This is a genomic window from Brevundimonas sp. (assembly GCF_016742135.1).
Classification (GTDB): Bacteria; Pseudomonadota; Alphaproteobacteria; order Caulobacterales; family Caulobacteraceae; genus Brevundimonas.
The window spans coordinates 277,388-333,107 of the sequence record NZ_JACVCG010000004.1 but is presented as its reverse complement, the minus strand read 5'-3'; the positions used below and the strand labels follow the sequence as shown (position 1 = coordinate 333,107).

Annotated in this window: 55 protein-coding genes, 2 pseudogenes and 1 riboswitch (2 of these 58 cut by a window edge); of the genes and pseudogenes, 23 read left to right on the top strand and 34 right to left on the bottom strand. The window is 66.4% G+C overall.

The annotated features are described in order from the left end of the window. On the top strand, positions 1-537 hold the end of the coding sequence (locus IBJ06_RS10705; protein WP_292160086.1) for a L,D-transpeptidase family protein. The gene continues 1,140 nt to the left of window position 1, outside the view; the window shows 537 of its 1,677 coding nt (coding positions 1,141-1,677); its start codon lies off the left edge, out of view; the stop codon is at positions 535-537. Positions 538-541: 4 nt separating this feature from the next. Here the strand turns inward: IBJ06_RS10705 and IBJ06_RS10700 are convergent, their stop codons facing one another. Further along, entirely contained in the window at positions 542-1,051 is a 510-nt protein-coding gene (locus tag IBJ06_RS10700; RefSeq protein WP_292160187.1) for a DUF1465 family protein, read from the bottom strand. 134 nt (positions 1,052-1,185) lie between these two features. Further along, the gene (locus IBJ06_RS10695) at positions 1,186-1,392 is read right to left on the bottom strand and encodes a DUF1192 domain-containing protein (RefSeq protein WP_292160084.1); all 207 of its coding nucleotides are present in this window, start codon (positions 1,390-1,392) and stop codon (positions 1,186-1,188) included. A 73-nt stretch (positions 1,393-1,465) separates the two neighbouring features. Here IBJ06_RS10695 and IBJ06_RS10690 point away from each other — a divergent pair, with 73 nt between their 5' ends. After that, positions 1,466-2,440: an NAD(P)H-quinone oxidoreductase gene (locus tag IBJ06_RS10690; protein ID WP_292160082.1), complete on the top strand. Its 975-nt coding sequence runs from the start codon at positions 1,466-1,468 to the stop codon at positions 2,438-2,440. Here IBJ06_RS10690 and IBJ06_RS10685 read toward each other — a convergent pair whose 3' ends face one another. Beyond that, the gene (locus IBJ06_RS10685; RefSeq protein ID WP_292160080.1) at positions 2,441-3,073 is read right to left on the bottom strand and encodes a beta/gamma crystallin-related protein; all 633 of its coding nucleotides are present in this window, start codon (positions 3,071-3,073) and stop codon (positions 2,441-2,443) included. A gap of 216 nt (positions 3,074-3,289) precedes the next feature. Between IBJ06_RS10685 and IBJ06_RS10680 the strand changes: the two genes are divergently transcribed. After that, positions 3,290-3,955 carry a cell cycle transcriptional regulator TrcR gene (locus tag IBJ06_RS10680; RefSeq protein ID WP_292160078.1) on the top strand — a complete coding sequence of 222 codons (666 nt, stop codon included), beginning with the start codon at positions 3,290-3,292 and terminating at the stop codon, positions 3,953-3,955. A 73-nt stretch (positions 3,956-4,028) separates the two neighbouring features. Here the strand turns inward: IBJ06_RS10680 and IBJ06_RS10675 are convergent, their stop codons facing one another. Further along, a complete protein-coding gene (locus tag IBJ06_RS10675; RefSeq protein WP_209119845.1) occupies positions 4,029-4,202 on the bottom strand; it encodes a DUF465 domain-containing protein in 174 nt (57 codons plus the stop codon). A 127-nt stretch (positions 4,203-4,329) separates the two neighbouring features. Here IBJ06_RS10675 and IBJ06_RS10670 point away from each other — a divergent pair, with 127 nt between their 5' ends. From IBJ06_RS10670 to IBJ06_RS10660, 3 genes are read left to right on the top strand one after another with little or no spacing between them, the layout of a single operon-like run. After that, the gene (locus IBJ06_RS10670) at positions 4,330-4,929 is read left to right on the top strand and encodes a UbiX family flavin prenyltransferase (protein ID WP_292160074.1); all 600 of its coding nucleotides are present in this window, start codon (positions 4,330-4,332) and stop codon (positions 4,927-4,929) included. Beyond that, positions 4,926-5,396, top strand: a complete 471-nt coding sequence (locus IBJ06_RS10665; protein ID WP_292160072.1) for a TIGR02444 family protein — start codon at positions 4,926-4,928, stop codon at positions 5,394-5,396. The genes IBJ06_RS10670 and IBJ06_RS10665 overlap by 4 nt, the downstream gene beginning before the upstream one ends. Positions 5,397-5,440: 44 nt before the next feature. Then, positions 5,441-5,662 (top strand): DUF465 domain-containing protein, encoded by a 222-nt coding sequence (locus IBJ06_RS10660; RefSeq protein ID WP_292160069.1) that lies wholly within the window; start codon positions 5,441-5,443, stop codon positions 5,660-5,662. Positions 5,663-5,666: 4 nt separating this feature from the next. On the opposite strand, the gene IBJ06_RS10655 is transcribed toward IBJ06_RS10660, so the two are convergent. Continuing rightward, positions 5,667-6,248 carry a GGDEF domain-containing protein gene (locus IBJ06_RS10655; protein ID WP_292160067.1) on the bottom strand — a complete coding sequence of 194 codons (582 nt, stop codon included), beginning with the start codon at positions 6,246-6,248 and terminating at the stop codon, positions 5,667-5,669. Positions 6,249-6,417: 169 nt separating this feature from the next. On the opposite strand from IBJ06_RS10655, the gene purE reads away from it, so the two are divergent. Beyond that, complete coding sequence (purE, locus tag IBJ06_RS10650) at positions 6,418-6,927, top strand: 5-(carboxyamino)imidazole ribonucleotide mutase (RefSeq protein ID WP_292160185.1); 510 nt, start codon at positions 6,418-6,420, stop codon at positions 6,925-6,927. After that, entirely contained in the window at positions 6,927-8,024 is a 1,098-nt protein-coding gene (locus IBJ06_RS10645) for a 5-(carboxyamino)imidazole ribonucleotide synthase (RefSeq protein WP_292160065.1), read from the top strand. The genes purE and IBJ06_RS10645 overlap by 1 nt, the downstream gene beginning before the upstream one ends. 22 nt (positions 8,025-8,046) lie before the next feature. Here the strand turns inward: IBJ06_RS10645 and IBJ06_RS10640 are convergent, their stop codons facing one another. Both IBJ06_RS10640 and IBJ06_RS10635 read right to left on the bottom strand, forming a co-directional pair. Next, on the bottom strand, positions 8,047-8,403 hold the full coding sequence (locus tag IBJ06_RS10640) for a hypothetical protein (protein ID WP_292160063.1): 357 nt from the start codon (positions 8,401-8,403) through the stop codon (positions 8,047-8,049). Continuing rightward, a complete protein-coding gene (locus tag IBJ06_RS10635) occupies positions 8,403-9,065 on the bottom strand; it encodes a COQ9 family protein (protein WP_292160061.1) in 663 nt (220 codons plus the stop codon). Before IBJ06_RS10635 ends, IBJ06_RS10640 begins: the two co-directional genes overlap by 1 nt. Positions 9,066-9,270: 205 nt before the next feature. Here IBJ06_RS10635 and rpsU point away from each other — a divergent pair, with 205 nt between their 5' ends. Then, the gene (gene rpsU, locus IBJ06_RS10630) at positions 9,271-9,504 is read left to right on the top strand and encodes a 30S ribosomal protein S21 (RefSeq protein WP_123288363.1); all 234 of its coding nucleotides are present in this window, start codon (positions 9,271-9,273) and stop codon (positions 9,502-9,504) included. Positions 9,505-9,678: 174 nt separating this feature from the next. Further along, positions 9,679-10,110: an endonuclease domain-containing protein gene (locus IBJ06_RS10625; RefSeq protein WP_365812531.1), complete on the top strand. Its 432-nt coding sequence runs from the start codon at positions 9,679-9,681 to the stop codon at positions 10,108-10,110. A gap of 11 nt (positions 10,111-10,121) precedes the next feature. On the opposite strand, the gene IBJ06_RS10620 is transcribed toward IBJ06_RS10625, so the two are convergent. From IBJ06_RS10620 to IBJ06_RS10595, 7 genes and pseudogenes are all read right to left on the bottom strand, one after another. Next, a complete protein-coding gene (locus tag IBJ06_RS10620; RefSeq protein WP_292160057.1) occupies positions 10,122-11,510 on the bottom strand; it encodes an ABC transporter permease in 1,389 nt (462 codons plus the stop codon). Continuing rightward, a complete protein-coding gene (locus tag IBJ06_RS10615) occupies positions 11,507-12,469 on the bottom strand; it encodes an ATP-binding cassette domain-containing protein (protein ID WP_292160055.1) in 963 nt (320 codons plus the stop codon). Before IBJ06_RS10615 ends, IBJ06_RS10620 begins: the two co-directional genes overlap by 4 nt. Before the next feature lie 128 nt (positions 12,470-12,597). Beyond that, the gene (locus IBJ06_RS10610) at positions 12,598-13,221 is read right to left on the bottom strand and encodes a M23 family metallopeptidase (protein ID WP_292160053.1); all 624 of its coding nucleotides are present in this window, start codon (positions 13,219-13,221) and stop codon (positions 12,598-12,600) included. Positions 13,222-13,439: 218 nt separating this feature from the next. Beyond that, a complete protein-coding gene (locus IBJ06_RS10605) occupies positions 13,440-15,263 on the bottom strand; it encodes an autotransporter domain-containing protein (RefSeq protein ID WP_292160051.1) in 1,824 nt (607 codons plus the stop codon). A 91-nt stretch (positions 15,264-15,354) separates the two neighbouring features. Continuing rightward, complete coding sequence (gene serA / locus IBJ06_RS13320; RefSeq protein WP_365812565.1) at positions 15,355-16,584, bottom strand: phosphoglycerate dehydrogenase; 1,230 nt, start codon at positions 16,582-16,584, stop codon at positions 15,355-15,357. Positions 16,585-16,716: 132 nt separating this feature from the next. After that, positions 16,717-17,247: pseudogene (locus tag IBJ06_RS13315) on the bottom strand (HAD-IB family phosphatase); the annotation flags it as partial. A 39-nt stretch (positions 17,248-17,286) separates the two neighbouring features. Further along, entirely contained in the window at positions 17,287-18,630 is a 1,344-nt protein-coding gene (locus tag IBJ06_RS10595; RefSeq protein WP_292160048.1) for an SDR family oxidoreductase, read from the bottom strand. 141 nt (positions 18,631-18,771) lie between these two features. Here IBJ06_RS10595 and IBJ06_RS10590 point away from each other — a divergent pair, with 141 nt between their 5' ends. Continuing rightward, positions 18,772-19,677: an Hsp33 family molecular chaperone gene (locus tag IBJ06_RS10590; RefSeq protein WP_292160182.1), complete on the top strand. Its 906-nt coding sequence runs from the start codon at positions 18,772-18,774 to the stop codon at positions 19,675-19,677. A gap of 10 nt (positions 19,678-19,687) precedes the next feature. Here the strand turns inward: IBJ06_RS10590 and IBJ06_RS10585 are convergent, their stop codons facing one another. The 7 genes from IBJ06_RS10585 to IBJ06_RS10555 form a co-directional block, all read right to left on the bottom strand. After that, positions 19,688-20,407, bottom strand: a complete 720-nt coding sequence (locus IBJ06_RS10585) for a CPBP family intramembrane glutamic endopeptidase (protein ID WP_292160046.1) — start codon at positions 20,405-20,407, stop codon at positions 19,688-19,690. A 93-nt stretch (positions 20,408-20,500) separates the two neighbouring features. Then, a complete protein-coding gene (gene phoB / locus IBJ06_RS10580) occupies positions 20,501-21,190 on the bottom strand; it encodes a phosphate regulon transcriptional regulator PhoB (protein WP_123288353.1) in 690 nt (229 codons plus the stop codon). A gap of 17 nt (positions 21,191-21,207) precedes the next feature. Beyond that, on the bottom strand, positions 21,208-21,948 hold the full coding sequence (gene phoU, locus IBJ06_RS10575; protein ID WP_292160043.1) for a phosphate signaling complex protein PhoU: 741 nt from the start codon (positions 21,946-21,948) through the stop codon (positions 21,208-21,210). A 9-nt stretch (positions 21,949-21,957) separates the two neighbouring features. Next, positions 21,958-22,845 (bottom strand): phosphate ABC transporter ATP-binding protein PstB, encoded by an 888-nt coding sequence (gene pstB / locus IBJ06_RS10570; protein WP_292160041.1) that lies wholly within the window; start codon positions 22,843-22,845, stop codon positions 21,958-21,960. A gap of 4 nt (positions 22,846-22,849) precedes the next feature. After that, a complete protein-coding gene (gene pstA, locus IBJ06_RS10565; protein WP_292160039.1) occupies positions 22,850-24,139 on the bottom strand; it encodes a phosphate ABC transporter permease PstA in 1,290 nt (429 codons plus the stop codon). Continuing rightward, positions 24,132-25,577, bottom strand: coding sequence for a phosphate ABC transporter permease subunit PstC (gene pstC / locus IBJ06_RS10560; protein WP_292160037.1), 1,446 nt, complete (start codon positions 25,575-25,577; stop codon positions 24,132-24,134). The genes pstA and pstC overlap by 8 nt, the downstream gene beginning before the upstream one ends. Positions 25,578-25,681: 104 nt before the next feature. Further along, positions 25,682-27,094: an ATP-binding protein gene (locus IBJ06_RS10555; RefSeq protein WP_292160035.1), complete on the bottom strand. Its 1,413-nt coding sequence runs from the start codon at positions 27,092-27,094 to the stop codon at positions 25,682-25,684. Between the two features lie 126 nt (positions 27,095-27,220). Between IBJ06_RS10555 and IBJ06_RS10550 the strand changes: the two genes are divergently transcribed. Next, on the top strand, positions 27,221-29,494 hold the full coding sequence (locus IBJ06_RS10550) for an ATP-binding protein (protein WP_292160033.1): 2,274 nt from the start codon (positions 27,221-27,223) through the stop codon (positions 29,492-29,494). Between the two features lie 29 nt (positions 29,495-29,523). On the opposite strand, the gene IBJ06_RS10545 is transcribed toward IBJ06_RS10550, so the two are convergent. The 7 genes from IBJ06_RS10545 to IBJ06_RS10515 all read right to left on the bottom strand — a co-directional run bounded on the left by IBJ06_RS10545 (position 29,524) and on the right by IBJ06_RS10515 (position 35,079). After that, complete coding sequence (locus IBJ06_RS10545; protein WP_292160031.1) at positions 29,524-30,039, bottom strand: F0F1 ATP synthase subunit B; 516 nt, start codon at positions 30,037-30,039, stop codon at positions 29,524-29,526. Beyond that, positions 30,039-30,653 (bottom strand): hypothetical protein, encoded by a 615-nt coding sequence (locus IBJ06_RS10540; protein WP_292160029.1) that lies wholly within the window; start codon positions 30,651-30,653, stop codon positions 30,039-30,041. Before IBJ06_RS10540 ends, IBJ06_RS10545 begins: the two co-directional genes overlap by 1 nt. A gap of 77 nt (positions 30,654-30,730) precedes the next feature. Beyond that, complete coding sequence (locus tag IBJ06_RS10535) at positions 30,731-30,955, bottom strand: F0F1 ATP synthase subunit C (RefSeq protein WP_292160027.1); 225 nt, start codon at positions 30,953-30,955, stop codon at positions 30,731-30,733. 46 nt (positions 30,956-31,001) lie between these two features. After that, positions 31,002-31,784 (bottom strand): F0F1 ATP synthase subunit A, encoded by a 783-nt coding sequence (locus IBJ06_RS10530; protein ID WP_292160025.1) that lies wholly within the window; start codon positions 31,782-31,784, stop codon positions 31,002-31,004. Positions 31,785-31,834: 50 nt separating this feature from the next. Continuing rightward, positions 31,835-32,197 carry an AtpZ/AtpI family protein gene (locus IBJ06_RS10525; RefSeq protein ID WP_292160023.1) on the bottom strand — a complete coding sequence of 121 codons (363 nt, stop codon included), beginning with the start codon at positions 32,195-32,197 and terminating at the stop codon, positions 31,835-31,837. Between the two features lie 170 nt (positions 32,198-32,367). Beyond that, entirely contained in the window at positions 32,368-34,119 is a 1,752-nt protein-coding gene (gene recN, locus IBJ06_RS10520) for a DNA repair protein RecN (RefSeq protein WP_292160020.1), read from the bottom strand. Positions 34,120-34,218: 99 nt separating this feature from the next. After that, positions 34,219-35,079 (bottom strand): outer membrane protein assembly factor BamD, encoded by an 861-nt coding sequence (locus tag IBJ06_RS10515; protein ID WP_292160018.1) that lies wholly within the window; start codon positions 35,077-35,079, stop codon positions 34,219-34,221. Positions 35,080-35,301: 222 nt separating this feature from the next. Here IBJ06_RS10515 and IBJ06_RS10510 point away from each other — a divergent pair, with 222 nt between their 5' ends. From IBJ06_RS10510 to pth, 4 genes and pseudogenes are all read left to right on the top strand, one after another. Continuing rightward, complete coding sequence (locus IBJ06_RS10510) at positions 35,302-36,237, top strand: ribose-phosphate pyrophosphokinase (RefSeq protein WP_292160015.1); 936 nt, start codon at positions 35,302-35,304, stop codon at positions 36,235-36,237. Positions 36,238-36,328: 91 nt separating this feature from the next. Further along, complete coding sequence (locus IBJ06_RS10505; RefSeq protein ID WP_292160013.1) at positions 36,329-37,441, top strand: hypothetical protein; 1,113 nt, start codon at positions 36,329-36,331, stop codon at positions 37,439-37,441. Positions 37,442-37,591: 150 nt separating this feature from the next. After that, positions 37,592-38,185, top strand: a pseudogene (locus tag IBJ06_RS10500) (50S ribosomal protein L25/general stress protein Ctc); the annotation flags it as partial. A gap of 182 nt (positions 38,186-38,367) precedes the next feature. After that, complete coding sequence (gene pth, locus IBJ06_RS10495) at positions 38,368-38,976, top strand: aminoacyl-tRNA hydrolase (RefSeq protein WP_292160009.1); 609 nt, start codon at positions 38,368-38,370, stop codon at positions 38,974-38,976. 3 nt (positions 38,977-38,979) lie between these two features. On the opposite strand, the gene IBJ06_RS10490 is transcribed toward pth, so the two are convergent. Both IBJ06_RS10490 and IBJ06_RS10485 read right to left on the bottom strand, forming a co-directional pair. Next, positions 38,980-40,626, bottom strand: coding sequence for a hypothetical protein (locus tag IBJ06_RS10490; protein ID WP_292160008.1), 1,647 nt, complete (start codon positions 40,624-40,626; stop codon positions 38,980-38,982). Positions 40,627-40,630: 4 nt separating this feature from the next. After that, positions 40,631-42,043 (bottom strand): DUF4139 domain-containing protein, encoded by a 1,413-nt coding sequence (locus IBJ06_RS10485; RefSeq protein WP_292160006.1) that lies wholly within the window; start codon positions 42,041-42,043, stop codon positions 40,631-40,633. 227 nt (positions 42,044-42,270) lie between these two features. Between IBJ06_RS10485 and IBJ06_RS10480 the strand changes: the two genes are divergently transcribed. Together IBJ06_RS10480 and ychF are read left to right on the top strand one after the other, a co-directional pair. Beyond that, positions 42,271-42,645 carry a copper chaperone PCu(A)C gene (locus IBJ06_RS10480; protein ID WP_292160004.1) on the top strand — a complete coding sequence of 125 codons (375 nt, stop codon included), beginning with the start codon at positions 42,271-42,273 and terminating at the stop codon, positions 42,643-42,645. Between the two features lie 78 nt (positions 42,646-42,723). Next, positions 42,724-43,818, top strand: coding sequence for a redox-regulated ATPase YchF (gene ychF / locus IBJ06_RS10475; RefSeq protein WP_292160002.1), 1,095 nt, complete (start codon positions 42,724-42,726; stop codon positions 43,816-43,818). Positions 43,819-43,821: 3 nt separating this feature from the next. On the opposite strand, the gene IBJ06_RS10470 is transcribed toward ychF, so the two are convergent. Then, positions 43,822-44,265, bottom strand: a complete 444-nt coding sequence (locus tag IBJ06_RS10470) for a hypothetical protein (protein WP_292160000.1) — start codon at positions 44,263-44,265, stop codon at positions 43,822-43,824. A gap of 117 nt (positions 44,266-44,382) precedes the next feature. On the opposite strand from IBJ06_RS10470, the gene IBJ06_RS10465 reads away from it, so the two are divergent. The 5 genes from IBJ06_RS10465 (at position 44,383) to IBJ06_RS10445 (ending at position 51,070) form a co-directional block, all read left to right on the top strand. Then, a complete protein-coding gene (locus IBJ06_RS10465; RefSeq protein ID WP_292159998.1) occupies positions 44,383-46,593 on the top strand; it encodes a TonB-dependent hemoglobin/transferrin/lactoferrin family receptor in 2,211 nt (736 codons plus the stop codon). 48 nt (positions 46,594-46,641) lie between these two features. Beyond that, the gene (locus IBJ06_RS10460) at positions 46,642-47,628 is read left to right on the top strand and encodes a DUF6607 family protein (RefSeq protein WP_292159996.1); all 987 of its coding nucleotides are present in this window, start codon (positions 46,642-46,644) and stop codon (positions 47,626-47,628) included. Between the two features lie 46 nt (positions 47,629-47,674). Then, positions 47,675-47,806, top strand: a riboswitch (SAM riboswitch). 132 nt (positions 47,807-47,938) lie between these two features. Then, entirely contained in the window at positions 47,939-48,901 is a 963-nt protein-coding gene (locus tag IBJ06_RS10455) for a homoserine O-succinyltransferase (RefSeq protein WP_292159994.1), read from the top strand. Further along, positions 48,898-50,091 (top strand): cystathionine gamma-synthase, encoded by a 1,194-nt coding sequence (gene metB / locus IBJ06_RS10450; RefSeq protein ID WP_292159992.1) that lies wholly within the window; start codon positions 48,898-48,900, stop codon positions 50,089-50,091. The genes IBJ06_RS10455 and metB overlap by 4 nt, the downstream gene beginning before the upstream one ends. 1 nt (position 50,092) lies before the next feature. Further along, on the top strand, positions 50,093-51,070 hold the full coding sequence (locus IBJ06_RS10445; protein WP_292159990.1) for a hypothetical protein: 978 nt from the start codon (positions 50,093-50,095) through the stop codon (positions 51,068-51,070). Here the strand turns inward: IBJ06_RS10445 and IBJ06_RS10440 are convergent. From IBJ06_RS10440 to IBJ06_RS10430, 3 genes are all read right to left on the bottom strand, one after another. Next, positions 51,023-52,630: a M28 family peptidase gene (locus IBJ06_RS10440; RefSeq protein WP_292159988.1), complete on the bottom strand. Its 1,608-nt coding sequence runs from the start codon at positions 52,628-52,630 to the stop codon at positions 51,023-51,025. The genes IBJ06_RS10445 and IBJ06_RS10440 overlap by 48 nt on opposite strands. A gap of 41 nt (positions 52,631-52,671) precedes the next feature. Beyond that, entirely contained in the window at positions 52,672-54,330 is a 1,659-nt protein-coding gene (locus IBJ06_RS10435) for a M28 family metallopeptidase (protein WP_292159986.1), read from the bottom strand. A 786-nt stretch (positions 54,331-55,116) separates the two neighbouring features. Next, a protein-coding gene (locus IBJ06_RS10430) for a cytochrome c1 (protein ID WP_292159984.1) crosses the window boundary here: on the bottom strand, positions 55,117-55,720 show its 3' portion. It continues 281 nt past the right edge of the window; the window shows 604 of its 885 coding nt (coding positions 282-885); its start codon lies beyond the right edge, outside the window; it ends in the stop codon at positions 55,117-55,119.

Sequence of the window (55,720 nt, the reverse complement as noted above, 5' to 3'; positions counted from 1 at the left end):
AATCCGCCCTGGTATGTCCCGGCCGGCATTGCCCGCAACGAGATCCTGCCACGCGGTCCGGGCTATCTGGCCGCCAACGACATGTACATCTCGAATGGCACGGTCATCCAGCGCGCGGGGCCGAAGTCGGCGCTTGGCTATGTGAAGTTCGAGCTGCGCGACAGCTACGCCATCTTCCTGCACGACACTCCGTCCAAGAGCGCCTTCAACCTGGCCTATCGACACCGCAGTCACGGCTGCGTCCGGGTTCAGGACGCGGTCGAGTTCGCGCGTCTGCTGCTGTCACCCGATCCCGAGAAGCTGGAACAATTCGACACCGCCCAGGCCAATCGCCGCACCACCCGCGTCACCACGGGTCGCGAGATTGGCGTGCGCCTCTTGTACTGGACGGCCTTCGTCGACGGTCAGGGCCGCGTGGCCTTCCGCGAGGACGTGTACAAGCGCGATGAGAAACTGGCCGATGCGCTGGGCATCGCCGTCTCCCTGCCGCGCCCTGTCCAGGACGGCCGCGTAGACGCCAATGACGTCGGTCCTTAAGACTTCAGGTCGGAGTGCCGGGGGCCCCGAAGGCTGCTGACAATCGGTCGAACTGACTTTGCACAGGGTTCGGCGTGTCCGCCGGCGGGGTGGCGTCGACGTACATGCGCCGATCCAGATAATGGATCCGGTCGTACAGCTTCTCGGCCCGGACCCCGTATTCCACCAGCGCGATCGGCAAGTCCGCCGGCGGCGGCGTCTCGCCCTCGACCTTGCGGGGTGCCAGCCGGTAGCGGGGCTCGCACGCCGCACTGGCCGCCATATCGCCCTCCCGCACGGCGCGCTGAACCAGCAGCCACGAGGCGATCTGCATCAACCGGGTGGTCAGGCGCATGCTCTCGCCCGCATAGGCCAGGGCGCTTGAGCGCGACAGAAGCTTGGAGTCCCGCCGTCCCTCTCCGTCCAGATAGGCGGCTGTCTCCTCGACCAGTTCCATGCCCTCGCGGAAGGTGCGCTCGAACAGGTCTGAGGCGGCAAAATCGGTCACCACGGCGACACGACCGTCGGGAACCATGACGGCCGAAGGCAGCTCGGGCGAGGGCGTCTCTTCAGTCATCAACACAAATTACCTGTACGTGAATCCTGTCGCCGCAGCCGAAACCGCGTCGCCTGGTCGCCTGCAACGGTCATGCCACGCCAACCGTGCCGTTACGAGCCGAAGTTGAAAAGGGCCTCGGCGGCTGACTTGCGTGCGGACTTTGTCTCCATGGCTGCTTTCACCCGGACAATCTCGGCCTCAAGCAGGGCGATCCGGTCCTGACATTCCTCGACCGAATAAAGATCCAGATCCTCACGGGCCAGTTGGCCCAGCAGGGCTCCGCGTTGCGGCCTCGGTTCGGCGTCGTCGATGATCATGCCCGCCTCCTTGGTTCACTTTCCGGTGGCCCCTATGTGAACGCCCGGACACGGACGATTGCAAGGGCACCCCATGAAACGCATCACCATCAAGGGAGGCTCGGGCCCTGCCACCGCTCTGTCGCTGGCTGAGGCTCCGGACCTGGAACCCGGCCCCGGTCAGGTCCGTATCCGGGTACGGGCCGCCGGTGTGAACCGGCCCGACGTGCTGCAGCGTGAGGGCCGCTATCCTCCGCCCCCCGGTGCGCCTGACACTCTGGGTCTGGAAGTGGCGGGCGAGGTCGATCGGCTCGGCGAAGGGGTCACCGGGGTGACCGTCGGCGACCGGGTCTGCGCCCTTCTGGGCGGGGGTGGCTATGCGGAGCAGGCCGTGGTCGATGCCCGTCATCTGTTCCCCCTGCCCGATGATATGGACTTTGTGGCTGCCGCGGCCCTGCCGGAGACCCTTGCAACCGTCTTTGCCAATGTGTTCGAGGACGGGCGACTGACGGCGGGCGAGACCCTGCTGGTCCATGGCGCCACCAGCGGGATCGGCGTCACGGCCATCCAGATGGCTAAGGCTGCGGGGGCCCGCATCATCGCCACCTCACGTGGCAAGACGAAAGCCGAAGCTGCGCGTGCCCTGGGCGCCGATCTCAGCCTGGATGCCCATAGCGACGACCTGGAATCCGCCATTCGCGAAGCCGGCGGCGTCGATGTAATCCTGGACATGGTGGGGGCCGACTATGCCGCCCTCAACCAGTCTGTGCTCAAACCCGGCGGACGCTGGTCGGTGATCGCCACCCAGAGCGGTGCCCGCGCTGAGATCGACCTGATGCGGCTGATGCTGAAACGGATCGTCCTCACCGGCTCCACGCTCAGGTCCCGCAGTGCGGAGGAAAAAGCCCGCCTGATATCGGCTGTGCGCGCGAGGGCGTGGCCATGGGTCGAGGCGGGGCAGGTGCGCCCCCGGATCGATGCGACCTTCCCACTGGCGGATGCCGGTCTCGCCCACCTCCGGCTGGAAGCGGGCGAGCACATCGGCAAGATCGTTCTGGTGGTCGACTGATTACCAGCGGCCGCCGCGACCGCCCCGCCCAACCGGGCGCAGCGACGATATCCGGTCATTCATGCCCCAGCGGCTCAGATTGCTGACGTCGCCGTCGAAGCGCTGGCAGGTGCCCCGGAAGTAGGCGTCCGTGCAGGCCTCCCACTCGCCCCGGAACCGCATGGAGCTGATCTGATCGTTGAAGCCGGTGCGGTCCAGATTGGGCATTTCACCCGTGAAGGTCGTCGAGGCGCCGCGGAAACCGGCGTCACGATAGACCGTGACTTCGGCACGACCGCCCCAGCCACCACCGCCACCCCAGCCACCGCCGCTGCCGGGACGGTCCTCGAAGTCACCCCTATGCGGCCCACAGACCAGACGACCGTTGTTGTTGGCGATGTCGTAGGGACCACAGCGGTTCAACTCGATGGAGGTCCCCCGGATCTGGCCGCGCTCGTCGCGACAGTCCGCGTATAGCCGACCCTGATTGACATAGTCGCCGCTGCAGGTCCGCGAATAGCTACCGCGGGGGGAAACGCGTTGGGGATCCTGATAGCTGCCACCCGGTGCCCGTTGCGGGTCCTGATCGACGATGGCGGCATTGCCGCCCAGAGCCAGGGCCGACGCTACGGCCACTCCTGCCAAACTCAACATCCTCTTCTCCTCCAGCTAAATCCCTGAGGCCCAAACGCCTCCATGGGCCCACTGTTCAACGCCGGACATGAACCTTGGCTGTATGACCTTGCCATATGTCGTTTTCTTTTCGGCGGAATGCGCCTATACAAACAGCCTCCGCGCCCGGCCGAAAGGTCGGGCGCCGCTGTTTCCGGGCCCCGGCTTCCGGGCCCCTTCATGAACCGGAACGACGTCATGACCGACATTCTCATGCCCAAGGCCACTGCGGTCTGGCTGGTGGACAATTCCTCCCTCACCTTCGAGCAGATCGCCGATTTCTGTGGCCTGCACCCGCTCGAGGTTCGCGGCATCGCCGATGGTGATGTGGCGCGCGACATCCGGGGTGCCGACCCGCTGGTCAACGGCCAGCTGACCCGCGACGAGCTGGACAAGGCCCAAGCCGATGAAACCTATCGCATGAAGGCCGTCGTCAGCCGCCACGCCGAACTGCTCAAGCCGGCCAAGGCTCCGCCGCGCTACACGCCGGTTTCGCGTCGTCAGGACCGCCCCGACGCGATCATGTGGTTCGTCAAGAACCACCCCGAGGTGACCGATGCCCAGATCTCCAAGCTGCTGGGCACCACCAAGGCCACCATCGAGACGGTGCGCAATCGCACCCACTGGAACAGCGCCAATATCAAGGCCGTCGATCCCGTCACCCTCGGTCTGGTCGGTCAGATCGTCCTCGATGAGGTGATCCGCAAGGCGGCCGAGAAAAAGGCCAGGGATGACGCGAAGAAGGGGGGCGCCACCCTGCAGGCCGCTGATGCCGAGGCCGATATCGAACCGGCCTTCGAGCCTGATGCGCCGGAGGCTCGCAGCCAGCACACCGCCGAGTCTGTGTTCGGCTCGCGCGACTAAGCCGATCACCCCGAACATGCAAAAACGGCCCCGGAGCATCTCCGGGGCCGTTTTCATGATCTGGACAGCCTGACTATCCGCTCTGTCGCTCAAGGCCGGCAATCTGTTCCTTCAGCCTGAGTTTTCGGAGTTTCAGTGACTTGAGGTAGAGCGGATCGGTAGCCGGGTGGGTCGTTTCCTTCTGGATCGCGGCATCCAGATTGCGGTGACGGTTTCCCAGTTCGCGAATACGCGCCTCGATGGTCATGGCTTGCGCCTCCTTGTCTAAGGGACCAGTAGATTGAGCGCCCGGACAGCGACCGTGTGGAATCACGTTTCGGTGATTCGGATCGCCCCGGACGCTGAACAGGGTCGCCGCAAAAAGGGTCAAAGTTTTGAACTCTGCCGTATCCCGGGACGATCGCCCCCTGATCGTGGGCATCAGCGGCGCTTCCGGCGTCATCTATGGCGTGCGGATGCTCGACGCCCTTCGGGACATGGGCGTATTGTCGCACCTTGTCGTGTCGCGCGCGGCCCTTCTGACCCTGTCGCAGGAGACAGACCTTTCGCCGCAGGACCTGACCGACCGCGCCGATGTGGTGCACAAGGTCAGCGACATCGGGGCCTCGATCGCCTCCGGCTCCTTCCGGACGCGTGGCATGGTGATCGCGCCCTGCTCCATCCGAAGCGCGGGCGAGATCGCCACGGGCATCACCTCAACCCTCCTGACCCGCGCCGCCGACGTCACGCTCAAGGAGCGACGGCGCCTGGTCCTGATGGTCCGCGAGACCCCCCTCCACCTCGGCCATCTGCGCACCCTGACCGCCCTGTCGGAAATGGGTGCCATTATCGCGCCGCCTCTGCCCGCCCTCTACGCCCGTCCCGACAATCTGGACCAGGTGATCGACCAGAGCGTCGGTCGCGTGCTGGACCTGTTCGATCTGGACTGGTCACCGGTTACCCGCTGGAGCGGCCTCAGCGGGCCCACATCATGAGCGCTCCCGGCTTCTGGGACTGGGCGATAGAGGCCTACGGCCGGGACGGCGTGGCCGACGCCTGCCTCGATCTGCAGGACCGCCATGGCCAGTGCGTTCCGCTGCTGCTGTGGGCGGCCTGGATCGCGTCGCGGGCCGAGGGCGCGTCCGATGATACGCTCGAGGCCGCCTGCGATATTGCCCGCGCCTGGGACCAGACGACCCTCGATCCGCTGCGCGCGCTTCGCCGCAGGCTCAAGTCGCCCCACCCGGATGTGGAGACCGGAGCCCGTCTGGATATCCGCCAGAAAACCATCGAATTGGAGCGCCGCGCCGAACACCACCTGATGCAGGCGCTGGAGCATCTGCCGCGTGAGCCAGCGCCCGGGGCCGATACGCTCCAGACCCTCGTCGCCGTGACCCGCGTCTGGTCGCCGGTTACCCCGCGCAAGGAACTCCAGACCCTGACCGCGTGTCTTTCAGCCTGAAACCGGCTCGTCTATAGACAGGGAAATCAGGGGTATCGGCTGCAATGAACGACGACGCGAGTCTTACGGAAGAGGAACTGGCGCTTCACATCCGGCTCCGGGGTCTGCGCCGTGAACACGCCGATCTGGACGCGGCGATCGAGGCCCTGGCCGCCACCGCCGTGCCGGATCAACTCCGTATCGCCCGCCTCAAGCGCCAGAAACTGGCCCTGCGCGACGAGATCGTGAAGATCGAAGCCCGCATCCTGCCCGACATCATCGCCTGACGCCTCAGCTGCGTCCCGGCTTCCTCAGCCACATGGCGGCATCAGCCTCGGCCAGCCAGGTTTCGACATCTTCCTGCCCGGTCCAGGCCCGGACCCCGAACGATCCGCCCAGCGGCACGGTCCGGCCTTCATGGCGGAAACCTTCGGCCTTCAGGGTCTCGGCCAGACGCGCAGCCTTGTCGCGGCCTTCCTCGATGCCGGCATTCATCATCAGCAGGCCGAACTCGTCGCCGCCCAGCCGGCCGACCGCATCCGATTCCCGCAGATTGTCCCTCATCAGTTCGGCCACCCGCACCAGGGCCGCATCCCCCGCCGCATGGCCGTATGTGTCATTGACGCCCTTGAAGCCGTCCAGATCCAGATACAGCAGCACCGCCGGCACCTGATGGCGTTTGCAATAGGCCATTGCCCGGTGAAGCGCCGTCACGAACCCTCGCCGGTTCAGAGCCGGGGTCAGCACATCGTGGTCGGCCGCCGCCTCGGCCGCCTCCGCCCGCGCGCGCAGCGCCTCGACCTCGGCGCGCAGTCGGGCCAACTCGGCCTCAAGAGCTTCGGAATCAGGCGGCAAGGCAGTGGTCTGGGACACGGAAACGGCAAGACTCCAGAGGCGGCATAAGGGCCTGCGTGGCCCGACTCAGGCGATCGCGCCCGCCCCGATGCTAACCTGCTTGGTTGCAGGCGCAACGCGGGTGCTGTAACCGGCCCCTTCCCGCCCCCACGGGCGCGTTTGAGGGACACCCATGGCCCCGTCCTCCATGGAACCGACACCTCCGGCAGGGGATGCCACCGCCCCCGTGGCCATCATCATGGGCAGCCGCTCGGACTGGCCGACGATGAAGGCCGCCACCGACAGCCTCGACCGCCTGGGCGTCGCCTGGTCGGCCCGCGTCGTCTCGGCCCATCGCACCCCCGACCGCATGGTCGCCTTCGCCCGCGAGGCCCGCGACAAGGGCGTTCAGGTCATCATCGCCGGGGCCGGCGGCGCCGCCCACCTGCCGGGCATGGTCGCCTCCATGACCTCCCTGCCGGTACTCGGCGTGCCGGTGCAGTCAAAAGCGCTCAGCGGGCTCGATTCCCTGCTCTCCATCGTCCAGATGCCCGGCGGAGTCCCGGTCGGCACCCTCGCCATCGGTGAGGCGGGTGCGAAAAACGCCGGCATCCTCGCCGCCCAGATCCTGTCGCTGAACGACCCTGTCCTCGCCGGTCGGCTGGACGCCTTCCGCGAGGCTCAGACCGAATCCGTGCCCGAAACCGTCGAGGACTGATGAGCGACGCGCCCTCTCCGGTTCGCCCCGCCCTCGCCCCCGGCTCGACCGTCGGCATTCTGGGCGGCGGCCAGCTGGGGCGGATGCTGTCCCAGGCCGCCTCGCGCCTCGGCTTTGATGTCGTCATCCTCGACCCCGAGGAAAACAGTCCCGCCGGACGCGTCTCGCGTGGCCAGATCGTCGCCTCCTATGACGATCCCACGGCGCTGAACGTCTTCGGCCGCGTCTGTGACGTGGTGACCTTCGAGTTCGAAAATGTGCCCGCCCGGTCGGTCGAGCTGCTGGCCGAGGCGGGGGCCCGCGTCGCCCCCGGCCCCCGCGCCCTGGCCGTCGCCCAAGACCGCATTCTGGAAAAGACCTTCCTCAACGAAGCCGGCGCCCCGACGGTCGAATTCGCCATGGTCGACGATCTGGTCTCGCTTGAGACCGCCCTTCAGGTCATCCCCCTGCCCGCCCTGCTGAAGACCCGGCGTGAGGGCTATGACGGCAAGGGCCAGGTCTGGATCAAGTCCGCGAAACAGGCTGCGACCGCCTGGAGCGCCATCGGCGAGCGTCCTGCCGTGCTTGAGGCCCGGGCCCTGTTCGTGCGTGAGCTGTCGATCATCTGCGCGCGCGGCTGGGACGGCAAGACCGCCGTCTATCCGCTGGGCTGGAACACTCACAAGGGCGGCGTGCTCAAGACCACGGTCGCCCCGGCCGAGGTCGATTCAAAGACCGAGCGCCGCGCCCGCGCCATCGCCCGCGCCGTGCTGGAGCAGCTGGACTATGTCGGTGTGCTGGGCATTGAGCTTTTCGACCTCGGCGAGGGTCGCCTGCTGGTCAATGAGATCGCCCCCCGCGTTCACAACACCGGCCACTGGACCCAGGACGGTTGCGTCTGCGACCAGTTCGAACAGCACATCCGCGCCATCGCCGGCTGGCCGCTGGGCCCCACCCATGCCCACGCCCATGTCGAAATGACCAATCTGCTGGGCGACGAGATCGACCAGTGGGAAAAGCTGGCCGGCAAGTCCGACATGCGCCTGCACCTCTACGGCAAGGGCCAGGCCCGCCCCGGCCGCAAGATGGCCCACGTCAACCGCGTACACCCACTCTAGGCAGCGAATCCGGTCGGCGTCATTATTCGCAGAGTTCGCTGTCAACGCGGGCGGCCAAGGCTGCGATATCCTGACGCTTCACAAGCTCGTCCGGAGAAATCGTAACCAGCCTGTAGCCACCATCCACGCGCCCCAACAGGAAGGTCCGACCGTAGTCCTCACGGATCCCTCCATGCTGAATGCCCGTCGCATCCAGTTCATCACCCTCAAAGTCGCCGAGGACGACGCTTTCGACCTTGAATGTCAGATGCCATGTCCAGCGCATGACAATGATCCCCGGGTCGACTTCGGGGATGGGCCCGGCCTCTTGGGATATGAGCCGCCCCTGGATAACCAAACTCACACACGGCCCGGGTGGTAAGGCATCCAGAGCGAGCATCAGGTCCGCGCCCCATACCGCATCCGGCTGAGCACCTCGGTGACCTTGCGCAGCGGGGCCTCGAAGTCCTTGCCCGCCTTCCACTTCTCGAAGGTCATGACGTTCTCGATCCGGTCGGCGACAAAGGCCTCGGCCGCCTCGCGCCCGTCGAACCAGCGCATCGTCAGCGCGGGGATCAGAATGCCCGACAGAATGGTGCGCTTGGAATAGTGGTTCCAGTCCGTGGCCGTGTCCCCGGCCCAGGTCCACTGGCGGTCGGCCGTCTCCCACGCCAGTTTCAGCCCAAGCTCGGCATTGTGCGGCAGGGCGAGGAACCCCGCGCATTTGCGGCAGGCTTCAAGGTCCTCAGCCCCGGCCTCCATCCGGGCCGAGACGCCCCGCGCGATGCGCTCGCGAATCTTCAACGTGGCCGGATCGACCCCGGCCAGGGCGGCAAAGGCCCGGTCATCGTGCCGACGCGACAGCAGGGCCGCCAGATCGCGCGCCCCGTGGGGCAGCAGCAGGTCCTGATCGCCTTCCGACAGACCCGCCGCAGCACACGCCGCCCGGGCCATGGTGGCATTCCAGCCCAGACGCGGTGCCAGCGCCACGGCATGGTCCAGCACGGCCTGTTCGGTCTCGCGGGCCCAGCGGTCGGGATCGGTCTCGTCGGAGGCTGCCATGGCCGCCATATTAGGCCCGCCGGATCGGGGTGACGAGCCCCCGTAAAACCCCGCGACGATCTGCGACAGCGAACTGGACAGGGGGGGCCGGTTCGTGTATCCGGCTCGCCTTCACCCGGAAGCCCTCGGTTTGCGGGAAACCGTGTTTTTGTCTGCCCGTCTCCCTTCAGAAAGGACGCGGCGGGCAGTCAAAGGAGAGAGACCCCTGGTTCAGATTTTCGTCCGCGACAACAACGTCGATCAGGCGCTCAAGGCCCTGAAGAAGAAGATGCAACGCGAAGGCAGCTTCCGTGAAATGAAGCGCCACGTGCACTACGAAAAGCCGTCGGAAAAGCGCGCCCGTCAAAAGGCCGAGGCCGTCCGTCGCGCCCGCAAGCTGGCCCGCAAGCGCGCCCAGCGCGAAGGCCTGCTGCCGATGCCCAAGCCGCGTCCCCGGTAAGACCCGGCACTTCGCTGAATACACAAAGGCCGCCCCGGGCAACCAGGGCGGCCTTTTCATTCACCTCCCCATTCGTGGAGGCGAATGGGGAGGACAGACCGCGCAGCGGTCAGGAGGGGGCGGCGCCACCCTTAAGGGTTGCCAATACGTTCTCTCTATGCCACTTTGTCGTGCATGGGAGACAGCATCACCCCCATGCGAGCCAAGCGGATGAGGCGCCCCATGAGCCCCCCGGAAGCCCGGCTCTGGGTCAGGGTGCGCGCACGCCGGCTGGAAGGCTGCAAGTTCAGACGTCAGCATCCCTGCGGCCCCTTCATCCTCGACTTCTATTGCGCAGCCGCACGGCTGGCCGTCGAAGTGGACGGAGAAAGCCACAACCATCCGGACCAGATATCACATGACCGGCGACGAACGCGCTGGCTGGCCGCCCAAGGCATACGGGTCGTGCGGATCGCCGCTGTGGATGTGCGGGACGAACTGGACGGCGTGCTGGCCTTTATCCTCCGCGTCGTCCGCGAGCGAACCGCACACCGCAGCGCCGCCCCCTCCACCCCCCGGGCTAAATCGCCCGGGCGGTCCTCCTCCCCGTCACTGACGGGGAGGTGAAGCGATGGCCTTTACCGCCCCCCGCCCCGGATAGCGCCGGCAAAGCTCTTCCAGCTCAGCTTGACGTCGGACAGGGCCCCGGCGCGGAAGGCACGACCGGCGATCCACACCATCAGCAGGGCAAAGGCAAACATGCCGGCCATGGTGCCGATCACCTCGATCATGGGTGGCTCGGACGGTACCCGGGCAGGCATCAGGAAGGGGGTGAAGAAGGGCACCCACGACAAGATACGAACAATCGGCGAGTCCGGCGTGTTCAGCGTCAGTTGCACGACCAGCAACGGCACCACCAGCACCATCATGATCGGCCCCATCAGCGTCTGTGCGTCGCGGGGGGTTTCGCAGAAGGCCCCGATAGCCGCGAAAAGCACCGCATACATCAGATAGCCACCCACCGTGTAGGCGAGGAAGTAGAAGATCAAACCGCTATCCAGCAGCGCTGTGCCCACATCCGCCGCCCAGCTCGGAGCCGCCGTGATCAGTCCGATCGCGCCCAGACCACCCCATGCCAGAAGGACCGTCAGCGTGAGCAATGCGACCCCCAGCACTTTGCCGGCGAGGATCTCGGTCGCCGACGCTGACGACAGCAGCACCTCAAGGATCTTGTTCGACTTTTCCTCCATTACGCTGTTAAGCAGGATGGAAGCACCGGTGATCACCAGCGACCACAGCAGGAAGCTACTGGCCAGGCCGATCAGCAACGGGATCCTGTCCCGATCAGTCACGGCCCCGCCGCTCACCGATCGAGGCGAGTAGCTCTGCACCTGCGGATCATAGGTTTCGGTCTCAATTACTACCGCAGGATTGATCCCGGCGGCCGCGAAGACCTCTCTCCGATTGGCCGATTTCAGGGCATCGCCCACGAACCGTCGAACCGCTCCATCGGTGGCGTTTGCGCTCCAGACCCGGGCCGTCGGCTTGCCGTCAATGCGCGTCAGGAAGACCACCGCATCCAGTCGCTCCGACCTGGGAATGTCCTTGCCCAGATACCGGCGAAGCAACTCGTCTTGCGCCTCCCCCGGCGTCGAGGCTGCGAGATCGGCCGGAGCCTCGACGAAGCGGATTGAGGACCGGGTGGCGGATGTTGCCGCCTCTGCCACTGCGGGCTGCACCGGCGCGCCGGTCGCCTTCTCCGCCGCTTCCACGACTTCCCGGGCCTCTGCGGCCTGCCGCTCGGCATCCTCGGCCAGCGCGTCCCGAACAATGGCGGCCAGACCTGTGGCCTCCGCGCCTTCTTCGATCAGGACGACCTCACGCTCGGGCTCGGAGTTCTTGACCAGATAGGCGAACCCGCCGCCCAGTAGCCCGAAAAGTGGAAACGCCAGCAGCGACAGCCAGAAGCCGACCGTCATGGCATAGGCGGCGAACTCACGCCGCGCGATCAGAAGAGTGCGGTTCATCGGGCGGCCTCCAGGCTCTCGCGGCGAACGGTCTGGTCCTGATCGGGGTCATCCCCCGTCAGGCCGATAAAGGCGTCGTGCAGGGTCGGCTCGCGCAGTTCGAAGCGGCGCACATCCAAACCGTTCAGGAAAGCTGCTTTCAGCGCCTCCTGCCCGCGCCCGCCCGAGGCCAGCTCGGCCTTCAGCACCTGCACGGGGCCATCGCTGCGCACGATCTCGACAGACACCACACCCGGGAGGGCCCTAGCCGACTCGACCGCGATATCGCCCTCCAGTTCAAGGAACCGGCGGGTTGTGGCCTTGGCCTCGTCGACCGTGCCCTCAAAGGCCTTCTGCCCCCGGGCCAGCAGCACCACCTTGTCGCACAGCCGCTCGGCGTGCTGCATCACGTGGGTCGAGAACAGGACCGTGGCGCCGTCGGCGGCCAGACCGCGGATCATTTCTTCCAGACCCTGCTGGTTGACCGGATCGAGGCCCGAAAACGGCTCGTCAAGGATGACGAACTCGGGCTTGTGCACGACCGAGGCGATCAGCTGCACCTTCTGGGCCATGCCCTTGGACAACTCTTTCATCTTCTTGGTCTGGGCGTGCTCCAGCCCCTGCTGTTTCAGCATGGCGCGGGCGCGCTTGCGTCCCTCACCCGTTGGCAAGCCCTTCAGGGCCCCAAAGAAGGCGATCGCATCGATCGGGGTCATCTTCTTGTAGAGACCGCGCTCTTCCGGCAGGAAGCCGATCCGGTTCCGGACCATACGGCCGTCCGGTGCGCCCAGAATGCTCAGGCTGCCCGATGTCGGCGGCTGCAGGCCAAGGATCATCCGCAGGGTCGAGGTCTTGCCCGCCCCGTTCGGTCCCAGAAACCCGCAGATGCTGCCCTTGGGAACCGAAAAGCTGAGATCCTTGACGGCCTGAAACGCCCCATAGCGCTTGCTGATGTCGTTCAGGCTCAGTGCGGCGTCCATATGCGCCCCCCTTGGAAACTCTTGGTCGATACGAGTCCTAGGGTATGTAAAGGGTGTTTGACAACCTTGGTCGTGGCGGATCGACGCCCGTTTTCATGAATTCCGTGTCATGATCCCGAGGGCGAGGCTCAGGATGCGTCGATCACCACGACCTCGAAGGTGCGGCCCAGAACGCGGGCCGGATTGATCGGCGTGCCGCCCCGGCGAACCTCGAAATGCAGGTGGGGCCCGGTCGAATAGCCGGTCGAGCCGACCAGACCCAGCCGGTCGCCGCCGCTCACCGCCATGCCCGAGGCCACGTCCACACGGCTCATATGGGCATAGAGGGTCGTCATGCCGTTCGGGTGGGCCACTTCGACGAAGCGGCCATAGCCCTCGGGCTGATAGCCGGTGCGGATCACCACGCCCTCGGCCGCGGTAAAGATGCTGGTGCCTGTGGGAGCGGCCATGTCGACGCCATTGTGAGGCCGCGCGGCACCCTCTCCACCCAGCCGACGCATGCCGAACCGCGAGTTGATCGGGTAGCCCTTCAGCGGGGCCTCGAAGCTGATCTCGCGCGTCACCGGCCCGGCCGGTTCAGCCACGGCCACGACCGGGGGCGCGACCGGACCTTCGTCGACAGTCAGCACGGGATCGCCCGCGGGAACGGCGATCGGCGCGGCGGCCATCGCCATCACGGCCACGGCAACAAGGCCGAAGGACTGTCCGGATTGAGTGGCAAGGGTGCGCAGGCGGGCGTCAAGGCGTCGCATCAGGCGGCGTCTCCGTTCTGGATCATGCAGCGGGTGGAGCGGCAGCCCCCTGGGGCCGAAACCGGTCACGTCGAATGAGGGGGTGCTTCTGCCGTTCCCCTGGGACGAGAATGAGGCGCGGGACGCGTCAGGACGTCGCACCCGGGAACCGCCTGTTCAGCCAAGAAAAAAGGCGGAGCCGACTGGCCCCGCCTCTCTTCATACCTCGACACTGTCGACTAGTTCAGCGGCATCCGCAGGGTGATCCCACCGACAAAACTGTCCGCATGGTCGCCGTAGCGCCCCTTCAGTCCCAGGCCGACGCGCGCCGGGCCCCAGTCGACCTCGAGACCCATCTGGGCCAGCAGCTGCCCACCCATCGGGTCTTCAATCGTGCGGTAAAGCACCTGCGACGGACTGCCTGCCAGACCGGTTCCGACCGGATCCGAGCTGTCGTCCAGGCTGTCGCGCCAGCCCCCCTCGACATAGAAGGTCACGCCCTCAATGCCGCTCTCGGCCCGCAGTGTGACCTCCCCGGTGATGCCCTCGACCGTGCGATCTTCATAGGCATACTGGGCGGCGACGCCGTTCTCGACATAGCCGCTGACATCGGTCGATGCCCAGGTGACGGCCACGCGTGGCGACAGGGCGATGCCGCCCATGTCGAACCAGGTCCCGCCTTGTACACGCACACCGCGGCTGTAACCCCGGGTCTCACCGGTGTGGACCACCGGGCCGACCCCCGTGGCGCGCTGGATGTCCTCATAGATGTCTCGTGAAGCACCGGCCGTGACGTTGGCGAACATCGGGCCTGAGCGCCAGCCGAAGAAGGCATCGAACGAGAAGTTCTGGCTGTCGAACCGGGTCGGGCCTGCGACCGTTTCCGCCTGACGGAAGCTGCCGGCAAAGCCCATGCGCCAGCTTTCGGACATGCTGTGGTCGAGGGCCAGGCGGATGCCCTGACCTTCCACCTTGGCGTCCGGCACAATGCCGCGCGCGTCGACGTCCGTGGTATCCCCGGTAAAGCTGACATCCAGGGTGGTCCGACCCGCTTCCCACGCAGCCCAGCCCGAGAGGGCTTCGGAGCCGAGGTCCAGTGAGTCTTCACGCTGGCGCAGCGACAGCTCACCCTGATGGGCCGTAGCTGCCCCCCGGTCACCGTAATACAGATAGTCATTGGCCAGGCTGGCGATGGCGCGGTGACCCGCCGCCGTCGGGTGGACACCGTCCAGATAGAAATAGTCGTTCGGGTTCGAGCAGTAGGTCAGGGTCACCTGATTGAAGCAGGGTTGGGTGACGTTGGTCACGCCAAAGGCCGTCGGGTTTCCGGCGATGGTGTCACCGATCTTGAACAGATCCATCAGGATGATGTTGGTGCCTGGCCGGTTGGCAGCGATGGTGCTCAGCCCGTTGTAGACGGCGCCGTTGAAGGTGGTCACGGCATAGTCGGCCAGCGGCGCGGCCGTGGTACCCCGGAACTGCGGGGTCAGGCTCAGCTTCGGTAGATTGGTAACCAGAATAGTCCCTGCACCCGCTGCCGCCACGCTGTCGACCAGCAGGTTGATGTCAGCTGCGGCCGACAGCGACACGACCTGCATCGCACCGGCCGGATTGGCCGAGGCCCCGGCGGCGGGCAGGCCCTGGAAGATATTGTTGGCACCACCGAGGATGCTGACCAGGTCACCGGAACCAAACGTTCCGCCGCCGCCCAGATAGGCGTTCAGCTGGGTCCGCATGCCCGGAGGCGCTCCGGCCAAGTCTGTGCGCGCCCCGCCAAAGGCATAGTTGATGCTGCCTGCATTGGAGTCCCCGGCCGCATATCGGCCCAGGTTGAAACCCAGCAGCTCCACGAACACCGGCCCGGTCGAGAACCGTCCCTGGAAATAGAAGGGTGCTGGCGGCTGGGTGCCGCCCGTGAACAGAAACAGGTTGCCGTTGTCGCTCAGGCTGTCGCCAAACACGACCAGGCGGTTATAGCTCTGGGCACTTGCGGTGCCTGCCAGGGCAGCGCCCGCGGCAAGGGTCAGGGCCGCTGCGGCGGCAGTGCGCATGAAACGTGACATGATGTGATCCTCCCTCAGTCGTCCGTTGCGACTGTTGGGCACAGTTTGCGCGCGCCTGTGGCCGCCACGCAAGATGCCGCAAGGGAAACCTTCAGTAGAGGGATCGAAACCGAAGCGTGCCGGGCACACGTCTCAGGGCGTCCAGCGCTCCAGCCCGATAGTCCCGGTCAACATCCGTGATGACATAACCGGTGCGACCATCAGTCTTCAGATGCTGACCCAGAATGTTCAGCCCGGCATCGGACAGGGCCTGATTCAGGGCGGCCAGCACTCCCGGCTGGTTCTGGTGGATGTGCAACAGGCGGTGGGCACCCTGGACGTCCGACAGTTGAACATTCGGCAGGTTGACGCAGAAGGTCGTATCGCCCCGGTTGAGGTACCCCAGCAGGCGTGAAGCCGCGAACGCCCCGATGGCCTCCTGCGCCTCCTCGGTCGAGCCGCCGACATGCGGTGTCAGGATCACATTGGCCAGACCCCGCAGGGGGCTGTCGAACGGGTCCTGATTGGTGCGTGGCTCTTCCGGGAAGACATCCACGGCCGCTCCGCCCAGGTGCCCGGTGCGCATGACCTCAGCGAGGGCATCAACGTCCACCACATGACCGCGCGACAGATTGATCAATACGGCACCCGGTTTCATCCGGGCCAGTTCAGCAGCTCCGATCAGGCGGTGATTCCCCGCCCGTCCGTCGACATGCAGGCTGACGACGTCGGCCTCGGCCAGCAGGGTGTCCAGCGACGTCGCGGGTCGTGCGTTGCCCAGAGCCAGCCGCTCGGACAGGTCATGGTAGATGACCCGCATCCCCAGCGCCTCTGCCAGAACTGACAACTGCGAGCCGATGGCGCCATAGCCGACGATGCCCAGGGCCTTGCCGCGCAGCTCGCGCGCGCCCCGCGCGCTCTTGTTCCAATGTCCCGCATGCATCGCGGCGGATCGATCCACCACGCCCCGCATCAGGACGATCGCCAATCCGACAGCCAGTTCGACCACCGAGCGGGTGTTCGAATAGGGCGCGTTGAACACCGCAATGCCCCGGCGGCTGGCCGCATCCAGATCGATATGGTTGGTGCCTATACAGAACACCCCCACCGCCATCAGCCGGTCAGCGGCCTCGATCACCCGCTCACTCAGGGCCGTCTTTGATCGTATCCCCAGTACATGCACGCCCTTCAACCGCTCGATCAGGGTCTCCTCATCCAGGGCACCGGTCTCGCATTCGACCGAATAGCCGGCCTCCTCCAGCGCCGCGACCGCGCCAGGATGGACTGACTCCAGCAACAGGACGCGAATCCGGCTGCGGGGATAGGACCAGCGCCCGCTCAGGCCCTCGGCGTGCAGAACCTCGTCCAGAGAGGAGGCCAGGGCGTCGGCAGCCTCCACCACGCGGGGACGACGAACCACTTCGCAAAAGGCATGAAACCGGTCGGCCAGCCCCGCCAGGCGCACCTCGGCATCGGTCCAGCCGTCGCCGATCATGACTACCGGCCCGGACAGTCCCAGCGACCGGATCGCTGTCACCTTGCCCCCGTCCGTCGACAAGGGATTGGTGCGATCCACCCCGGTCACCCTGCCCGCCTCATCATAGATCAGGTCGTTGGCCAGCACTCGCTCATCCCGCACGCCCAGATGGCGGGCCACGGGCGCAATCACCTCGCGAAAGCCGCCGGACACGATCACCAGGCGATCCGCATGGGCGCGCAGGGTCTCGACATTGCGCGCCACCGAGGGTGCCAGTCGCGCCACGGCCTGTTCCGCCAGCGCCTTCACGTGGTCGCGCGTCAGCGGCAGCAGGGTCAGCCGGCGGGTCAGGGCTTCATCAAATCCGAGCGTCCCCGACATAGCCAGATCAGTCAGGGTCGCGATCTCGGCGCGGATCGCACCGGCATCGGGTGCGCCCTCCAGCGCCAGTTCGGACAGCGCCTCCAGCGTCTCGAAGCCGACCAGTGTCGAATCGAAGTCGAAAATCAGCGTGGGTGCATCGGACATAGCCCGACCTTGACCCACCTTCGCAGTTGCAGCAACGGCTCAGGCGTCGTTTTGCCGGGCCTTCAGCGCCACGGCGGCCAGAACCCCCAGCAAGGCCAAGGTGGCGGCTACCGCCCCACCCTCCTTCGCGTGATCCTGGGCATAGTCTCCAGCATGCGAGGCATAGCGCCGGGCGCGACCGCCCGCGTCCTCCAGCCCCCGCCGCGCTCGCCCGCCATAGCGATCCAACTCGGCCTGCAGCGCCTCCAGCCGTCCGTCCCCATCGGACCGGAATCGAGACAGCCAGGACATGGCCGGCACCGAGGGCATCCGCCAGCGCCGCGGGTCGGCCTGGGCCTTCCATCGCTCGAACCGCGTGGGCCCCGACTTCTGGTTCAGCAGCACATAGCCGACGCCCACCGCGACCAGCAGCGCGACCACGGCCCCGGCAATACCGGGATGTTTGCGCACCTCGGCCAAGGTGCTGAACCGGCGCACCACCGGATAGTGCAGCTCATCCGCCAGACCGTCATTGGTCGGATCGTACAGACCGTCGTCCCAGGGGTGATAATCATGGGTCTTGTCGCGCATCATGGACGGAGCAAAGCGCGCGAAGATCGGCTCCGCAAGCCCCGGCAGCGCCGAATAGAAGGAGGCGATCAGCCGCCCGCCGCCGCCGACCGTGATCTCGCGGATGGGATGGCTGGCGCAATACAGCACCGTATCGGCCACCACATGGGTACCGTAGACGGGCTGAGGGTTCTGCACCGCCTGCCCTGTCAGATTGCGCGCATGCCGGTTGTAAGGGGTATCGATCGCGGCGGGTTTCACGAGACTCAACGAAACCGGTGCCTTCTCGCGCAGCAGTTCGATGCGCAGCGAGTTGGTAAAGCCCTTCACGGCGTGTTTCGAGGCGGCAAAGATTCCCTGCAGGGGGATCGGCGCATCGGACAGGATCGAACCGACATTGATGACGGCCCCGCCGCCGGGACGTCCGCGCAGATGCTCGACCGCGATGAGCGAGCCGTTGACCACGCCCCAATAGTTGGTCTCGAACAGCCGCCGCTGATCCTCCAGCGTGGTCTCCCGGATCGGGCCAAAGATCGACACGCCCGCATTGTTGACCCAGGTGTCGAACCCGCCGAACAGGCGCCGGCACTTGTCTGCGGCCTCGGACAGGGCGTCAAAGTCGGCCACGTCCGCCGCAGCCCAGGCCACGCGAGCCCCCTCCGCCTGGAGTTCCTCGCACAGGGTCTTCAGGTCCTGCTCGCCGCGCGCGATGAGGAAGACACAGGCTCCTGCCCGGGCGGCGCGCCTCGCGGTGCTCAGCCCGACACCCGAGGTCGCGCCCGTAATGACGATCGCCTGATCCTTGAGCGGTTTCAGTCGGAGCTTTGCAGACATCGGTCGCCTTTGTTCACATAGGGGGCCGACCAAACAACGGCGCAGGCCCCGCACGGTTTCCGCCCTTATCATAAGGCAACGCTTGCAAGGGCTTAAATTGATCCTCCCTACCTCCTATCTGTGCGCCTTGCCCTACAGGATATCGACGTGACCGACGCCTCCCGCCTGCCCGACGACCGGGTCGCCGCCTTCCAGATCCAGGACCAGCCCGTGCGCGGTCGCATCGTCGGCATGGGGCCCGCGATTGATGCCGTGCTGTCGGCCCATGCCTATCCAGCTCCGGTGGCGGAACTGCTCGGTGAGGCATGCGCGTTGGCCGCCCTGATCGGCTCGGCCCTGAAATTCGACGGCCGTCTGATCCTCCAGGCCCAGGGCGACGGCCCGGTCCGTTATGTGGTCGCCGACTATGGCACCGAAGGGACTCTCCGCGGTTACTGCCGCTATGACGAGGGCGAGCTCGCCGCCCTCACCGCCGATGACGCCCGTCCCGGTGCCCACCGCCTGCTGGGCAAGGGTGTGTTCGTCATGACGCTTGACCAGGGCCTGGATTTCGAGCGCCACCAGGGCATCACCCCGATCGAGGGCGACAGCCTTGCCCTGTGTGCCGAGCACTATTTCCAGCAGTCCGAACAGATCCCGACCGAGGTGCGGCTCTCCGTCGGCCACCTGACCGACGAGAACGGCAGCGGCTGGCGCGCCGGTGGCATGATGATCCAACGCCTCGCCGGCGACGCCGCCCGCGGCGAGACCGAAGATGCCTGGGACCGCGCCCGCGCCCTGTTCAACACGATCAGTGCGGATGAGCTGATCGATCCCCAGGTTCCGTCAGAGACACTTCTGTACCGCCTGTTCCATGAGGACGGGGTGCGTCTCGAAGCCGCCCAGCCGCTCGAGGCCCGCTGCCGCTGCTCGGCTGATCGCATCGCCACCGTTCTCGACAGCTTCAGTGCCGACGAGCGCGCCGAGATGGTCGAGCCCGACGGCAATATCCATGTCACCTGCGAATACTGCGCCAGGGTCTATGCGCTGGAGGCGGGGACGACCTGACGCCCCCGCCTCACACCAGCATGAAGATCACATTGCCGAAATTGTGCAGCAACACCGGCAGAAGCAGGCTGCCCGTCTTTTCCCTCAGCCACACCAGCAGCAGGGCCGCAAAGCCGGTGCTGGCCATCAGCACCGTATCGAACGTAAAGGCCCCGTCGCTGTAGCCCAGCGCATGCATCAAACCGAAGGCGACGGACGACACCACGGCTCCCCAGCCCATCTGCGCCCCCAGCACCCGCACCGGCTTGCCGAAGGCCTCGTTCAGCATCAGCAGCAGCACGCCGCGATAGAACAGCTCCTCGTCAAAGCCGGGCATGGTCAGCTGGAACGCCAGGCTGTCGGCATCAAACCCCTGACCCGGGAAATAGAGGGCCAGTCCCAGGAACAGGGTGACCAGCACAGCCGACAGCATCAGGGCCCCGGGCAGGCCCCGGCGATCCTGTTCCAGCGTCAGCCCCACCCGCTTCCAGCCCAGCCAGGGCAGGCTGGCGACAACCAGCCCCAGCGCCAGCCCCATCAGCTTGCCCTCCCAATTCCAGTCCGAGGGCCACAGGGTCAGCGGGATAGTCCCATACCCCCGCGTCAACAGCGCGTCATAGAGGGCCATCAAAACCAGCGCCGAGATCAGCCAGCCCCAGTGAATGCGACCGCGCGCGACCACGGCCCCCAACAGGCCCAGCACTCCCGCTGCGCCTACCCATCCCAATGTGAACATAACCGCATCCGGCATCCGCCCTCTCCCTCATGACTGTCATCTGGAGAGGATGCGGGAGGCGCCTGTGGACGCACCTTGCAGGAATTTAATGGAGGACTCGCGCCCCTCTCAGCCGTCCAGATCCAGCGAATAGCCCGCCGAGCGGACCGTACGGATTGGGTTGGCGGTGCCCTCGACGCTCAGGGCCTTGCGCAGGCGACCGACGTGAACGTCGACCGTGCGCGCCTCGACATAGACGTCCGAGCCCCAGACCGCGTCCAGCAGCTGTTCGCGGCTGAACACCCGGCCCGGGTGCTGCATGAAGTGGTCCAGCAGGCGGAATTCGGTCGGGCCCAGGTGAATTTCCTTGCCCGCCCGGCGCACCCGGTGGGCCACCCGGTCGATCACGATGTCGCCGTGGTTGATCCGGTCATCGGCCAGACCTGGGCGGATGCGGCGCAGCACCGCCCGGATGCGGGCGATCAGCTCGGTCATCGAGAACGGCTTGGTCAGATAGTCGTCGGCGCCGGTGTCGAGGCCGCGCACCCGATCCGTCTCCTCGCCGCGCGCGGTCAGCATGATGATCGGCAGGTTGCGCGTCTCGGGCCGTCCGCGAATACGGCGACACACCTCGATGCCCGACACCTTGGGCAGCATCCAGTCCAGCAGCACCAGATCGGGCAGGCGCTCGTCGATCTGGACCAGCCCCTCCTCGCCGTCACCGGCGACCACGACGCGATAGCCTTCCTTTTCCAGATTGTACTGAAGCAAGGTCGCCAGCGCGTCCTCGTCTTCCATCACAAGAACATAGGGCTGCACGATAGGGGTCTCCGGGCTCAGGACTCTTGCGGGCGCAGGGGGTCGTCGGTCGCCATGACGTCGGAATCCGACGGGGTCGGTGTCCAGCGCGGCCGCTCACCGATCATGTCGCCGCCGGTGATCTCATAGTGGATAGTCTCGGCGATATTGGTCGCGTGGTCGCCGATCCGCTCCAGATTCTTGGCCATGAACAACAGGTGCGTACAGGCCGTGATCGTGCGCGGGTCGCCCATCATATAGGTCAGCAGTTCGCGGAACAGGCTGTTGTAGTGCTCGTCGACCTCGTCGTCCGAGGTCCAGACACCCATCGCCCGGTCGACGTCCGACGCCGTATAGGCATCCAGAACATCCCGCAACCGCATCGACACCAGCTTGCCCATCCGCTCGATCGACCGGGTCAGGGGCAGCATAGGCTCGCCTTCTGCCAGGATCAGCGCCCGCTTGGAAATATTCCGGGCCAGATCGCCGGTGCGCTCCAGGTCCACCGCCAGCTTCATCGCCGACAGGGTCTTGCGCAAATCCGAGGCCACAGGCTGGCGCAGGGCGATCAGACGAATGGCCTTCTTCTCGATGTCGCTGTGCAGGGCGTCGAGCCGGGCATCCCGCTCGACCACGGCCCGGGCCAGCGCCACATCGCGACGCGCCACCGACTCGATGGCATCGGCCACCTGGGCTTCGGCCAGTCCACCCATGCGGGCGACGATGGCCGTCAGCTGGTTCAGCTCGTCTCCATAGGATTTGACGGTGTGCTGGTTCATTCAGATATCCTAGCCGAAGCGGCCGGTGATGTAGTCGAGGGTGCGACGTTCGCGCGGATTGGTGAAGATCTCTTCGGTGTCGCCCGTCTCGATCAGGCGCCCCATGTGGAAGAAGGCGGTGCGTTGGCTGACGCGCGCGGCCTGGGCCATCGAGTGGGTGACGATCACGATGCAATACCGCTCGCGCAGCTCGTCGATCAGTTCCTCGATCTTGGCCGTGGCGATGGGGTCCAGCGCCGAGCAGGGCTCGTCCATCAGGATCACTTCGGGATTGACCGCAATGGCCCGGGCGATGACCAGCCGCTGCTGCTGCCCCCCCGACAGGCCGGTGCCAGGCGAATGGAGCCGATCGGCGACCTCGTCCCACAGACCGGCGCGACGGAGCGACTCCTCGACCACCCCGGCCAGTTCATCCCTGGACCGGGTCAGGCCGTGAATGCGCGGGCCATAGGCGACGTTCTCGAAGATCGACTTCGGAAAGGGGTTGGGCTTCTGGAAGACCATCCCGACCCGTGCGCGCAGCAGCACGGGGTCCAGTGAGCGGGCGTTGATGTCCTCGCCGTCCATCTCGATCCGGCCCGTCACCCTTGCCCCGGCGATGGTGTCATTCATCCGGTTCATAGTGCGCAGGAAGGTGGACTTACCGCAGCCCGAGGGCCCGATCAGCGACGTCACCGTCTTGTCGGGAATGTCCAGGCTGATGTCGTACAGCGCCTGCTTGTCGCCGTAGAAGACCGAAACGTCCCGAGCGGAAATCTTGGTCGGGCCGACCGGGGCGGCACCCCTGGGGTCGGTTGCGGCCTGCACGGCGGCGTTCAGTTCGGCGGGCACCTCGGCGACCGGCGCGGACGCGCCGCCCTCCAGTCCGTCCTGCGAGCGATAGATCGTCTGTTTCATGCGTTTACCACCGGCGCTCGAAATGACGCCGCAGCAGGATGGCGGCAGCGTTCATCACGATCATGAAGGTCAGGAGAACCATAATGGCCGCGGCGGTCCGTTCGTGGAACGCGCGCTCCGAGGCATTCTCCCAGATATAGATGAGGGACGGCAGGGCACCGGTCGGCTCGGTGATGGAGCTCGCGATTCCGGGCATGAAGCTGACCATGCCGATCAGCAGCAAGGGTGCCGTCTCGCCCAGCGCATGGGCCAGCGAGATGATCGCCCCGGTCATCACTCCCGGCAGGGCCAGCGGCAACACGTGCTGGAATACCGTCTGGGTGCGGCTGGCGCCCATGGCCAGCGCCGCCTCGCGGATCGACGGCGGAACCGCCTTCAGCGACGAACGCGTGGCGATAATGATGGTCGGCAGCGCCATCAGCGCCAGCACCAGCCCCCCCACCAGCGGCGACGAGCGCGGCAGGTGCATCCAGTTGATGAACAGGGCCAGACCCAGCAGGCCATAGACGATCGACGGCACAGCCGCCAGATTGTTGATGTTGACCTCGATCAAGGCGCTCAGGCGATTTCGGGGCGCGAACTCTTCCAGATAAACCGCCGCCGCCACGCCGATCGGGATGGCGAGGAAGGCCGTGACCATCAGCATCAGCGCGGAGCCGACAACCGCCCCTAGAACCCCGGCCAGTTCGGGCTCGGTCGAGTCACCACTGGTGAACAGCCGGCTGTTGAAGTGGGCCCGGACATTGCCGTCGGCTTCCATTTGATCCAGCCAGCCGATCTGCTGATCCGTCAGGCGCCGCTGCTCGGCCGGGGTATTGATCGAGATTTCGTCCTTGAAATACAGATCCGCCTGGTCCGAGACCGGGACGTCAAAGGTCACCGTCTGACCGATCAGCGAGGGATCGTCCGCCACCCTCCGGGCGATTTCGAACTTCAGCTCCGACGAGAACAGGCCGCGCATCTCGGCCGCCAGCGGTCCGGATGCATCGCCCTCCAGCCCTCGGCTGGCCAGCTGCTGTTGCGCCACCATCTGCTCGAAATTCGTGCCCTGGGGATAGGCGGGGTCGATGCGTGCCGGGTCCAGATAGACCGGCACGGACACCTCATGGGCGTAAAAGGCCGTATGCCCCTGTTCGATGATCCGGCCCAGCAGCAACGCCAGAAAGGCCACGGCCACAGCAATGGCCAGGATGCCATAAAGTCGGAACCGGGCCTCGCGGGCATAGCGCCGCTTCAACCCACCCCTCAGGCGGTCCAGTCGTGTCGCCGTCATCGTGTCGCGGGTCTCAGTCATACTGTTGCCGATATGTCTGGACGATCCGCTGGGCCACGATGTTCAGCACCAGGGTAACAAGGAACAGGGTCAGGCCCAGGCCAAAGGCCGCCAGCGTCTTGGTCGAGTTGAACTCCTGGTCTCCCGTCAGCAGGGTGACGATCTGCACGGTCACAGTCGTTACCGTGTCCAGCGGGTTGAGCGTCAACCGCGCGGCGAGGCCCGCAGCCATGGTCACGATCATGGTCTCGCCGATGGCCCGCGACATGGCCAGCAGCAGCGCCCCGGCGACGCCGGGCAGGGCCGCAGGCATCAGCACACGGCTGACGGTCTCGGACTTGGTCGCCCCCATGGCATAGGATCCGTCCCTCAGCGACTGGGGCACGGCATTCAGGATATCGTCGGAGAGCGATGACACGAACGGGATCAACATGATCCCCATGACCGCGCCGGCCACCAGCGCCATCTGGTTCTGGACCAGCATCAGATACTGCCCCAGCCCGTCCAGCGGCCCCCCGATCAGCCAGCGTCCGATCGTGTTGAAGAACTCGCGAAAGGCCGGGCCGACTGTCAGGGCTGCAAAGAAGCCGTAGACCACGGTCGGCACCCCGGCCAGAATCTCCAGGACGGGTTTGATGACCGCCCGGCTGGCGGGTCCGGCATACTCCGACAGATAGATGGCCGCGAACAGGCCGACGGGGGCGGCCACCGCCATGGCGATCAGCATGATCAGGAAGGTCCCCGCAAACAGCGGCAGGGCTCCGAACGCACCCGTTGATCCGACCTGGTCCGCGCGGATGGCGGTCTGCGGGCTCCATTGGGTGCCGAACAGGAATTCCGGCAGCGGCACGGCCGAGAAGAAGCGCGTCGCATCGATCAGCAACGAGGCGATGATACCGATGGTCGTCAGCACGGCAATCGCCGAACAGACCAGCAGCAGGCCGACGATCCAGCCCTCAACCCGGTTGCGGGCCCTGAAATCCGGCCGGATGCGCAGGAAGGCGATGATGCCCCCCATCAGGGCGACCAGGATGGCCCCCACGGCACCGCCCCAATTCAGGGTCGACTGGATCCTGGCCGCCCGGAGGCCCTCTGTGGCCAGATGCTGCGCCACCTCCGGCTCCCAGAAGGCCTGAGCCGGCTGGGAGTTGGCGACGCGCGCGGCGTCGGCCACAAAGGCGTTCTTGCGGAAGGGTTCCAGGCTGGACACAGCTTCGGGCTGGCCGGTGTGGATCAGTTGCTGGCTAATGGGCCCTGACAGCACGGACAGGGCCATCAGCACCAACAGGGCCGGAGCCGCCACCCATATGAGGGCATAGGCACCATGCTGGGCCGGACGCGAATGGGGGCGTTCCCGACCGGTCAGGCGGGCGGCACGCCGCGACGCGCGCCGGTGGCCCAGCACAAAGGCCGCCGCCGCCAGCAGGATCACGATCAGAAGGACGGTCAGGGTCATCAAGGTCCGCGAAACGGGGAATCAGACCGCAATCCGGCAGTCATCAAAAGTGCGCGGACCCTGCCCGTGATTGGTCAGCGGATTACGACGGGTCCATGACAGTTCGGTTACACCGTCAGAGGCTCAGCCACAGCGGGACGACTCGACAGGGGGAAGAAGGCGGTGAAGGCCGCGCCCTCTCCCGGCACGCTTTCGACCAGCAGGCCTCCTCGGTGCCGGTTGACGATATGTTTCACGATCGCCAGGCCCAGTCCGGTTCCGGGACGCTCTCCCCCGCTCTTCTGGCCCTCCACGCGATAGAAGCGTTCGGTCAGGCGCGGCAGATGCTCTCGTGACAGACCCGGCCCGTGGTCCCTCACCGTCACCGCCGCGTAGGTCAGGCCATCGTCCCGGTCCGGCGTCAGCAGCGGCAGGCGCGCCGCCCCCGGCATCCGGGCGGCAGCCGCCGCGGCCGGGGTCAGGCCACTGCGGATCTCGACCTCGATGCGGCCGTCACGCGGCGAATATTTGATCGCGTTGTCGATCAGGTTCTGGATCACCTGGACGATTTCGTCGCGCTCTCCCTTGATCCGGATTGCTTCTTCCGGCGCATCTACCACGATCTGGACCCCGTGATCCCGCGTCAGGACGCTCAACGCATCAACCACATCCGCAGTCGCCCGGCCCAGATCCAGATGCCCCGACGGGGGCACATGTTCGTTCAGCTCGATTCGGCTCAGCGACAGCAGGTCGGCGACCAGACGTGTCATCCGCTCGGCCTGGGCGGCCATGATGTCGAGGAACCGATCGCGCGCCACCGAGTCCTCGCGCGCATGCCCCTTGAGCGTCTCGATGAAGCCGGACAGCGAGGCCAGTGGCGTCCGCAGCTCATGGCTGGCATTGGCGAGGAAGTCGACGCGCATCAACTCCATGCGCCGCACATCGGTTTCGTCGCGTAGCATGACCAGCGCCAGGGTCTCTGTGTCCGAGCGTGGCAGGGGGCGGCTCACCGCACGCCAGTGGCGGGCCTGGACTCCCCCGGAATCGAAATCGGTCTCTCGGCTGACACCGCCGAACAGGGTTTCATCTATGGCCTCGAGCAGGCCGGGATCCCGCAGCGCCGACACCAGGATCGCCCCTTCGCGGGGAATACGCAGCAGGTCACGCGCGGCCCGGTTGGCCAGCAGGATGCGTCGCCCGGCCATGTCATCCGGCTCCCCACCCCGCACGACCATCAGCGGATCGGTGACCGTTTCGAATACTTCATCCAGAAGGACAGCCTGCCCCTCGAGCCGGGTATCCGGACGGGTTTCGGGGAGGGTCGTGACCGAGGGGTGTGCGGAGCCAGGCCGCTGGCGCGCGACCATCCAGGTGCTGATCGCCACCAGCAGCGCCCCTGCCAGCAGAGGCGGCGCATGTCCCGGATCATACACCGCCAGGCCCAGCAGGATCAGGACCGCCAGCCCTCCCGACGCCCCCGCCGTCCAAAGCCGCGACCCGGGCGAAGGCTCGACTGGAGAAGGGGTGTGGACGTCAGGCATGCCTTGTGATGCGCGTGATCTGTGAAATCCGCAAGACAACCATAGGCCCAATCAGAATCAGGCGGACGCACGGAATCTTCACCAGTCTGCCCTAGCGTCAGCCTGGAATATGGGGGCCCCGACTTCGTGAACACCGTCCTGCTCTGTCTGACGACCCAGCACAACGGGTTGATGGTGGCTCTGGCCGCGCTGGTGTGCTTTGGCGGACTGGCCACGGCCCTGTCCCTCTATGACCGGGCGCGCACAGCCGAAGGACGTCTGCGGGTCGCCCTAGGGGCCGGTGCGGCCTTGACCGGGGCCCTTGCGGTCTGGACGACCCACTTCACCGGCATGCTGGGCTATGATCCCGGAATCGAACTCAGCTATGACCTGGGCCTTACGATCGCTTCCTTTGGCGTCATCGTCATCGCCAGCCTGGGCACCGCCCTGATCGGCTTGGTCGGACGTACAGTTCCGGCACGCATGCTGGCCGGTGCCTTCGGTGCGGCCGGGGTGACCGCCATGCATTTCGTCGGCATGTCCGCGCTCCGGTTCCAAGGAACCCTGTCCTGGGATCCGGCACTGGTCGGTGCCGCTGTCGTAGCCGGCACAGTCTTCGGGATTGCCGGTGGATGGGTGCACGCGCGCGCCGGATGGAAGGGCACTCTCGGCGCCGCCATACTGGCCACCCTGGCCGTGGCCTCCCTGCACTTCGTCAGCATGGGCGCACTGACCCTGAACGTCGATCCAACCCTTGTCGTTGATCTGAACGCCTATTCGGGGACGGACGTTTTGACCGTGATCAGTATGGCAATGGGCGTTCTGGTACTGGCCGGGGCGCTCTCGACCGCTCTGACCTACTGGTCGCGCACCAGTTCCCTCCGGCAGCTTCGCGAGGCCATCGACGCCATGCCCGACGGGCTGGGCTTTTATGATGCCCAGGACCGGCTGGTGCTTTGGAACGCGCGCTATGCCGAGGTTAATCCCGAACTGGCCTCGAAGCTCGAGCGCGGCATGACCTTCCGCCAGATTCTTGAGATCGGCATTTCCGAGGGCCTCTACAAGGAAGCCATTGGCCGCGAGCAGGCCTGGATCGCCGAGCGCATGGAGGCACGGCGCGCCCTGTCGATGACCCTTGAGCAGTATATCGTCGGAGGCCGCTGGCTGCGCGTTCAGGACCGGATGACGGCGGCCGGCGGCATTGTCACCGTGGTCAATGACATCACCGATCTGAAGCGCGACGCCCAGGCCCTGGCCGAGGCCCGCGACGCCGCAGAGGCCGCGAATGCCGCCAAGAGCCAGTTTCTGGCCAATATGAGCCATGAGATCCGCACGCCCCTCAACGGCGTGATCGGCGTGGCCCAGGCCCTGTCCCATACCGACCTCAGTGAAGATCAGCGCGAGATGCTCAGGCTGATCGACGCCTCGGGCCGGACCTTGCAGATCCTGCTCAGCGACATTCTCGACCTGGCCCGGGTCGAGTCTGGCCGCCTGCAATTGAACAATGAACCGATGGACCTGCACCAGGCCGTGCAGGAAGCGGCCCAGCTCTATGCGGAAACCGCCCGAGACAAGGGCCTTCAATATATGGTCGAGATCGCCGACGATTGCCCCCGCTGGATCGAGGGCGATGTCGTCCGGTTGAAACAGGTACTGACCAATCTGGTCTCCAACGCCGTCAAATTCACCGCCGAGGGCATGGTACAGTTGACGGTCGGCGTGGACCGGGACGCCACCGGCTGCGAAACGCTCCGGCTGGCCGTCGCCGACAGCGGCATCGGCTTTGATGCCGCCACGCGCGACCGCCTGTTCAGCCGGTTCGAGCAGGCCGACGGGGGCATCACCCGCCAGTTCGGCGGCTCAGGCCTCGGTCTCGCCATCTGCCGCCAGCTGGCGGAGATGATGGACGGCCGCCTGGATTGCGAAAGCGAGCCCGGCGGTGGATCCTGCTTCATGCTGACGGTTCCGCTGAAACGCGCCACAACGCCCTTGGCCATGACGGCAGAAGTCCCTGATATGGAGGCCCGCGCCGGGCTCTGCGTCCTTGTGGCCGACGACCATCCCACCAACCGCAAGGTTGTCGAACTGATCCTGTCCCAGATCGACGCCCGTATGGTTCTGGTCGAAAATGGCCAGGAGGCCGTCGATGCCTTCCGCGACGACCGCTTCGACATCGTGCTGATGGATATGCAGATGCCGGTCATGGACGGCCTGACCGCGACCCGCGAGATCCGCGCTCTCGAAATCCGCGAGGGTCGCGCCCCCACTCCCGTGGTCATGCTGACCGCCAATGCCCTTGCCGAGCATGTGGCGGCCGCGCGCGCCGCAGGCGCAGACCGTCATCTGGCGAAGCCCTTCGACGCGGCCGAATTGATCGAAACCGTTCTGCAACTGCCCGACCAGGCACGTCAGGCGGCCTGAAGTTGCGGGGGTGAATACCCGGGGCGGACCTAGTTCAGGCGGGTGCCCAACTGGGCGATGGCCTCATCGACCAGGGGGTCGCGCGTCTGCGAGGCCAGTCGGGCCGCCAGAATGTCTTCGGCGGCCTTGATAGCCAGATCGGCGGCCGCCGCCTTCACCTCGGCCGTGGCCTGGGCCTCGGCCTGGGCGATACGACGTTCGGCCAGCGTCTGGCGACGGGCCAGAGCCTCCTCCAGCTTGACCTTCGCGTCCTCTTCCAGACGACGCGCATCCGCCTCGGCGGCCTTCAGCATGTCCGCGGCCTGGGCCTCGGCCTCGGCCTTCTCAAGCTTGATCTGAGCCAACAGAGCCTCGGCCTCGGCGCGCAGACGGGCGGCCTCGTCCAGCTCTGACTGGATCTTGTTGGCGGCGCCGTCCAGCTGGGCAGCGATCATGCCCGGAACCTTGACCAGCACCAGGATCCCCAGAAACACGACCAGACCGACGCCGACCCAGAACTCGGCATTGCCCAGGTCCCAGAAATATCCGGTGAGAAAAGCGGGCATCAGGCAACTCCCTTGATGGCGGCGTCTGCTTCGACGGCGGTGGCAGCCTTGCCGGTCAGCTTCTCGACGATCGCACGGGTCGTGTCCGAGGCAATCGTCGACACATTCGACATGGCCGCATCACGGGTCTTGCCGATGGCGGCTTCGGCCGCAGCGATCCGGGCGTTCACGACGGCCTCTTCCTCGGCCGCCCGCGCGTTGGCAGTTTCAGTGACCCGGGCCTTGGCAGCAGCCGCTGTCGCCCGGGAGGCGGCGCGAGCCTGCTCGACTTCAGCCTTGGCGATTTCGGCCTGGCCGGCGGCCTCGGCCTGCACCTGACGTGCAGCCTCGACTGCTGCGGCAATGGTCCCGGCCCGCTCATCTTTCACGCGGCGCAGGCGCGGCAGAAAGACCCTCGACAGGAGAACATAGAGAACTGCGAAGATAATGAGCAGCCAGAAGATCTGGCCAGCCCACCACTGGAACTCGAACTGCGGCAGCCCACCGCTGGCCTCATGGCCAGCCTCGGTCGCCGTATGGGTCTCCGAAGGCGCGACCTCGCCGTCGCGGACGGCAGCGGCCGTGTGCGGCAGGATGTCTTGAGCGGGAGGGGCGTCGCTGGATTGCACAGCCATGTTCAGTCCGGTTCAGAAAGAGCGACGGGCGGCGGCGATCCGAAGGGACCGGCCGCCGCCCGATTGGGTCGTCAGGTTTAGCTGAAGAGGATCAGCAGACCGAGCACGAAGGCCAGAATGCCCAGCGCTTCGGTGAGGGCGAAGCCCAGAACCAGGTTGGTGAACTGGCCGCTGGCGGCCGAGGGGTTACGCAGGGCGCCCTGCAGGAAACCCGAGAAGATCGTACCCACGCCGATACCGGCGCCGATCATGCCGAGGGTGGCCAGGCCAGCACCGATGAATTTTGCGGCTTCAGCTTCCATGATGTTTGTCCTTTAAATGAAGCGATTGAAGGTTGGGTGAAAGAGATCAGTGGTCCCCGGCATGAACTGCGTCGTTGAGATAGACGCAGGTCAGGACCGCGAACACAAAGGCTTGCAGGAAGGCAACCAGAAACTCCAGCGCCGTAAGGGCCACAACGCCGCCGAAGGCCAGGATGGCCGCGACATAGGCGAGGTAGGCGACACCACCGGCTGAGGCCACGGCTCCCAGAGAGACGATGAACCCGGCGAACACCTTCATGGCCACGTGGCCGCCCAGCATGTTGCCAAAAAGACGGAGCGACAGGGTGACCGGACGCAGGAAGAAGGAGATTACCTCGATCGGCACCACGAACAGCAGCATATACCAGGGCACACCGGACGGGGCGAACAGCTTGAGGAACCCAAGGCCGTGCATGGCGAAGCCGACCACGATGACCAGCAGGAAGGTCATCAGGGCGAAGGTCAGCGCCACGGCCAGCTGGGCTGTGGCGGTGAAGACTGTGAACATGCCGAGCATGTTCATCGACAGGATGAAGATGAACAGGGTGAAGACGAACGGGAAGAAGGCGCGGCCCTTGGAGCCAATGATGCCCGTCGCGAGGTCGTCAATGAAGCTGAACATGCCCTCGCCGACGACTTGAAGGCGACCGGGAACGACCTTGGGCGAGGCCGTGACCATGGCGAAGAACAGGACAACGATGGTCGCTGCCACAAACATGGCGACAGTGGAGTTCGTGATCGAAAGGTCAACCAGCCCGAGGCCGGGCACGTTCACCGGGGCGATTTCCACCACCGGCTGAACCTCAAACTGATGCATCGGATCGGCCATGCCGCCGTGTCTCCCAAGTCAAAACTCCGAATCGCCGTGAGGCGGCCCGGTCAGCGGTCGTTTTGGTCGGCGTCCGCGTCATCCGGAAGGTCCCGGGGGGGACCGTACTCCTTCAGCGCGCGGGCGCTCAGTTTCTTGGCGGAATGCACCGCCAGCCAGATGGAGACCGCAAAACCCGAAAGGGTCCCCGCGATCATCCCCCACGGAGCGGTCCCGACAAACAAGTCGAAACCCCAGCCGATCCCCAGGCCCACCAGCACACCACCGATCATCTCGGCCATGATGCGATAGCCGTATCCGACTGCCGCGCCGCCGTATTCGGGCGGTTCGGGTGTAGCCCGCGCCTTGAGCGAGTCGGCCTGGGCGTTGAGACGTCTGATTGTCTCTTCGCGGGTTTCCTCGGTCGGGGACATTGGCCTGCTCAGCGCCCGATGCTGGCGCCGAGGGGCGGGCGTCGGAGGGGGTCTGAATTCGGCGCGGAACCTATAGGCGGTCGGGCGTCAGGTCAAGGCACCCTGATCCCGGCCTCAAGGCCCGAAAACACAAGGAAAATTCGCCTCACGAGCCCCCCTGTGGCGATGCGTCACCTGTCAGGATGCTCGATCAGGGCACGGGCGGCGGCGCGGGCCTCATCCGTGACCACGGCACCCGACAACATGCGAGCGATCTCCTCGTCGCGCTGGGCCGCATCCAGGACTTCGACGGTCGTCAAGGTGGTGCCGTCGCGGTCGCCCTTGCGCACCTTCCAATGGGTATGGCCGCGCGCCGCGACCTGGGGACTGTGCGTGACGACCAGTACCTGGCCGCCGCTTGCCAGTCGTTGCAGCCGGCGGCCCACGGCCTCGGCCACAGCACCGCCGACGCCCTGGTCCACCTCGTCAAAGATCATCACGGGCTGGGCCTGCTCGGGGCGGGCCGCCAGCGCTGCCTTCATCGCCAGGGCAAAGCGCGCCAGTTCACCGCCCGAGGCGACCGTATCCAGGGGCCCGAACGGCTGGCCCGGATTGGTCGAAATCTCGAACCGCACGGTCTCGGCGCCCCTCGCGCCCCGGCGATCCTCGGGCAAGGGTTCCAGCGTTACCCGAAACCGGGCGCGGTCCAGCTTCAACGGTCCCAGTTCATCGGCCACAGCCCGGACCAGACGGTCACCCGCCTCCGCCCGGCGCCACGAGAGCGTGGCAGCCGCCGTATCATAGGCGGCCCGCGCCGCGGTCAGGGCCCGTTCCGCGGCGGTCAGAGCCTCGGCCCCGTCCTCGATCAGGCGCAGCTGCTCGCGCAGGCGGATACGCAGGCGCGGCAGTTCCTCGACCGTGGTGTTCAGTTTGCGGGCGGCGGCGCGCAGGGCGAACAACCGCTCCTCGGCCTTGTCCAGACGCCCCGGCTCGACGTCCAACGCATCGGCGGCCTGATCCAGCTGGGCCACGGCCTCCATCGCCTCGACAAGTGTGCGGTCGATGGCTTCGGCGGCAGCGGCGAGGCGCATTACCACCGGGTGATCGTGTCCGGATGCTTCCGAGACCGTGCCCTGATTTTCAGCTTCAAGACGGACAGCCTGCAAAGCCCGCCCTCGCGCATGCTCGACCGCCCTCAGGGCAACCGAAAGACGTTGCGACAGCTTATCGCCTCCCAGCGCGTCCCGCGCCTCAGACAGGTCCGCCAACGCCTTTTCCGCAGCGCCAAGCAGTGCCCGCTCTCCGGCCAGTTCCGCCTCCTCCCCCGCGCGCGGGGCCAGGGCGTCCAGCTCATCGAGCGCAAGGGTCAATTCTTCGGCTCGAGCCGCAGCCATGCCGGCTTCGGCCCGCAAAGCGTCCAGACGCTGCTGGGCTTCGCGCCGGGCTTCATGCGCCCGCGCCACGGTCGCCAGGTTTTCTTGCAGACCGCCATAGCCATCCAGAGCGGCCGGGTGAGTGCGCGCGTCCAGCAGGCCGACCGTCTCGTGCTGGCCATGCACCTCGACCAGTCCCTGCGCCAGCGACCTCAGGGCATTCACACCGACGGCCTGATCATTGATGAAGGCGCGGCTACGGCCATCCGCCCCCAGCACCCGGCGCAGGATCAGCTCCTCGCCGGCCTCGACCTGCAGCCCCTTGTCGCGGGCCTCGGCAAGCCAGTCGGCATCTGCGGGGGTGTCGAAGGTGGCGGTGGCCACAGCCTGCGCCGCACCGGAACGCACCAGTCCGGCGTCGGATCGGGCGCCCAGCGCCAGACCGAGAGCCTCGAGGATTATCGACTTGCCCGCCCCCGTCTCACCGGTCAGCACGGTCAGTCCCGCCCCGACCTCGAGGTCCAACCGGTCGACCAGCACAATGTCGCGAATCGACAGGGCGGTCAGCATGGGTGGCGGCCTGTCTGTGGGTCGGAGTGATTCGACATGTCGGCGATCATAGCGCCGGGCAGGGCGCTGACGATGCGTCGATCCGGGTAGCGCCTGAATTCAGCCCGGGATGATCCGGCTGAGCCATCCTTCGCGGCGGGCTTCCGGCTGGACCTCCGGCCGCTCCCCTTGTCGGGTCAGCAGGGCATAGGCTTCGCTGTACCAGGGGCTTCCGGGGAAGTTGTGGCCCAGAACCGCTCCGTTGCGGATGGCCTCGTCCTTCAATCCCAGAACCAGGCTGACCTCGACCAGTCGATACAGGGCCTCCGGTGCATGCGAGGTCCGCTGGAAGTCAGCATTGTCGACGACCGTGCGATAGCGGTTCATCGCGGCCAGGGGCTGATTGGCGCGCTGGTAGTAGCGGCCGATTTCCATCTCCTTGCCGGCCAGCTGGTCATTTACCATGTCGATCTTGACCAGGGCGTCGGAAGCATAGGCGGTGCCGGGATAGCGGCGGGCGACCTCACGCAGGGCCGCCAGGGCATTCTCGGCATAGCCTTGGTCCCGACCGACGTCGGTGATCTGCTCGAAGAAGCAGATCGCCTTCATATAATAGGCATATGCAGCCGCCGGATTGCCCGGGAACAGCTGGATGAAGCGGTCCGCGGCGGCGATCGCCTCGGCATAGCTGCCGTTTTCGTAATAGGCATAGATCTGCATCAGGATCGAATGCCGCGCCCACTCCGAATAGGGGTGCTGACGTTCAACTTCCTGGAAATAGTCGATGGCGTCCCGCCAGCGCCTGCGCTCCAGCCGTTCATAGCCGGTGTTGTACAGCAGCTCGACCGGACGCTCTTCATAGGCCAGCTTCGGCCGGGGTCTGCCGTTGTTACAGGCCGCCACGGTCAGCGAGAAGACGACAACCGCTGACAGGATCAGACCGGAACGGAATTTGGAAACAGGCACGGATTGCGACCCCATGATTACCGGCCCGAAGGCACGCCGCAGCAGCCATCCGGGAGACGAAGCGATCTCTACACCAGCGAAACCCAAGCGCCAATCACGTGCGGACCATTGTCGGATTTGGCCCGGATTGCACGTGAAGCGGCTTGATGCCTGACACCCCGCTGTTAAGAAGCGCCCACACCCCGGACGCCTCTCCTCCCTATTGGCGATCCGATGAGGGCGAAAGGATGACGGGCCATGAAGCTGCTCTCCGGCAATGCAAACCGAACCCTGGCCCGGGCCATAGCCGATCACCTCGACATGCCGCTGACCCGGACGGAGGTTAAACGCTTCGCCGACAATGAGGTCTTCGCCGTCATCGAGGAAAATGTCCGGGGCGAGGATGTGTTCGTCATCCAGTCGACCAGCTACCCGGCCAATGACAACCTGATGGAACTGCTGATCCTGACCGATGCCTTGGTCCGGGCGTCGGCGAAACGGATCACCGCCGTCATGCCCTATTTCGGCTATGCCCGTCAGGATCGAAAAACCGGCGGTCGGACGCCGATCTCCGCCAAGCTGGTCGCCAATATGATCACGCGCGCGGGGGCCCACCGCGTCCTGACCATGGACCTTCACGCCGGTCAAATTCAGGGCTTTTTCGACATTCCGACCGACAATCTGGTCGCCACGCCCGTGCTGGCCCAGGACATTCGCGAACACTATCCCCGCGGGGATGACCTGATGATCGTCTCACCCGACGTGGGTGGCGTGGTGCGGGCGCGGTCGCTCGCCAGCCGTCTCAACGCCGACCTGGCCATCGTCGACAAGCGCCGCCCCAGGGCCGGGGAAAGCGAGGTCATGAACATCATCGGCGACGTCGAGGGACGCAGATGCATCCTCTTTGACGACATCGTCGACTCAGGCGGCACCCTGGTGAATGCGGCGAAGGCCCTCATCGACGAGGGCGCTACAGAGGTGTCTGCCTACATCAGTCACGGCGTGCTTTCCGGCCCGGCTGTCAGCCGTGTCAACGACGGTCCGCTCAAGGAACTGGTGATCACCGACTCGATTGAGCAGCCGCACGAAGTGACGACTTGCAAGAAGATCCGCACGGTCTCCGTTGCTCCCCTGATAGGCGAAGCCATCCGCAGAATCGCCAATGAGGAGTCTGTCTCCAAGCTGTTCGATTAACGGTCGGAAAACGCTTCGTCCCGCGTTATAAGGGGCCGCATCACGACGCGGTCATCCGCGTCGCCGAATATCCAGTGGGGAAGCCCTGTCGATGACCCGAGTTCTTCGGTCCACCACCATCCTTTCGCTCGGCCTGAAGGGGGGTACCCTGGCCGCCCTGGCCTTCGTCGCCGCCTGTGCCGCCACCGAGCCTGAGCCGCCGCCCCCACCGCCCCCGCCGCCGCCCCCGCCGCCGGCACTGGCCCTCAATCAGGGGGTGTCCGAGGCCGCGTCGATCTATGTGGCCTTCATTCGCGAGGTTGGCTCGATCCGGGCCGGCTTCCCCGATGCTGAATCCATCCAGAAGGCGATCCGTACCGGCTCGGCCTATGAGCCGTCACAGCTGTCGCGTGGCATGATCGCCTATGGTGCCGTTCTGGCGCTGCAGTCTCCGGAATTTGTCGCGGGCGTGCGCCAGTTCGCCGCCGACCCCGTGCAGCGCGAAGAGGTGATCAATCGCATCATCCAGGATCCGGCCTATGCGGCAACCCTGCCGGGGGCCGACTCTGCTGCCGGACTGATTGTCAGCACCTTGGGCGAAGATATTGCCGCCCTGTCGACCATTGCCGAGGCCATCAAGGAAGACGCCTACACAATTCAGGGGCGCGACGACCCGCGGCGTCGTTGGGCGACCCGACCGATGGACGATCGGCAAGGCCGACTGGACGCCGCAAAAGCCAACTCGGCGGTCGTCATGCTGCCCTCCGGGCAAGATGCCAGCCAGCTGTTCACGGCAGCTCATGCCGGTTCGGGACTGGACCTGGTGCCCATCAAGCTGCGCCCCCCCTATACCCAGCCGGTGATCAACTCGCTGGCCATTGCAGCCCTTGCGGCGCTGGGTGCCGGGGGTGACGACTTCCGGACCTATACCGAGGCGTTGGTCGTCGAAACCAACAATGAATTCTGCCTCAATATGTCCAAGCTGAACCTGTTCCAGTGCCTGGCCGCGTCCCGCCCGCACTATGAGGACATCTTCTGCATTGGGCAGCATATCGTGGGCGATCTGGCCACCTGCACCGCCCAGAGCATGGGGCCGATGCCGCTCGTGGTTCCGACCACGGCCTTTGCGCTCGAGGATACGTCCGTGACGGTAGCGCCCGCCGCAACCGCCGCTGCGGCCGCGGACACAGCCCAGTCCCAGGTCCCCTCACCCGGGCGCCCCTGAGGCCCCCACGCGGGCTTGCTGTATCGTATGCAAAGCCGGTTGCGTGCCGGTGCGCATCCGTGTAATAGCCCGCGCTCTTGAATTCGAGGGATGCGATCCCCGCTGCGCGCTGTCTTTGGATGCGCGGCGTGCGTTATTGAGGCGAGCCCGATGGCCGAGATCATTCTGAACGTTGACGTCCGTGACGGCGTCGGAACCGGCAGCGCCCGCGCCGCCCGTCGTGCGGGTGCCGTGCCCGGCGTGCTGTACGGTGGCGACAAGGCCCCGGTGGCCATCTCGGTCAACGAGAAGGACTTCCGCAAGAACCTGTATACCGGCAAGCTGCTGGGCCACCTGGTGACCCTGAAGTATGGCCAGGAAACCCAGCCGGTGATCGCCAAGGACGTGCAGTTCGACCCCGTGTCGGACCGTCCCCTGCATTTCGACCTGATGCGCGTCGACGAAAAGCAGATGATCAAGATCGAAGTGCCCGTGCACTTCATCAACCACGATGAGTGCCCGGCCTTCCGTCAGGGCGGTTCGCTGGAAATCGTCCGCCACACCGTCGAGATTTCGGTGCGTGCCGACCACATCCCCGAGGAACTGGTCGTCGATCTGGCCGGTCACAAGATGGGCGACACCATCCGCATCTCGGACATCAAGCTGCCCAAGGGCGTCGAGCCCGCCATCGGCGACCGCGACTTCATGATCGCCTCGATCAAGGTCTCGTCCGCTGCCAAGGCTGATGCCGCCGACGTGGCTGCGGATGAAGCCGCCGCCGAGGCCGAAGTGGCTGCCGACGAAGTGCCCGCCAGCGCCCAAAGCGATGAGGGCGAGACCGAAGAGACCCCCGAGGGCTGATCCTCCGGTCTTTTGCTTTACGGCTCAATTGACCCCGCGGCCCATTCCCTTCAGGGAATGGGCCGCGACCGTTTTGGACCCCGCCCATGATTATCCTGGCGGGCCTGGGCAACCCCGGGCCCAAGTATCAGCACAACCGGCACAACATCGGCTTCATGGCTGCGGACGTGATCGCGGACCGTTGGCGGTTCGGCCCCGAACGTGCCAAGTTCCAGTCCATCGTGCGGGACGGAGAGGTCGAGGGTCACAAGGTCCTCCTGATGAAGCCCCAAACCTATATGAACGAAAGCGGCCGGGCCGTCGGAGAGGCCGCCCGCTTCTTCAAGGTCACCCCGGCCGACATCGTGGTCTTTCAGGACGAGATCGATCTGGCTCCGGGGCGTTTCCGCATGAAGACGGGCGGCGGGGCGGCGGGCCAGAACGGCATCCGCTCGCTGATTGCCCATCTGGGACCCGACTTTCGCCGGGCGCGCCTGGGTATCGGACATCCGGGTCGGCCGCAGCTGGTCATGCCCCATGTGCTGGGCGATTTCCACAAGGCGGAATATCCGTGGCGGGACGCCCTTCTGAATGCCTGCGCCGACGCCCTGCCCTTCCTGCTGAACGGTCAGGACGAGCGCTATCAGGCCGAGGTCCTGCGCTTGGCCCCGGCCCCCAAATTCAGCCCCCGACAGGCCGCGCAGGGCGGCGAATAGCCGTCAGTATTCGAGTCGGTAGCTGTAGCTCAGACGCTCGACGCTTCGAGGCGGAACGTCGAATGTCCAGGCCGGATAGCCGCCTTCGGTTATACCGCTTTCGCGACTCTCGCGGGTGATGGCGAAGCCCGGCTCGAAATAGGATCGTGGAATGATCTCGACCTTCGCCGAATCGGACCCCGCGTTCAGTATCTCAACCTCGACGGTATAGAGGACGGTTGTCACACCGCCGGTACGGCTGGAGCTGTATTCGGTTGCGCGGTGCCTCACCCGGACATTGGGTGACTGGCCAATCAACAACTCGACCGGCAGGCCGACCGGACGATCCGTGCTGCGAACCTCTCCGGTAAAGAAGGCCGGACCGTCCGTCCGCTGTTGCCGCAGGCTCCAGGTCCCGCCCGGCAGGGCCAGACCCAGGGCCGAGCCCGCATCGTTGTCCAATCTCAGCACGATATCGGTCTGGAAGGGACCGGTGACCCCCATGAGATCCGCCGACCCGTCGACTCGCGCCCGATGAAGGCGCTCGACCGGCACATCACGTCGCTCCAGAAACCGGACCTGCTTGGTCTGGCGCGCCGCGACCGTGGTGAGCTCCGGCAGGGTGTAAATCTTGTAGTCGCCCAACTCGCCCTGCTCGGCCATAGGCGGAGCGGCCGGCGCAGGCGGCGGAGGTGGCGGAGGGGGAGGAGGCGGTGCAGCAGCCCGGTAGCCGGTCACCACGATATCCTCGACCCCATAATACTCCGGCATCTGGCCCTCGGTCGTTGTATCCTGCGGCCAGCAGCCGGCGCGACGCGGCAAACGCACGGCATCGACCGGCACAGTGCCCGACTCGGTTCTCAGATTGCCGGCCACAGCCTGGACCGGAGCATCAACAAAGCCGGTACTGCCGAAATTGGCCAGGGTCAGCCAGCCGGTCAACGTCATGGAACGTCCGTCCGGTGCCAGCTCGGCCACATAGTCGCTGGACCACTGCAGCCCGGTCGCCAGATAGGCCAGCGTCACCGTATAGCGGCCCGCTGCTCCCGCGCGCGTGCGCACCGACAGGCTGGGCTGATCGCTCAGCCCCTCGGGCACGCGGTCGAACACCACCCGCTGCGTCAGGCCCGAGCAGCTCAGGGCCTCGAACCCACCGTCGACCTCCAGCACCGGGCCATTGGCCCCGGCCCGAATCACGGCGACATGTTCCTCGGCGTTCCCGGTCACCGGGTTGACGCGGACCACCCGCACCGTTTCACCGATCGAGCGTTCGAACAGCGAGCCGGGCGTCAACAGGTCGAAGTCGGTATTCCGCTCGATCACCCCCGCGGGCAGACCCTCAAGCACCGCACTCTGGCCGACGATGCCGCCGGCCACGCCCTCGAACCGGATCACGGCCTCGCCCGCGGGCAGGTCGATGGTGCGGGTCTCGACGATCAGGGCCAGACCTTCGCGATCCGGTCGGCTCCAGCTCTGCTGCGACCGGCGCATCAGGTCGACCGTGTTCACCGGGCGGTCGCGGTAAATGACCACGGACACCGCGTCCGGCCCCGGGGAGACCGCCACAGGAGGCTCGGCCAGTGCGGCCGGACCGGCGGCCTGGGCGAGTACCGCCGGAGCCCCCAATCCGGTCAGAACCAGAGCCAGGATCAGGCTGAGGCCGACGCGCATCGGCTCAACCGCCGGTCTCGATGGTCGCGGTCAGCACGGTCTGCCCATTGGCGGGCACCGGCACACGCCAGACGATGGTCCGGGCGTCGCGCATCTCGCCCTGGATGCTCTGATCCTGAATCTCGGTGTCGCGGCCCAGTCCGGTCTGGCGCACCTCGACCACTACCGGCTCGGAGCGCGCATTCCGCACCGTATATTCCATCCGGTAGCGCGACCGTTCCGTGTTCAGGATGCGAGGCGCGACCCGCTCATTGCTGACCAGACGTGGCTGCACGGTGACGTCAAAGGCATCGCCGGTCGTGATGGCGATATCCGATCCGGCGGGCGTGTGGCCGATCTCGTCTTCACCGATGAAGCGGGGTTCGCCACCGGCGTCGCGCACATAGACCCGCACCACGCCCGCCGGCAGGGCCTGGCCGACCCCGGACGCCCGACCGTTCTGGAACAGCACCGCCACCTCGGCCGACTGCGCCCGCTCATAGGTCGAAAAGCCGCTCATCTGAAACAGATAGCGTTTGGACGCCGGCACATTGGCGACGTCCAGAAGGCCCACCTGCTTGTTCTGGTTGTTGGCGACCGTCACCCGTCCCGGCAGCGGATAGATGTAATAATCCGCGATGCCCTCGCCCCCGTCCGAGAACTCATAGCCGCCGCCACTGCCCCGCCCTCCGTAATAGCCCCCCCCGCTGACAAGATTGACCTGTCCCGCCACAACCCGCGTGCTGGCATCGGTGAACGTCGCGCCCGAGCGGTTGGTGATGGTGATCCAGCCGGTCAGGTCCAGGCTGCCGCCCGCTTCATCATACTGGGCCACATAATCGGCCTTCCACGACAGGCCGCTGGTCAGATAGCTGAGCGTGGTCTCCCGCCGCCCGCCGCCTTCGGCATCCAGTGTCACGCTCAGCGTCGGACGCGGACGCAGATTGGCCGGCACTTCGTCAAAGATCACCCGGGTCGGGACACCGTCGTCGCGCAGCACCTCAATCCGGTTTCCGATACGCAGCACCACCCCCTCGTTCGCGGCCAGAACCTGCGCCCGCTCGGTGGTCTCGCGGCCGGTCCCCGGATTGATTCGGACAATGCCGATGGTGTCGCCCACCGCGCTCTGCATCAGCTTGTCGGGGGTCAGCAGATCATAGTCGAAATTCTGTTCAACCACCGACAGGCCACGACCGCTGAGGCCCACCGTCTCGGGGCGGATGCTGGCCGACACGCCGGGGAATTCCTGACGCGAGCGTCCAGCGGGGATGTTCAGGTTCCGCACGTCCTCGACCAGGGCGATGTCCTGATTATAGATGGTGATCGCCACGCGCCCCGGGCCTCCGGGCCGACTGTCGACCTGCTCCTGGGCCGACACCGCCGTCCCTGTCAGCAACAGGGCGCATGCCCCTCCCATCAGACCCAGACGAAGCGACATGGTGATCTCCACGATAACAGCGACTTGCGACGGGCACGCTGGCACGGCCCGCCGGGGCTGTCGAGGGGTTACGCCTGTCGGTTCCTGACGGGCGCGACACCGCGTCCCTTGCCTGATGACGCGTGAGGGTTCATGGCCCCGCCATAACCGACTGACGGAACCCTCTTATGCGACTACCCGCTCTCGCCCTGCTCTGCCTTGGTGTCGCCGCCTGTCAGGAGTCGAGCGTGGCGCCGTCCGTGGAGGTGGCCGATGCCGTGTGCCGACCGACGCCGAACGGTCGCGATCTGACCGGCTGTTACATGATCCTGACCGCCACCACCGACGACCGGCTTGTATCGGTCTCGACGCCGGCTGCGGCGCTGGCCGAGCTTCACGAGATGTCGACCGAGGGTGGGATCATGTCCATGGCCGAGATGTCGGGCGGCCTGTCCCTTCCGGCCGGTCAGGCGACGGCACTGCAGCCGGGCGGAAACCACATCATGCTGATGCAGGTCACGGCACCGCTCGCCGAGGGTGACAGGGTTGAACTGACCCTGACCTTCGAGGATGCGGCTCCCATCACCGTCTCCGCCCGGGTCGGCAATCCCCCCGTCAACTGACGGTCGGGGCGGTTAGCGCCTGACAAACGGGTGCCCAACGGCTAAAGGCTCGCCTCGACCCGTTCCCCAGAGAGTTCCATGGCCCTGAAAGTCGCGATCGTCGGCCTGCCCAACGTCGGCAAGTCCACCCTGTTCAACGCCCTGACCAAGACGGCGGCGGCCCAGGCGGCCAACTATCCGTTCTGCACGATCGAGCCGAACACGGGCGACGTGGCCGTGCCCGAGCCGCGCCTCAAGGTGCTGGCCGAGATCGCCGGATCGAAAGAGATCATCCCCTCGCGCATCACCTTCGTCGACATCGCCGGTCTGGTGCGGGGCGCGTCCAAGGGTGAGGGGCTGGGCAACCAGTTCCTGGCCAACATCCGCGACTGCGATGCTATCGCCTTCGTGGCCCGCTGTTTCGTCGACGATGACATCACCCACGTCGAGGACCGCATCGATCCCATCGCCGACCTCGAGATCATCGAGACCGAACTGATGCTGGCTGATATGGAGAGTCTGGAGCGCCGCCGCGTCCAGATGGAGAAACGGGCCAAGGCAGGTGACAAGGAAAGCCAGCAAAATCTTAAACTGGTCGATCTGGCTCTCACCCAGCTTCACGCGGGCAAGCCCGCGCGGACGGCCGAGATCAGCAAGGAAGACCGCAAGGCATGGGACATGCTGCAACTGCTGACCGCCCTGCCCGCTCTCTATGTCGCCAATGTCGACGAGGGGTCGGCCGACAAGGGCAATGAGCTGTCCGACCTTGTGGCCGCGCGAGCCGCGAAGGACGGCGCCAAGTCGGTCGTCATCTCGGCGAAGATCGATTCGGAATTGGCCGTGCTGGACGAAGCCGAGCAGCTGGAGTTCCTCGAGACCCTGGGTCTGGCCGAACCGGGGCTTAACCGTTTGATCCGCGAGGCCTATGCCTTGCTGGGCCTGCAGTCCTATTTCACGGTCGGCCCCAAGGAAGCGCGCGCCTGGACCATCCATGTAGGTGACACCGCGCCGCAGGCGGCGGGTGTGATCCATACGGATTTCGAGAAGGGCTTCATCCGCGCCGAGACCATTGCGTATGACGACTACGTCGCCCTGCGCGGTGAGGCCAAGGCGCGTGAGGCCGGCAAGCTGCGCGCCGAAGGCAAATCCTATGTCGTCAAGGACGGCGACGTCATGAACTTCCTGTTCAACTAGGGGCTATTCTGACGGGCAGCGGCTGAAGGCTACCGTCGCCCCGTCGCGATCCGGATAGGACAGTCTGAGGCGATCCTCCGTGGCCGAGGCGCGCACGGTTTCGCGGGTCTCCTGCCCCTCGCCCTGACACACCAGATCCAGCTCATGCCCCTCCGCAATCGGGCGTGAGGCCTCGATCGCGCAGCTGTTCTCATAGCCCTCAAAGCGCGTCAGCGTGATGGTGATCGGGCGCTCCGGGCCCGTCGTGTTCGAACACCAGGCGGGATCGGCCGCCCAATCCCCCAACAGTTCTGCATGCCCGGTTGTCCGGGCCGGCGCAGGCTCCGCCGGAGGCAACGGCGCATCTGGATCCGGAGTGACCGGTCCCGGCTCCATCGGGTCATTCCCACAGGCCGCAACGGCGGCGGCCAAGCTGGCGGTGGCGGCAAGGCGGAGCAGGGTTTTCATATAGCCTGGAACGCATATGTCGCCACTGTGTTCAGAACGAGTCGCAATTGCGGTTGCTTCTGATAATCGTTCGCAGTAATTGCCCCCGACCTTCACCGTAACTCCCCGGGGCTTCTCATGCGTGCAACTCTTTTCCTCACCACCGCCCTCGTCAGCCTGGCCTCTGCAGCGCCGACCCTCGCCCAGAGCCAACCGGTATCGAACCCGGTCATCGACCCGGTGACGCTTGATCCGATCACAGTCCTGGCCACCCGCAGTGCCACGCGCGTCGACGAAGCCCCCGCCACTGTCACCGTCATCTCGGCCCAGGAGATCGAGCAGAACCTGTATACGGACATCAAGGACCTGGTCCGGTTCGAGCCGGGTGTCAGCGTCCCAAGCCAGCCGGCCCGCTTCGGCGCAGCCCTGGGCTCGACGGGCCGCGACGGCAATGCCGGCTTCACCATTCGCGGGCTCGGCGGCGATCGGGTGCTGATCGTCGCGGACGGCGTGCGGACGCCTGACGGCTATGCCTTTGGCCCGCAGAGCGTCGGACGCGGCGGCTATTCCGATCTCGACCTGATGAAGTCCGTCGAAATCCTGCGTGGCCCGGCCTCGGCGCTCTATGGCTCGGACGGCGTGGCCGGCGCGGTCTCGTTCACGACCAAGGACCCGGTCGATATGCTGGGCGCCAGCCGCAACTGGACCGCCCGGGCCCGCGTCGCCTATGGCTCGGCCGACGACAGTCTGGCGACCGGCCTCTCGTTCGCAGGCCGTGACGGCCCCCTGTCCGGTCTGGTTGCCTGGACCCACCGCGAGGCCTCGGAAACGGACAATCAGGGCACGGTGGGTGGCGAGGGTGCGGCCCGGACCGAGCCCAACCCGCAGGACTTCAGTTCCGATGCCCTGCTGGCCAAACTGATCTGGGACGTCGCCCCCGGCCACCGGCTGGGCCTGACCTGGGAGTCCTACAGTTCGGATGTGGACGCCAATGTCCTGTCGGGCCGCAGCCCCTCGGTTCTGGACCTGCGCGCCGAAGACGAGACCACCCGCCAACGGATCGCCCTGGACTGGCGGACCGAGGCCCTGCCGGGACTCGATGAGGCCTCAGTCACCGTCTATCGGCAGGAGTCCGAGACCCGTCAGTTCACCTTCGAGGATCGTGAGCCGGCTGCAGACCGCACCCGCGACAATACCTTCGACAACGATGTCATGGGCCTGGCCGCGCAGGGGCGTCGCAGCGTGATCGTCGGCGGGGTCGAACACCGTCTGATATTCGGGGGTGACTGGTCCAAAACCACCCAGAGCGGCGTGCGCGACGGCACCGTACCCCCCGCCGGGGAGACCTTCCCCTCCAGCCCCTTCCCCGAAACGGACTACACGCTCGCCGGTCTGTTCGTTCAGGACGAGATCGTGCTGGCGGGCGGGTCGCTGCGGATCATCCCGGCCCTGCGGTATGATGCCTATGAACTGACGACCGCGGATGACCCCTTGTTCACCGGCCCGAAGGCGGATCAGGAAGACAGTCGCCTGTCGCCGAAGCTGGGTGTTGTCTGGTGGGCCAACGACACCTTCGGTCTGTTCGCTTCTTACGCCGAGGGCTTCAAGGCCCCGACCCCGTCACAGGTGAACAGCGCCTTCGGCAACCTCGCCTTCGGTTACATTTCGGCGCCCAATCCCGACCTGAAGCCAGAGACCAGCCGCAGCGTGGAAGCCGGCCTGCGCCTGCGCGACGTTCCGGTCTGGAATGGCGGCCGGATGGCCCTGCAAGCCGTGGCCTTTCAGGCGGACTACAAGGACTTCATCAGCCAGCAGGTCGTGTCGGGCTCCTTCACGCCGATGGACCCGGCGGTCTTTCAATATGTCAACTTCACAGATGTCGAGGTGAAGGGCCTGGAGTTCCGCAGCGATGCCTCATGGGACAATAGGCTCAGCGCCCGCGTCTCGGCTGCCTGGGCCGAGGGCGATCAGACGACGGCTGGCACCACCACGGCCCTGCCCAGCATCGACCCGCTCAAGGTCGTCGTCGGCCTGGGCTGGGATGCGCCTTCGGGAGCTTTTGGCGGCCAAGCCATCGTGACCTGGTCCGAGGCCAAGGATGCCGCCGACACCACGGGCCTAGCTTGCTCGCCGAACTGCTACGTCGGGGACGACTTCACCCTGTTCGATCTGACCGCCTACTGGAACGTCACCGACACGGTCACGGCCCGCATCGGCGTGTTCAATGTGTTCGACGAAACCTACGGCTGGTGGAGCGATGTCTCGGGCCTGTCGACCACCTCCACCGTGCTCGACGCCTACACCCAGCCGGGCCGCAATGTTTCGATCTCCCTGACCTTGCGTCTGTGAGCGGGGAAAGCGATAATGCGAATGAGTTTCAAGTTGGAGATACTCCCCATGCGCGCCGTCCTTGCCGCCGCCCTTCTGATCGGCACCTGTATGCCGGTCGCTGCCCTTCCCGCGACCGCCCTCGCACAGGCCACCACAGAGGCTACGGCCGACGCCAAATTCCAGCGCGACCGTCAGGCCATCCTGGCCCAGGCCGGACAGTTTCGCGTGCGTTTCGACATGCGCGAGACGGTGCCCTTCATCGATGGCTATGAGCCGCTGGACGAGAAGCTGTCGGGAGGCAACGAGATCGTGCGGGTCGTCTATGACGACGGCACCCGTATCAGCCTGCAGCACATCCTGGTCATGGAGCATGGCGGCCAGACCCATGTGATCAAGCACTGGCGTCAGGACTGGGTCTATGAGCCGGAATCCGTCCTGACCTATGCGGGGCCCAACCAGTGGGTGCTGGCCCCGGTGCCGGAAGGCCAGCGCAAGGGTGCCTGGTCCCAGACCGTGTGGCAGACCGATGACTCGCCGCGCTACGGCGGGGTTGGGGTCTGGACCTATGCCCACGGCATAACCGAATGGGCCTCGGCACCGACGCTGCGTCCGCTGGCCCGCCGCGATGCGGTGCGAAACCCGATCTATGACCGCTATGTCGGGACCAACCGCCATGCCCTGACCCCCTTCGGTTGGGTGCATATTCAGGACAACCTCAAGATGTCCGGCGCCCAGGGTGACGACGGTGACAGCCAGGTCATCGTGCACGAAGATGTGGTCAACACCTATCGTCAGTGGGATGGTTATGACGCGGCGCCCGGTGACGACTATTGGGCCGACACTCAGACTTACTGGGCCGGTGTCCGCGGCCTGTGGGATGAGGTGATCGCCCGCGACGGCGGCATTCACGTCCAGGAGGAGCCCAATGCCGGGGCCGTCACCGGACCGGCCCTGATGGGCCTGGCCGACCAGATCCACGCGGGTGAAACCACGACCGAAGCGGCGCTGGCCGAGGCCCGGACGGTCATCATGGATGCTACTTCCGGTAGCTGATAATTTTTCTTCTTGACGGCTGCGCCCGCCGTCGCCACGCTTAAGTCACTCATCAAGACCGGTCGAGGGATAGGCCCTTTGACGCCGGGGCAACCTTCGCGAAGAGACCCTCTTCGCGAGATGGTGCCAACTCCTGCGAGGATCATGGTCTGACGACCCGATCCGCGAGAGATGAGTGAAGCGACGGCCTCTTGCGAGGTCCCGCCGTTTCACGGGTCGATCCACGCACGAGTACTCGATGGGCGGAGTTCGTCGTGTCGTGCCTGCTGACTTTTCCTCTCCCACCCTCCCCGCTTGGCGGGACCACACCGTGTCCCTGCCGGGATTCTGTCTCGGCGACGGTCAGCCGCTGACCGACGCGACCGTGAACCTGCGCCGGTTCGGGCCCGAGGGGGCACCCGTGATCGTCGTGCTGGGCGGCATTTCCTCCGACCGCAGGGTCGCCGACGTTGGCGACGGCCGCGCTGCCTGGTGGCCGCGCATCGTGCGCGCCGGCGGGCCGGTCGATCTCGACCGCTATCAGGTTTTTGGCGTCGAGCTGTTGCCCGGTCCGGGCGAGGCCGAGATCCGCACCCTGACCCCGGCGGATCAGGCCCGTGCGCTTGCCGCAGCCCTCGATCATCTCGGCATTCCGCAGCTGCAAGCGCTGATCGGCGCCTCCTATGGCGGCATGGTCGGACTGGCCTTTGCCGCCCTGTACCCCCAGCGGCTGAAGCAGCTGATTGCCATCTCGGCCCCGCATCGTCCCGCCACCCACGCCACGGCCCTGCGCGGCATCCAGCGCCGCATCCTCGCCCTCGGCATCGAGACCTGTCGCCAAGGCGAGGCCGTTGCCCTGGCCCGCGAACTGGCCATGACCACCTATCGCACCCCCGAGGAACTGGACTGGCGCTTCGGCCATGACGTGGTGCCGGAGGCCGCCGGCCAGCCCTACGCCGTCTGCGACTATCTGAAGGCCCGGGGCCGGGCCTATGTGCCGAAGATGTCGGCGGAACGCTGGATCAGCCTGTCGGATTCGCTGGACCGCCACCGGGTCGAGCCTGAGGCGGTGGTCGTGCCGACCACCCTGCTGGGTTTCACCTCGGATCAGCTGGTGCCGATCGCCGACCTCGATGGTCTGGCCGGCGCCCTCCCGAACCTGCGTGCCTTTGTCCGTGCGCCCTCCTTCTACGGCCACGACGGCTTCCTCAAGGAAGAGGCCGTGGTCGCCGACCTGGTCACCTCGGCCCTCTCCGAGCCCTTGTCCTGTTGTCCTTCCGAGCTTGCCGCATGACCTGTCCCCCCTCCCCGCACGACCTCGCCACCCGCCTCGCCCGCGTCGGCATCGATCAGGACCCGGCCCATGGCGCGGTCATGCCGCCGCTGCACCTGAGCGCCAACTACAGCTTTGACGGGCTGGAGGCAAAACGCCGCTACGACTACAGCCGCTCGGGCAATCCGACCCGCGACCTGCTGGGCGAGGCCCTGACGGCACTGGAGGGCGGGGCCGGCACGGTCGTGACCGCCAGCGGTATGGCCGCCGTCGATCTGGTGCTGAGCGAACTGTCCCCCGGTGATCTCGTGATCGCGCCGCATGACGGCTATGGCGGTACGCACCGCCTGCTGAACGCCCGCGCACGGCGAGGGCACTTTGAGGTGGCCTTTGTCGATTTCGGCGATGTGATCGCGTTTGAGGTAGCGCTGGCCCGCCAGCCGAAACTGGTGCTGGTCGAGACGCCGTCCAATCCGCTGATGCGCCTGACCGATATCGAGGCCGTGAGCCGGGCGGCCCACGAGGCTGGCGCAAAGGTCGCGGTCGACAACACCTTCCTGTCCCCGGCCTTGCAACAGCCGATTGCCAAGGGAGCCGACTGGGTGATCCACTCGACGACGAAGTTCATCAATGGCCATTCGGATGTCGTCGGCGGGGCGGTCATCAGCGCCGCGCTGGAAGACCACGAGCGGCTGGCGTGGTGGGCCAACTGTCTGGGCACGACCGGGGCCCCGTTTGACTCCTGGCTGACGCTGCGCGGACTGCGCACCCTGTTCGTGCGGATCGAGCGACAGCAGGCGACGGCGGGCGATCTTGCCGAATGGCTGGTGCAGCAACCGGGCGTGCGGGCGGTCCACTATCCGGGGCTGGCCGACCATCCCGGGCATGCGCTGGCGAGGCGGCAGCAGGCAGGCTTTGGCGCCATGCTCAGCCTCGAGCTGGAAGGCGGTCGCGACGCCGCACGGGCCCTGGTCGATGGGCTTCGGGTCTTCACGCTGGCCGAGTCGCTGGGCGGGGTGGAGAGCCTGATCGCCCACCCGGCCGGGATGACCCACGCCGCCATGACGCCAGAAGCGCGCGAGACCGCCGGGATCACCGAGGGCCTGCTGCGCCTGTCGATCGGACTGGAGCATGTCGAGGACCTGCGGGCCGAACTGGCCTCGGGACTGGCCAAGGCTGTGCTTGCCTCCGACCAGCGAAAGGCGGCCTGAGATGACTGCGCTTCTCCTGAGCCGGTCATCGCTCGAAGCCCTGCCGCGTGCGGTTGGACCGTTGCGCGTTGCCCTGGCCGGATGTGGGGTCGTGGGCGGAGGCGTGCTGCCGGGCCTGCTGGACCGGGCCGACATCGCGCTCATCGGGGTGCTGGTCCAGACCCCCGGCAAGGTCCGGTCACCTGAGCCGGCACCCGAGCTGGTGGTGACCGACCCGGCCGCGCTTCTCGCACGGGAGCCGGACGTGGTGATCGACGCCCTGTCGGATGCCTCGCTGTCGCTGGCGTTGATCCGGGCAGCCCTGTCGCGGGGCATCCATGTGGTCAGCGCGTCGAAGCAGGCGGTGGCCGCCGACGTCGACGGCCTGTCGGCGCTGGCCACCGCGACCGGTGTGAGCCTTCGCTATTCGGCGGCGGTCGGTGGCGGGGTGCCTATGCTGGAGACGGTGCAGCTGGCGCGAGGGCTGGGGTCGATCCGGCGGATCGAGGCGGTGCTGAACGGCACGGTCAACTTCCTGCTGAACCGGCTGGCCGCAGGACATCCGTTCGCGGTCGCCCTGGCCGAGGCACAGGCGGCGGGCCTTGCTGAGGCCGATCCGTCCGCAGACCTGAACGGCCGGGACGCGGCGGCCAAGCTGTTCCTGCTCAGCCGCGCCGCCTTCGGGCCGGGGGCCCGGCTGCCGGACCGGGTGCAGCCGCTTACGGCAGCGTTCCAGCCGGGACCGGAACCGGTCCGCCAGCTGGCGGTGGCCGACTGCGCCGGGGGGCAGATCACCTTCGCCCCGGTCGCGGGCGATCCGCTGTTCGCGAACCTTCCCGACGCCGGAAACGCCATCCGCATCACCTTGGCGGACGGTCGCATTTTGAGCCGTTCGGGCCTGGGAGCGGGGCGGGCGCCGACGGCCGCGAGCGTCTGGGCCGACCTGACCGACCTATTGGCGAGCCGCGTCGGAGCGGGCGCGGATGGCGCCGAACTCTGAATCGAGCTTCCAGCCCGGCCAGCGGTCCGAGTTCGCAAGGTCCCAGGCCAGCGCGTACATCAGGGTCAGGTTCTCGACCGCCGAGCGCAGGTCATAGTCCGCGCGCCATTCGTCGCTGCGCTGGTGATAGTCGCGGCTGAACAGGGCCTGATATTCGGGCAGGCCGACCTCGATGCCCCCCTCGACCAGGTCGACCCCGTGCCAGGGCATGAGGGCCGGCACACCGGCGCGGGCAAAGGGGAAGTGATCCGAGCGGAAATAGTAGTTCTGCTCGGGCTCGCGGTCGTCGGTGACATAGCGGCCCTCGGCCTCGGCGAGCACAGCCAGATCGTCTTCAAGCGTGTTCTGGCCAAAGCCGAAGATGGCGAAATCGCGGGTCGGGCCACTGAGCGGCAGCATGTCGATATTGAGGTTCGCGACCGTGGTTTCCAGCGGATAGACCGGGTCGACCGCATAGGCATAGGCGCCCAGCAGACCCATTTCCTCGGCCGCCATGTGGGCGAACACGACAGTGCGCTGCGGCCGCGGCGAGAGCGAGAAGGCGCGCGCCAGTTCGAGGATGCCGGCCGTGCCGGAGGCATTGTCCCAGGCACCATTAAAGATGGTGTCCCCATGCGCATCGGGCGAACCGACGCCGACGTGGTCCCAGTGGGCCGAGAAGATCACGACCTCATCCGGATTGTCCGAGCCTTCGATCTTGGCGAGCAGATTGTAGGTCTGGATTTCCTCGCGGGATTCCTCGATGTCGACGGTCAGGCGGACGCCGGTCATCTCGATGGCCTTGAACCGGCCGGTGTCGACCGTGGCCATGGCGCCGTGATCGATTCCGGCGGCGGAGCCCCACTGCATGGCGGTCTGCGGGCCGACGCTGCCGGTGAAGGGAATGGGATCGAGGCCTTCGACTGTCGTGCGGGTGCGGCCAGGGCGACCGGCCATCCCCTGCCAGCTGCCCGGGTCCAGAATCAGGGTGACGACCCCGACCGCGCCCCGGCGAAGCGCCTCCATCTTTTTATAGCCCGCGCTGGAATAGAGGGTGTTGTAATCCCCGCGGAACAGCTCGCCTGCGGGCTCACCGGCCAGAACGATCACGACCTTGCCCGTCACATCGAGATCGCCGTAGTCGTCCCAGCCACGCTCGGGCGCGGTGATGCCGTAGCCGGCGAAGACGACCGGCGCGTCGGCGATGTGGACCCGGCCACTGTCATTGGCCGAGCGCAGCTGGATGTCGGTGGCAGTCAGGGCGTGGGGAACGCCATCCGGGCCGCTCCAGCTGGCGACCGGCGCGCGCGCCGGGCTGAAGCGGAACAGGGTGACCGGCTGCAGCCACTGACCGTCCGGGCCGCCGGGCTGGAGTCCCATGGCCTCGTACTGGGCCTGGAGGTAGTCCAGCGTCAGCTGCTCGCCGGGCTGCTGACCGGACACCCGGCCCTGAAAGCTGTCGTCGGCCAGCACGCGGATGTGGTCGGACAGGCGACCTGCGGAAATGTCCTGAGCCAGAGCGGTGCCGGCGGTAAGCAGGACGGCGGCGGCGGCGATACCACCCAGAAGGCGACGGAACATGGGAACTCCTGACTATTGACCGGGGCGACGCGGGCCCTGGATCAGCGACGCGCGGCCGCGCTTTCCTGACGAACGGGACCGAATTCCGATCCTTCTTTCCAGCCCGGCCAGTCGCGGCTGTTGGCCAGGGCCAGACCGACGGCATAGACGACCTCCAGATCCTCGACCGCGCCGCGGAAATCCATTTCCGGCAGCCATTCGTCCGCCGCCTGGTGATAGCGACGTGCGCCATACTCGGCCCGCAGGGCTTCGCGCTGCGCCACCGGCTCGTCACGGAAGTCACCCGCGCCCTTGGGATAGGCCATGGGCACGCCGCGCTTGGCCAGGGGGAAATGGTCGGACCGGAAATAGGTGCCGGCGGCGTTGTTGGTATCGGGCACGATCACCCGGCCCTGCGTCGCCGCCACAGCCTCGAGCTGCTCATCGAGAGTCGAATGGCCATAGCCGGTGATGCCCAGTCCGCTGAGACGCCCGTAGACGTTCATGGCATCGAGGTTGAACCCGGCGACCGTGGTTTCCAGCGGATAGAGGGGATTGGCGGCATAGAATTCCGAACCCAGCAGGCCGCTTTCCTCGGCGGTGAAGGCGATGATGACGATCGAGCGCTGGGGACGCGGCCCGGCGCCATACAGGCCCGCGATCTCGATCAGACCGGCGATGCCCGAGGCATTGTCGACCGCGCCGTTGAAGATGCGGTCGCCGTCGGCATCGGGATCACCCACGCCGATGTGGTCCCAGTGACCGGTGTAGAGGATGGTCTCGTCCGGGTGGGTGGAGCCCGGCAGGCGGGCGATGATGTTGCGGGTCGTGATAGTTTCGGTTGCGACCTGGAATTCGGCATTGAGGGTCTGGCCTTCCAGGGTGACCGGCCGGAAGTCACGGCTGCGGGCGGCGACCTTCTGAGCCTCGAAATCCAGACCGGCGCGCTGGAACAGGTCGACGGCCACGTCGCGCTGGATCCAGCCCTCCAGGGGGACGCGCTCGCCGTCGGGGTTGGCGCGGACGATATCGAACTGGGGGCCCGTCCAGGAATTCTTGACGGTGGTCCAGCCGTAGGAGGCGGGGGCGGTCTCGTGGACCACCAGAACGCCGGCGGCACCGCGCCGGGCGGCCTCCTCGTATTTGTAGGTCCAGCGGCCGTAGTAGGTCATGGCCCGGCCGTTGAAGGTGTTCAGCTCGGGCTGCTCATAGTCGGCGTCATTGACCAGGACGACGATGACCTTGCCGCGCACGTCGACATCCTTGAAGTCGTCCCAGTTCCGCTCGGGTGCCGTGGTGCCATAGCCGACGAACACCAGGGGCAGGTCGTCGAGACGCACCTGATCGGCCGGACGGCGGGTCGAGATGACGATCTGTTCGCCCTGGGTCAGGGCCCGGCTCTGGCCCCTGTCGCGGAAGGCGGCGTTGACGTTGCTGACGGCAAAGCGGTTGAGGGTCACGGCCTGGGTCCAGCCGCCATTCTCGCCGCCGGGCTCAAAGCCGGCCTCGGCAAAGGCCCGCGACAGATAGGCGATGACCATGTCCTCGGCCGGAGTGGCGATGCCGCGCCCCTCGAAGCTGTCATCCGACAGGAGCCGGACGTGGGCCGACAGGCGATCCGGATCGATCTGGCGAGCGGGCTCCGCGCCGCCGGGCAGGGTCATACAGGCGGCCAGCGCCGCCCCCGCAGCAAGAACACTCAGCCTGGACAGCAGACGCATGGGGCACCTCTCACGAAACCGGAGACGCGACCCTAAAGCCTTGTCCCGCCGACGCAACTGTTGAGCGGGTATGCGAAAGCCCCTCTCGCCCCGGGGGCAGAGGCTATGGAGAGGCGGGCGGCGCGCGGGCCGGGGGCCCGGAACCGTGTGCTCCCGTGCTTTCGCCGTCAGGGAGCGTGTGTGAATTTTCGGCACCTGGCCTGGCGCCGCCCCGGTCGGTTCACGCGAGCGCCTGGGGGGACTGTCTCTTCAGCCGGGGGTCGGGGCGCCCAAAAGCTTGCGGTCCCGACCTCGCCTGTCCCGGTTCGACAGCAGGTCCCAGTCTCTCGGCCCGCGACGGGCGGGGCGTCCAGAAACGCCCCGGACCCCGGGGTTTCGCCCCGGGCAATCCCGCTCGACCGGCCCCCGCCGCCGCGTCAGTGCCTGGGTCCCGAGGCGCCTCTCCTGCGACGGAGACAGGCAGAGGGTTGCACACCCCGCGACCCGGTCGGGAAGAACGGTCCGGGAAACGGGAGGGGCGTTGAAAGGGTTGGGGAATTCGGCGGCGGCTATCCTGTCATCTGTCTCCTCCCTATCGCATATGGGGAGGTGGCGCGGCGCGTCAGCGCCGTGACGGAGGGGTTCTTGGGGAAGTGCAGGCGGTAAGGCCCCACCCTCCTTCGCCAAGGCTACGCAGGGTCCCCCTCCCCATCAAGATGGGGAGGAGACGAGGGGCGTCCGCCCACGAAAAACCCGCCGAAGCGCGGGCTCCGGCGGGTCAATCAGTCGACGTGGAAACGGCTGCCCCTAGTGGGCGATGCCCTTCCAGATGCGGCGGTAGCTGGCGTAGGTCAGGCCGGCAAAGATGAACAGGAAGGCCAGCACGCCCAGGCCCGTGCGCTTGCGCTCGGTCGCGTGGGGATCGGACGCCCAGGCGATGAAGGCGGCGACGTCCTTGGCATACTGGTCCACCGTCTGGGGCGAGCCGTCGTCATAGGTCACCTGACCGTCGGAGAGCGGATTGGGCATGGCGATGAAGCCGCCCTCTGGCACGTGATCGGGATCACCGGTCCAGAAGGGGGACAGGTCGCCGGCCATATAGGGGTTGTAGTATTGGCCCGGGGCGATCTGGAGGCCCGCAGGCGCCGGCACATAGCCCGACATCAGCGAGTAGATGTAGTTGGCGCCGTCGTGACGGGCCTTGGCCATCACCGACAGGTCGGGCGGGGCCGCGCCGCCATTGGCCCCGGCGGCCGCCGTGGCGTTCGCATAGGGGTTGGGGAAGCGGTCGGCCGGGGTGGCCGGACGCATGATCGGCTCGCCCGTTTCGGAGTCGATGTCGGCAACCTGGACCTCGGCCGCCAGCACGCGGACATAGGGGTTTTCGGCCGGTCCGCCCTTGAAGTGCGAA

Excerpts from the sequence above, each read along its gene's own strand:
- IBJ06_RS10605 (WP_292160051.1), bottom strand. The coding sequence starts at position 15,263 with ATGTCACGTTTCATGCGCACTGCCGCCGCAGCGGCCCTGACCCTTGCC.
- ychF (WP_292160002.1), top strand. The coding sequence starts at position 42,724 with ATGGCCCTGAAAGTCGCGATCGTCGGCCTGCCCAACGTCGGCAAGTCC.
- IBJ06_RS10610 (WP_292160053.1), bottom strand. The coding sequence starts at position 13,221 with ATGCGACGCCTTGACGCCCGCCTGCGCACCCTTGCCACTCAATCCGGA.
- IBJ06_RS10505 (WP_292160013.1), top strand. The coding sequence starts at position 36,329 with ATGACCCGAGTTCTTCGGTCCACCACCATCCTTTCGCTCGGCCTGAAG.
- IBJ06_RS10675 (WP_209119845.1), bottom strand. The coding sequence starts at position 4,202 with ATGACCATCGAGGCGCGTATTCGCGAACTGGGAAACCGTCACCGCAAT.
- IBJ06_RS10535 (WP_292160027.1), bottom strand. The coding sequence starts at position 30,955 with ATGGAAGCTGAAGCCGCAAAATTCATCGGTGCTGGCCTGGCCACCCTC.
- IBJ06_RS10530 (WP_292160025.1), bottom strand. The coding sequence starts at position 31,784 with ATGGCCGATCCGATGCATCAGTTTGAGGTTCAGCCGGTGGTGGAAATC.
- IBJ06_RS10695 (WP_292160084.1), bottom strand. The coding sequence starts at position 1,392 with ATGATCATCGACGACGCCGAACCGAGGCCGCAACGCGGAGCCCTGCTG.
- metB (WP_292159992.1), top strand. The coding sequence starts at position 48,898 with ATGACCTGTCCCCCCTCCCCGCACGACCTCGCCACCCGCCTCGCCCGC.
- pth (WP_292160009.1), top strand. The coding sequence starts at position 38,368 with ATGATTATCCTGGCGGGCCTGGGCAACCCCGGGCCCAAGTATCAGCAC.
- IBJ06_RS10615 (WP_292160055.1), bottom strand. The coding sequence starts at position 12,469 with ATGGACGCCGCACTGAGCCTGAACGACATCAGCAAGCGCTATGGGGCG.
- IBJ06_RS10490 (WP_292160008.1), bottom strand. The coding sequence starts at position 40,626 with ATGCGCGTCGGCCTCAGCCTGATCCTGGCTCTGGTTCTGACCGGATTG.
- IBJ06_RS10685 (WP_292160080.1), bottom strand. The coding sequence starts at position 3,073 with ATGTTGAGTTTGGCAGGAGTGGCCGTAGCGTCGGCCCTGGCTCTGGGC.
- IBJ06_RS10515 (WP_292160018.1), bottom strand. The coding sequence starts at position 35,079 with ATGGGGTCGCAATCCGTGCCTGTTTCCAAATTCCGTTCCGGTCTGATC.
- IBJ06_RS10510 (WP_292160015.1), top strand. The coding sequence starts at position 35,302 with ATGAAGCTGCTCTCCGGCAATGCAAACCGAACCCTGGCCCGGGCCATA.
- IBJ06_RS10625 (WP_365812531.1), top strand. The coding sequence starts at position 9,679 with ATGGGAGACAGCATCACCCCCATGCGAGCCAAGCGGATGAGGCGCCCC.
- IBJ06_RS10620 (WP_292160057.1), bottom strand. The coding sequence starts at position 11,510 with ATGAACCGCACTCTTCTGATCGCGCGGCGTGAGTTCGCCGCCTATGCC.
- IBJ06_RS10555 (WP_292160035.1), bottom strand. The coding sequence starts at position 27,094 with ATGCCTGACGTCCACACCCCTTCTCCAGTCGAGCCTTCGCCCGGGTCG.
- IBJ06_RS10635 (WP_292160061.1), bottom strand. The coding sequence starts at position 9,065 with ATGGCAGCCTCCGACGAGACCGATCCCGACCGCTGGGCCCGCGAGACC.
- IBJ06_RS10525 (WP_292160023.1), bottom strand. The coding sequence starts at position 32,197 with ATGTCCCCGACCGAGGAAACCCGCGAAGAGACAATCAGACGTCTCAAC.
- IBJ06_RS10440 (WP_292159988.1), bottom strand. The coding sequence starts at position 52,630 with ATGTTCCGTCGCCTTCTGGGTGGTATCGCCGCCGCCGCCGTCCTGCTT.
- IBJ06_RS10545 (WP_292160031.1), bottom strand. The coding sequence starts at position 30,039 with ATGCCCGCTTTTCTCACCGGATATTTCTGGGACCTGGGCAATGCCGAG.
- IBJ06_RS10700 (WP_292160187.1), bottom strand. The coding sequence starts at position 1,051 with ATGGTTCCCGACGGTCGTGTCGCCGTGGTGACCGATTTTGCCGCCTCA.
- IBJ06_RS10640 (WP_292160063.1), bottom strand. The coding sequence starts at position 8,403 with ATGCTCGCTCTGGATGCCTTACCACCCGGGCCGTGTGTGAGTTTGGTT.
- IBJ06_RS10595 (WP_292160048.1), bottom strand. The coding sequence starts at position 18,630 with ATGTCTGCAAAGCTCCGACTGAAACCGCTCAAGGATCAGGCGATCGTC.
- IBJ06_RS10645 (WP_292160065.1), top strand. The coding sequence starts at position 6,927 with ATGAGCGACGCGCCCTCTCCGGTTCGCCCCGCCCTCGCCCCCGGCTCG.
- IBJ06_RS10585 (WP_292160046.1), bottom strand. The coding sequence starts at position 20,407 with ATGCCGGATGCGGTTATGTTCACATTGGGATGGGTAGGCGCAGCGGGA.
- IBJ06_RS10435 (WP_292159986.1), bottom strand. The coding sequence starts at position 54,330 with ATGCGTCTGCTGTCCAGGCTGAGTGTTCTTGCTGCGGGGGCGGCGCTG.
- recN (WP_292160020.1), bottom strand. The coding sequence starts at position 34,119 with ATGCTGACCGCCCTGTCGATTCGCGACATTGTGCTGGTCGACCGGTTG.
- IBJ06_RS10485 (WP_292160006.1), bottom strand. The coding sequence starts at position 42,043 with ATGTCGCTTCGTCTGGGTCTGATGGGAGGGGCATGCGCCCTGTTGCTG.
- IBJ06_RS10660 (WP_292160069.1), top strand. The coding sequence starts at position 5,441 with ATGAACGACGACGCGAGTCTTACGGAAGAGGAACTGGCGCTTCACATC.
- IBJ06_RS10465 (WP_292159998.1), top strand. The coding sequence starts at position 44,383 with ATGCGTGCAACTCTTTTCCTCACCACCGCCCTCGTCAGCCTGGCCTCT.
- IBJ06_RS10665 (WP_292160072.1), top strand. The coding sequence starts at position 4,926 with ATGAGCGCTCCCGGCTTCTGGGACTGGGCGATAGAGGCCTACGGCCGG.
- pstA (WP_292160039.1), bottom strand. The coding sequence starts at position 24,139 with ATGACTGAGACCCGCGACACGATGACGGCGACACGACTGGACCGCCTG.
- IBJ06_RS10445 (WP_292159990.1), top strand. The coding sequence starts at position 50,093 with ATGACTGCGCTTCTCCTGAGCCGGTCATCGCTCGAAGCCCTGCCGCGT.
- IBJ06_RS10540 (WP_292160029.1), bottom strand. The coding sequence starts at position 30,653 with ATGGCTGTGCAATCCAGCGACGCCCCTCCCGCTCAAGACATCCTGCCG.
- pstB (WP_292160041.1), bottom strand. The coding sequence starts at position 22,845 with ATGAAACAGACGATCTATCGCTCGCAGGACGGACTGGAGGGCGGCGCG.
- IBJ06_RS10690 (WP_292160082.1), top strand. The coding sequence starts at position 1,466 with ATGAAACGCATCACCATCAAGGGAGGCTCGGGCCCTGCCACCGCTCTG.
- IBJ06_RS10460 (WP_292159996.1), top strand. The coding sequence starts at position 46,642 with ATGCGCGCCGTCCTTGCCGCCGCCCTTCTGATCGGCACCTGTATGCCG.
- IBJ06_RS10680 (WP_292160078.1), top strand. The coding sequence starts at position 3,290 with ATGACCGACATTCTCATGCCCAAGGCCACTGCGGTCTGGCTGGTGGAC.
- IBJ06_RS10470 (WP_292160000.1), bottom strand. The coding sequence starts at position 44,265 with ATGAAAACCCTGCTCCGCCTTGCCGCCACCGCCAGCTTGGCCGCCGCC.
- purE (WP_292160185.1), top strand. The coding sequence starts at position 6,418 with ATGGAACCGACACCTCCGGCAGGGGATGCCACCGCCCCCGTGGCCATC.
- phoU (WP_292160043.1), bottom strand. The coding sequence starts at position 21,948 with ATGAACCAGCACACCGTCAAATCCTATGGAGACGAGCTGAACCAGCTG.